Here is a 56,353-nt window from a genome sequence, read left to right on the forward strand (position 1 = left end):
GCGGCCATTCGTCTGGAAAGCAGATCCCGATGAGATCATTGCAGCAGTCAAACGCGGGCACCAAGCGTTGGAATCAATCCACTAGGCTAGTTTCCGTCCACAAAATCCACAAACGCTTCTTTTTGCGAGCATTTGCAATGGCTTGTGGCCGTTGATGGGCGTTGAGCGGTATGGGCAGGACGTGGGACGGTCTCGTCGGAAAGGTGTTGTGGGCGCGAACCCGCGCACGCCCACGAGCCGGCTGTTGCCGGTGCGACGCAAATCCGAGGGGTCAGCATCAGGTCGGCTTGAGGCGCGTGAAGAGGACGAGATTGTAGGCCACGACCGAGGACCAGACGTAGGTCTTAAAGTGGTCAAGGCCGCGCCACGTGCAGCGCGCCAAGCCGTAAGCGCGCTTGAGGCATGAGATGTCGGCCTCGATGCCGGCTCGGAAGTTGCGCAGCTTGCGATAAACCACGATGCCGGCGACGCTCCAGACGATGCGCCAGGCGCCGCGACCCTCTGAGGGTAGAACGCTGGCCAAACCAAGTGCCCTATTCGCAAACCATACGGTACCGCTTGCCCGGCTCGCTGACGTTCTTGCAGACAAGCAGCTTGTGCGGCTCGGAAGAGGAGAGCGGAGGACTTGCGACCCGCGATGCACGTCTGTTTGATGTCTTGTGACTTGCCGTACGGCGCGGTTCGAGCCTTTCCGGCTCCTGTGGCGCAACCGGAAACACGATGGTTTCGATCTGTGGCTGCTGCAGGGGTGGCGGCTCTTTGTCAAAGAATCGCCTGGCATCAAGCGATCTCGGAATAACCACCGTACCATCATCGCTGCGCGCGCAGCCGCTGCCCAACAGTAAAACCAGCCCCAGGAAAAAAGGCATTATCCGTCCAAACATAAGCACAACCCTTGGCGGGCATATACCCCGGCTTGCGGGTCGCCGACAACCGGCGCAATGGGCACGAAGAAAGGGCGGCATTGCTTGCCGCCCTTTCGTAAGCTTGCGAAATTGGCTGGATTAGAAATCCATGCCGCCCATGCCGCCCATGCCGCCGCCGCCCATGCCGCCCGGCATGCCGCCGCCAGCCGACTCCTTCTTCGGAGCCTCCGCGATCATGGCTTCGGTGGTGACCAGGAGGCCGGCGACCGAGGCCGCGTCCTGGAGAGCCGTGCGCACGACCTTGACCGGATCGACGATACCCATGGCGATCATGTCGCCATATTCGCCGGTCTGGGCGTTGTAGCCGAAGGTCGCGCCCTTGTTCTCAAGGATCTTGCCGGCAACGATCGATGCTTCCGCACCGGCGTTGGCCGCGATCTGACGGGCCGGAGCCTGCAGCGCGCGACGCACGATGCTGATGCCGGCGGTCTGGTCGGAGTTGGCGCCAGTGACGGTGATGGCCAGCGAAGCGCGCAGCAGGGCGACGCCGCCGCCGGGAACGATGCCTTCTTCGACGGCCGCACGGGTCGCGTTCAGGGCGTCATCGACGCGGTCCTTCTTTTCCTTGACTTCGATCTCGGTCGCACCGCCGACGCGGATGACGGCAACGCCGCCCGCCAGCTTGGCGAGACGTTCCTGCAGCTTCTCCTTGTCGTAGTCCGAGGTGGTCTCTTCGATCTGCTGCTTGATCTGGGCGACGCGGCCCTGGATCTCTTCCTTCTTGCCGGCGCCGTCGACGATGGTGGTGTTCTCCTTGGAGATCGACACCTTCTTGGCGCGGCCGAGCATGTTGAGGCCGACATTCTCGAGCTTGATGCCGAGGTCTTCGGAAATGACCTGGCCACCGGTGAGGATGGCGATGTCTTCCAGCATGGCCTTGCGGCGATCACCGAAGCCCGGCGCCTTGACGGCGGCGATCTTCAGGCCGCCACGCAGCTTGTTGACGACCAGCGTGGCCAGAGCCTCGCCTTCGACGTCTTCCGAGATGATGAGCAGCGGCTTCGAGGTCTGCACGACGGCTTCGAGGACCGGCAGCATGGCCTGCAGGTTGGAGAGCTTCTTCTCATGGAGGAGGATGTAGACGTCCTCGAGCTCGGCAACCATCTTGTCGGCGTTGGTGACGAAGTAGGGCGAGAGATAGCCGCGGTCGAACTGCATGCCTTCGACGACTTCGAGTTCGGTCTCGGCGGTCTTGGCTTCCTCAACCGTGATGACGCCTTCGTTGCCGACCTTCTGCATCGCTTCGGCGATCATCGAGCCGACCGACTCGTCGCCATTGCCGGCGATGGTGCCGACCTGGGCGACCTCTTCCGAGGTCTTGATCTTCTTGGCGTTCTTGATCAGCGTCGCAACGACGTCGGTTACCGCGAGGTCGATGCCGCGCTTCAGGTCCATCGGGTTCATGCCGGCGGCAACCGCCTTGTGGCCTTCCTGGACGATCGACTGCGCCAGAACGGTCGCGGTCGTGGTGCCGTCGCCGGCGATGTCGTTGGTCTTCGAAGCAACTTCGCGGACCATCTGCGCGCCCATGTTCTCGAACTTGTCTTCAAGCTCGATTTCCTTGGCGACGGTGACGCCGTCCTTGGTGATGCGCGGTGCGCCGAACGACTTGTCGATGACGACGTTGCGGCCCTTGGGGCCGAGCGTGACCTTCACGGCGTCGGCGAGGATGTTGACGCCGCGCAGCATGCGCTCACGGGCATCGCGAGAAAATTTTACGTCTTTGGCAGCCATTTTTTACTCCTGGGCATTTCGCCCGAAATTCAGATTGGATGGTGCGGATGAAGGCGGCGGCGTGTCAGCCGATGACGCCCATGATATCGGCTTCCTTCATGATCAGAAGGTCTTCGCCATTGAGCTTGACTTCGGTGCCCGACCACTTGCCGAACAGGATGCGGTCGCCGGCCTTGACGTCCAGCGGGACGAGCTTGCCGGCTTCGTCACGGGCGCCGGAACCGACGGCGAAATGGCTTTTGCGCGCGACGCATCGAGCCGCATCGTTTTCATGGCGGATGGCGGCGTCAGTGCCGTCGGACCACCCGCCGAGATTCTGGCGGCGGGGTTCGACAATGAACGCCTTCGCAGTTTTCTGGCGCGGTTTCGCGCCTCGCATTTTTGACATCGGACGGCGAAAGCTGTCGCAAGGAGCTTTTATGACGCCTTACACCCGGCTCACGGAATTGGGCCTGACACTGCCCGAGCCGCCGAAGCCCATCGCCAACTTCGTCACCTATGCCGAGAGCGGACGGCTGATCTTCCTCTCCGGCCAGGGGCCGTTGCGCGCCGATGGCGCGCTCTGCACCGGCAAGGTCGGCGAGGATGTCAGCGTTGAAGAGGCCTACGGGCATGCGCGTCTGACCGGCCTGAACCTGCTCGCCGTCATGCATGCGGCGGCCGGCGACCTCGGCCGCATCGTGCGCGTCGTCAAGCTGCTTGGCTTTGTCAATGCGACGCCGACATTCAGCGAGCACCCCAAGGTGGTGAACGGCTGTTCCGATCTTTTCGCGGCCGTCTTTGATACGCTTGGCGGACATGCCCGTTCCGCGATCGGTGTCGGCTCGCTGCCGGGCAACATCACAGTTGAAATCGAGGCGGTCGTCGAGATCGCCGCCTGAAATCTTAAACAGGATCTACAGAGATGACGACCTATGCCGCTGACCGTTCCAACACGACAATCCGCGAACGACTTGGCCTTCGCCCAATCATCAATGTCTCCGGCACGATGACGGCACTCGGTGCTTCGATCATCGTGCCAGAAGCGATTGCCGCAATGTCGGAAATGGCCTCGCAATGGGTCGAGATGGACGATCTGCAGCGCGCCGCAAGTAGGGTGATTGCACGCCTTACCGGCGGCGAGGCCGGCTTCATCACCGCATGCTGCGCCAGCGGCATAACAATGGCAATTGCCGGCGCGATGACCGGGACCAGCCTTCTTGCGATCGAGCGGCTGCCGGACGACACCGAGGGCCTCAAATCGGAGGTCATCGTTCAGCTTGGTCACATCGTCAATTACGGCGCGCCGATCGACCAGTCGATCCGGCTTGCCGGAGCCAAGGCAGTGCCTGCCGGCACGGTCAGCGTCACCCAGGATTATCATGTTGCCGAGGCGATCCGGGACCGGACGGCGGCAGCCCTCTACGTCGTTGCGCACCACACCGTGCAATACGGCATGCTCTCGCTTGAGGAGTTCTGCGAGATTTGCCACGCCAAGGGCGTGCCGGTGATCGTCGACGCCGCCTCGGAATACGATTTGCATGGCTTTCTGGCGCGCGGCGCCGACATTGTTGTCTACAGCGGGCACAAATTTCTCTCAGGGCCGACAAGCGGCATCGTTGCCGGCCGCAAGGATCTGGTACGGGCCGCCTATCTCCAGAACCGCGGCGTTGCGCGCGCCATGAAGGTCGGCAAGGAGAGCATTGCCGGCACCATGGCGGCCCTGGAAGCCTGGGAGCGGCGCGACCATGCCGGCATTCGCCAGCGGGAAGAAGCCGCACTGCATCTGTGGCAAACCGCATTGCAGGACCTGCCTGGCATCGAGGCACGTATCATTCCAGATCCGACCGGAAATCCTCTCGACCGCCTGCAGGTGTTTGTTGCGCCGGAAAGCCGCTTCACCGCCGCCGGCCTCGCCTCGGCGCTTGCGGCGGGTTCGCCGCCCGTGATCGTGCGCAACCACGAGGTCGAGCGCGGTCACTTCTTCCTTGATCCGTGCAATCTCCATCCCGGCGAGGCGGAGATCGTTGCCGAACGCCTGCGGGCGGTATTGATTGCTGCCGATCGGCCCACCGATGCGATGAAACCCGCTCGCAAGCAGTCCGCCGGAGCGCTGCGCTGGCCGGACTAGACATCGCCAGAGCGTGGTCGAGCCAGTGCCTTCCAGCACCGGCTTCGCATCGGGCCAGTGCGCCATCACGGCAGTGTGAATGAACTTTTAGTCTTCGGGCGGAATAAACCACCCCGCCCATTGGTCTCCCAAACAGACGCCATTTCCGGCGTGCAGGAGACCGGTATGATCCACCACCACGACAATGAAGCTGACGGCATCAGCCGCCGTCATGCACTGGAATGCATGATCTGGGCCGGCACGGGAGTGCTGTGGACAATTTCGGCCGGCGTGCCGGTCTCGCTCAGCCTGCTCGGTGCGTCGCAAGCCGCCGAGGCCTTGGCCACCGGCTTCACTTTCCTCCAGATCTCCGACAGCCACATCGGCTTCGACAAGGCTGCCAACCCGCACGCCATCGACACGCTGAAGGAGGCCATCGGCAAGATCCAGGCGTTGCCGCAAAAGCCCGCTTTCATGATCCACACCGGCGACATCACCCATTTGTCGAAAGCCGCGCAGTTCGACAACGCTGCCCAGATCATCGGCGGCGCAGGCTTCGACGTGCATTATGTGCCCGGTGAGCACGACCTGATCGATGACGGCAATGGCCAGGCCTATCTCGACCGCTACGGCAAGGGCACCAAGGGCGCTGGCTGGTATTCGTTCGACCAGAACGGCGTCCATTTCATCGGGCTGGTCAACGTCGTCAACCTGAAGGCTGGCGGGCTGGGCAATCTCGGCGCCGACCAGTTGGCATGGTTGGCCGATGATCTGAAGGCGGTCACCGCCTCGACGCCAATCGTCGTCTTTGCCCATATCCCGCTATGGGCTGTTTATCCCGAATGGGGCTGGGGCACCGACGACGCGGCGCAGGCCTTGGCGCTGCTCAAGCGCTTCGGCTCTGTCACCGTACTCAACGGCCATATCCACCAGATCATGCAGAAGGTCGAAGGCAACGTTACCTTTCATACCGCGCGCTCGACCGCTTTCCCGCAACCGGCGCCGGGCACCGCAGCCTCACCCGGGCCGATGACGGTACCTGCCGGCCAGTTGCGCAGCCTGCTCGGCACAAGCAGCGTGACAGTCAAGCAAGGCGGGCAGGACCTCGCCATCATCGACAGCACGCTGGCCTGAGGGGAAATGCGATGATCCGCTTCCCATCCCGCGTCTTGGTCGTATCCCCTGTCACGTTCGGTTTGGCGGCGATCCTGATAATGGTTGCCATGCCACTGAACGCAGCAGGCCAGCCAATGGTCAAGATCGAGAACTTTGCCTTCACGCCGGCGGTGCTGACGGTAAAGCAGGGCACTACCGTGACCTTCGAGAATGACGACGACATCCCGCATCTGGTGGTCGCCAACGATGCCTCGTTTCGCTCCAAGGCGCTTGACACCGGTGACACATATGCCTTCACCTTCACCAAAGTGGGCGACTATGCCTATTTCTGCGGGCTTCACCCGCACATGCAGGGCAGGATCACCGTCGCTCCGTGAGGATTTTCGGAAGGTTCTGCCCGGGATGCCGGGCGATGCGACGGTGTTGAACCAAGAGGCCGCGACCGAGCGCTTTCGCGAGGTGGTTCTGCCCCATCTCGCGGATGCGCTTGCGCTTGCCCGCTGGCTGACCGGCAACGCCGCCGACGCGGAGGATGTGGTGCAGGAGGCCTGTTTGAAGGCGCATGCGGGCATCGCCGGCTATGCCGGCGGCAATGCGCGCGCCTGGCTGCTGGCGATCGTGCGCAACGCCTCTTACTCCTGGCTGGCGCGCAACCGGCCGCGCAGTATCGTCGCCGTCGGCGACCTGAGCGACCTCGATGACATGACGGCTGCATATGGCGCCGGCCTGCCGGATACGGATAGTCCTGAGGCAAGCCTGATCGCCAAGGCCGACACGGCCGCACTCGAGGCGGCGATCGCCGCGCTGCCGCACCAATTTCGCGAGACTGTGGTGCTGCGCGACATCAACGGCCTCAGCTATCGCGAGATCGCGACGCTGCTTGGCGTGCCGCTAGGCACGGTGATGTCGCGACTGGCGAGGGCGCGCGGTCTGCTGATATCCCAACTTGGGAGGGCGCCATGAGCGCGCACAACGATGGACTGCCCGATGACCCGGCGGGCGTGGAGCTGATGATCCATGCCTTGGTCGATGGCGAGCTCGACGCAGCAGCAGCATTGGCTGTCGAGCGACGCATCGCGGCCGATCCGGCGCTCGCCGCCGAGCATGCCCGCATCGCTGCGCTGCAGACGGTCGTCAGCGGGCTGCCGAGGCTCGATGTCCGTGAGGATTTCAAGGCTCGCATCGCTGCAATCGGGACAGCCGGTACGGAGAAAGTGCTGCCGGCGCCGGCGCCCGTCGCTCGAGTGCCGCCGGCACACAGAGCGGTGCACCGATTTGGCGCGTTCGACTGGCGCGCGCTGGCGGCGTCGATCATCGTTACCGCCGTGCTGGCCAGCGGTGCGACGCAATGGATGATGCTGAGCAGGGCGCCCGACAGCTTTGCCGCCGCGGTCGCCAGCGGCCATCGCCGCAGCCTGCTGGCAGCCAGCCCCGTGGACGTCGTCTCGTCGGACCGGCACACGGTCAAACCCTGGCTGGATGGCAGGGTCGGCCTGTCGCCGCCGGCACCTGACCTTGCCAGTGACGGCTTCGCGTTGCTCGGCGGCCGGGTCGAGGTGATCGCCGACCAGCCAGTGCCGGCACTGGTCTACAGGCACCGCGAGCACCTGATCACTCTCGTCGCCGCGCCCGAGGAAACCGGCTCGACAGCCGGACCGGTCGATCTTTCTGCTGGTGGCTTCTCGCTGGTCCACTGGAGCGACAGCGCCTTTTCCTACTGGGCGATTTCCGATACCGAACGGCCTGAACTTGACGACTTCGTCAACCGCTTCCGAGCAGCGGCCGCCCGATGACAGACCGACCCTGTCCATGTGCGTAGCCACGGAGACGGCACAAGCGGCTTTGCCGTTTCCGGCCATCCTTGCGGCTCCCCTCGATTTCAGCTAATGCGCGCTTTTGCCGCCGGAGAGCAGAAGCTTGGACGATCACCGCGCCGACGTCGCCATCATCATGGGCAGCCAGTCCGACTGGGCGACGATGCGCCACGCCGCCGAAACGCTGGAGGCGCTTGGAATTCCGCACAAGCGGCTGATCGTCTCGGCCCACCGCACGCCCGACCGGCTCTATGACTTCGCCAAGGGCGCCAAGGCGGCCGGCTACAAGGTGATCATCGCCGGTGCCGGCGGTGCGGCGCATCTGCCCGGCATGACGGCGGCGATGACGCCGCTGCCGGTGTTCGGCGTGCCGGTGGAATCAAAGACGCTGTCGGGCCAGGACTCGCTGCTATCAATCGTGCAGATGCCGGCCGGCATTCCGGTCGGCACTTTGGCCATCGGCAAGGCCGGCGCCGCCAACGCTGCCCTTCTGGCCGCCGCGGTGCTGGCGCTGAGCGACGAAAAGCTCGCCGCCCGGCTGGATAGCTGGCGCGCCGCGCAGACCGCCAAGGTGGCCGCCGAGCCCACGGACGCGCCGTGAGCCTGCCGGCGGGATCGAGCATCGGCATCATCGGCGGCGGCCAGCTTGGCCGCATGCTGGCGATGGCCGCGGCCCGCCTCGGCTACCGCATCGTCGTGCTGGAGCCGCAGCCGGATTGCCCGGCGGCACAGGTCGCCAACCGGCAGATCGTCGCCGCCTATGACGACGCGGCCGCGCTTAGCGAGCTGGCTGCGGCCAGTGCCGTCGTTACTTATGAATTCGAGAACGTACCGGTCGCGGCCGCCGCGGCACTTGCCTCTACGGTGCCGGTCTATCCGCCGGCACGCGCACTGGAAGTGGCGCAGGACCGGCTGGCGGAAAAGAAATTCCTCAACGGCACCGGCATACCGACCGCGGATTTCAGCCCCGTCGACAATGACGAGGAACTGACGGCTGCGCTGAAACAGTTCAACGGCAGCGGCATATTGAAGACGCGCCGCATGGGCTATGACGGCAAGGGCCAGCGTGTCTTCCGCAACATGGAAACAGGCGGCTTTGCCGGCACTTGCGAGGCGATGGGCAACGTGCCGTTGATCCTGGAATCCTTCGTCACCTTCGAGCGCGAGATTTCGGTGATCGCCGCGCGCGGCAGCGACGGCTCGCTCGCCGCCTACGATCCAGCGTGGAATGTCCATCGCAACGGTATTCTTCACAGCTCGACGCTGCCGGCCGGAGTAAAATCCGAGACGGCGGCTGCGGCTCAAACGGCGGCGGCAGAGATCCTTGCAGCGCTCGACTATGTCGGCGTCATCGGCGTCGAATTCTTTGTCCTTGCCGACGGTTCGCTGTTGGCCAACGAGATAGCGCCGCGCGTCCACAATTCCGGCCACTGGACGGAGGCCGCCTGCACCATCTCGCAATTCGAGCAGCACATCCGCGCCGTCGCCGGCCTGCCGCTGGGAAATCCCGCCCGGCAGTTCGACTGCGTGATGGAAAACCTGATCGGCGACGATGTCAGGCGCGTTCCTGAGCTACTCGCCGAGCCCGATCTGATGCTGCACCTCTATGGCAAGGCCGAGGCGCGGCCCGGCCGCAAGATGGGCCATTTTACGCGCGTGAGCCGCCGCAGCTAGAGCATGATCCCGAACCGAAGGTCCGCGCTAGCGAAAAGTGGAATCCGGATTTCGGAAAAGATCATGCTCAAACACAAAGTTAGAACCTACGCTTACTGGATTTCGCCGCTCTCGTCCTCGTCGGGGCTGGCGCAGCTAACATCGCCTTCCGCGCAGGTCGAATCGGCGGTGAGCTGCTTGGTGCGATCGTCGGTCAGCCGCGTCAGGCATTCCGATATCAGCATCGGATAGATCGAGCCGCCTTCGCTGTCCGCGGCCGAATAGCTGCATTCCGCGTCGCGAAAAGCGATCCAGGCGCGCTGCGCCGTCTGCAACAGCTTCCTGGCTTTTGCGTCAGTTCCGCCGATGATTTCCTGGTAGGCCTTGTTGAGCTTGGCGTCGGCGGATTTGTAGTCCGCGTCGGCGCAGATGTTCATCATCTGCTGGCTGTCGTCGTTGCGGTCGCATTCCTGCGCATAGGCAACAGAACCTGCCGCGAGGACGACAAGACAGGCGGACACAAGAATTCGGCGCATGACGATCTCCAATTCGCAACCGCATCATTCCAGCCGTCTCAAGCCTGCGCAACGCCAGTGACGGATATTTGATGATACGAAACGGTCCGTATCGTTTAGGCAACGCGCTTGCGGTTGACACGGGCAACGCTCCTCGTCTATGAGCCACGCACAGTTCAAAGGCGCGTCTGTGGGCGCGCCTTAATAATTCGGCCCGTGACCGGGCCCAGACCGACGGGCAAGACCATGAAAATCAAGAATTCGCTCAAGGCGTTGAAGGCGCGTCACCGCGACAACCAGCTGGTTCGTCGCAAGGGCCGCGTCTACATCATCAACAAGACCGCGCCGCGCTACAAGGCGCGCCAGGGTTGAGTTTTCGACGGAGGCTGCGCGCCTCCGTTCGCATGATACGACTCTCACGCTAAATTCAGTTTGACGATCCGGCGTCGGGGGCTAGATTCCCGCGATGCGGATTCTTTTTGCATTTTTCACGGCCTTCCTCGTTTCCGGCGCTGTCTCGCTGCCGGCGTGGGCTGAAGATCCGACCACAACTCCGCCGGCAGCACCTCCGGTCGTCAAGACGAAACAGGCGCGGCTCGATCAGCTGTTTGCCGATCTCAAGCGCGAACGCAATGAAAAGGCGGCCGAGCGCATCGCCGGACGGATCGGCAGCGAGTGGTCCCAGTCGGGCAGCGCCTCTATCGACCTGATGATGCAATGGTCGCAGAAGGCGATCGAAAACCAGAAATTCGATGTTGCACTCGATTTCCTCGATCAGGTTGTGACTTTGCAGCCGACCTATGCGGAAGGCTGGAACCGGCGCGCCACTGTTCATTTCATGATGAAGAACTACGGGAAGTCGATGGCGGACATCGACCGCACCCTGCAGCTCGAACCACGCCATTTCGGCGCGCTTTCGGGCCTGGCTCAGATCATGGCCGAAACCGGCCACAAGCAGTCGGCACTTGAGGCCTGGCAGCGCGTGCTCGGCATCTACCCAATGATGCGCAGCGCCCAGGACCAGGTCGCCGCACTTTCCGAGGAGCTTGCCGGCGAAGGCATTTGAGACCAGTAAGGGAGTAGGGGGAATAGGGTAGTATGTGAGAGGTGCAGATTGCACTGTGGAACACATGCGCCCTACTCCCCTACTCCCCTACTCCCCTATAGGCCCGATCTATGCCGTTTGCTTCTGTGACGAGTTTCTCCACAAGGGCGGCGGCCGGCATCTCCCGCAGCTTCGCAACGCCCTGCCCGGCCCAAGTGGGCAAGAAGTCAGCCCGCTTGCTTTCATCCTTTGCCATCGAAAGCGGCATGACCAGACTCGCCTGCAGCGGAAACGCCAACGCTGCATCTTCCTCACCAGCCATTTCCATCACAAACCGGTTGCGCACCACGCGCGCTGGGCGGCCAGTGAAGCAGCGAGTCACCGACGTGCTCTCGTCGTTGGCCGAGCGCAATGCTACGCGATAGACTGGCTGCACATTGGCTTCAGGACAGGCCAGGAAAGCCGTGCCGATCTGCACACCAGATGCACCAAGTGCAAAGCTGGCAGCAATGCCGCGACCGTCGAAGATACCGCCGGCGGCAATTACAGGCACCCGCACGGCATCAACAATCTGCGGTACGAGTGCCATAGTGCCGGCTGTGCCGATAGCAGGGTCGCCAGTGAATGTGCCGCGATGCCCACCCGCCTCGTATCCCTGGGCGATAATGGCGTCCACCCCTCCTGCCTCAAGCTGGCGCGCTTCCGAGACGGTGGTGGCCGAACACAAGACAGTACAGCCGGCCGCCTTCAACTGCTGCACAATTGCGGTGTCGGGTAGACCGAAGTGGAAGCTGACCACCTTGGGGCGCAGCTCGAGCACAATTTCGAGACGCTCACGATCGAAGGTGGGGAAGGGCTCGCCCGGCTCGGGCACCGGTCCGAGGCCGACCTCCTCATAGGAGCCGCGAAGGCGGTCTCGCATACTTTGGGCTGCCGCATCATCGTGTATCGGCGCCGGGTGCGCAAAGAAGTTGACGTTGATCGGACGATTGGTGGCGTGCTGTGTCGCCGTGAGCTGCTCGCGGATAGCCGCCGCAGGCAGAATGCCGCATCCGAGCGAGCCAAGCGCCCCGGCATTGCTGACTGTCGCCGCCAGTTCCGGCGTGGTGATGCCGCTCATCGGCGCCTGGATTATCGGGTGCTCAATGCCGAGGAGTTCCAGAAGATCAGTGCGCATCCACATTGGATCACCCTCCTCTTTCTCCCAGGAGAGATTACCTTAACTGACTTCCAGCTCAAGATCGGATAGGGCCTTCGAACCGCTTCACGGCCGGCCACAGGCTGATGCAAGCTGGCGGAGTTCGGCGTTGATCGCAGCCCAACTGCCGTCAATGCACCGGGCCGCCGCGTTTACGACGCGCCATGCAGCCGGCCTATCCGGCAGCCGCGGCCGACATTAGCGGCCGACTTCCGATCCGACATAGGCGATGCGCAGCATGTTGGTCGAGCCCGGCGTCCTCAACGGCACGCCGGCCGTGATGATGACGCGGTCGCCCGGCTTGCCGAAACCTTCATCGAAGGCGATGCGGCAGGCGCGGTCGACCATGTCGTCGAGGTCGCTGGCGTCGGGGGAAACGACACAATGCGTGCCCCACAACAGCGACAGCCGCCGCGCCGTGTTGAGGATCGGCGACAGCGCCACGATCGGCACTTGCGGCCGCTCGCGCGCGGCGCGCAAGCCGGTCGTGCCGGACGCGGTATAGGTGATGATCGCCGACAGCTTCAACGTCTCGGCTATTTCGCGGGCGGCGAGCGAGATCGCGTCGGCTCCGGTCGCTTCCGGTTCCGAGCGTTGCGCGTTGATAATGCCGGCATAGGTCGGGTCGGTTTCGACCTTGGTGGCGATCCGGTTCATCATCGCCACCGCCTCGACCGGATAGGCGCCGGCGGCGGACTCCGCCGAAAGCATGATCGCGTCGGCGCCTTCAAACACGGCGATCGACACGTCCGACACCTCGGCCCGCGTCGGCACCGGCGCGGTGATCATCGATTCCAGCATCTGCGTGGCGACCACCACCGGCTTGCCGGCACGGCGCGCGGCGCGGGTGATCTGCTTCTGAATGCCAGGCACGGCTTCGAGAGGCATCTCGACGCCGAGATCGCCGCGGGCGACCATCAGCGCATCCGAAAGCTCGATGATCTCGGCCAGCCGGGCGACGGCCTGCGGCTTTTCGATCTTGGCCATGATCAGCGCCCGGCCGCGTGCGATCTTGCGCGCTTCGGCCAGGTCCTCGGGCCGCTGCACGAAGGACAGCGCCACCCAGTCGACGCCGGTCGCCAGAACCGCGTCGAGATCCCGGCGGTCCTTTTCCGTCAGCGCGCCGACCGGCAGGTCGGTGTCGGGCAGGCTGACGCCCTTCTTGTCGGAAATGGTGGTGCCGGCGACGACGGTGCAGACGATCGCCTTGCCGTTGCTGCTGACCGCCTTGAGCTCGAGCTTGCCGTCGTCGATCAGCAGGCGATGACCAGCCTCGACCGAACGCAGGATTTCGGGATGCGGCAGGTAGACCCTCGTCGAATTGCCGGGCTCGGGATTGTCGTCGAGCGTGAAGGTCTGACCGACGGTCAGCACCTCTTTGCCGTTGGCGAACTTGCCGACGCGCAGCTTTGGCCCTTGCAGGTCGGCGAGAACGCCGATCGGCCGGCCGACCGCCTCCTCGACGGCACGAATGCGGCCGACAAGCGTCCGCATCAATTCATGGTCGGTGTGGCTCATATTAATGCGGAACACGTCGGCGCCGGCTTCGAACAGCTTCTTCAGCATCTCCTCGGACGAGGAGGCCGGACCGATGGTGGCGAGGATCTTGACCTTGCGGCTGCGTCTCATTGACTGTTTGTTCCCGGGGCGGCTGGAGCGCCATCCGTTGCGGGCTCGTCAGTCAGCTGGACCATCCAGCTTGCCTGCTCGCCCGTGTCATATTCCTGGAATCCGGCGCGCTGAAAGCCCCGGGCGACGCAATCGGTAACGCCGGCGATCTTGAACTCTTTTTCGGCCACGCACATGTTGATCGGGCCATCCCAGCGTCCGCCGCGCTCGGCGTCTTCTGCATAAAGATAGTAAAACCTTGATGACAACGGTCCCTCGATCAGCGTCTTGCAGCTCGATCCTTCGATGTGCCACCAGCCTTCGGTGATCCAGCCGGCCTTGGCGCGATAGCCGATGCCGACACCGACCAGGTTCTGCGTGGCGTTGCAGACCCGGAAATCGGCCCGTGCCGGCGAGGCCGAAATCACCGCGAAAAGAGCCATGGCCGGTACCAGGAGCGGCATGGCCAAGGCGTGGCGCACACGCAGCCTGCCGGCGAAACCCATCCTGAAACCCCTCAAGAACCACATTTGCATCTCTCAACGCCCCTTTTCGGAAAAGTCCGTACGCATGTCAACGCGCCGATCTGTCCAATTCCAATCGATTTAGAAGGCTCTGGCGCGCTTGCGGTCGCCCCTGCTCAGTTTTTTGGCAGAAACCGTGGCCAAACAACGGCATTGCGCAAGCGTTCTCTTCGTGGAATGACGATACCACCCTCCCCGAAAGCCAGCGAACAGACCTTTCCCGCCAATGACCCGATCCACAGTTTTCGCGCCTTTCGATATCGTCGAAGGCGATCGCAAGCGCGGCATGGTGCTTCTGGCCGATCACGCCCGCCGCGACCTGCCGGAGGAGTATGGCAGTCTCGGCCTGCCGGCGGCGGAGTTCGACCGCCACATCGCCTACGACATCGGCGTCGAGACTGTAACCCGCGAACTCGCAAGTCTGCTCGGCGTTCCGGCCGTGCTTGCCAATTTTTCGCGACTGCTGATCGACCCCAATCGCGGCGAAGACGATCCAACGCTGATTCGTCAGCTCTATGACGGCACCATCATCCCGGGAAATTATCCCATTGCCCCGGAGGAGCGCGAAAGACGGCTGGACCGCTTTTACCGCCCCTATCATGATGCCGTCAGCGCCATGATCGCCTCTGTGGCGCGAGCATCCGCGCAGGCACCCTTCATCTTTTCGGTGCATTCCTTCACACCGACCATGCAGGGATTCGTGCGGCCGTGGCACGCCGGCATATTGTGGGACCTGGACGACCGCGTTGCGCGGCCGCTGATCGACATACTCGCCGAGGACAAGAGCCTCATCGTCGGCGACAACGAACCCTATGACGGCGCACTGCGCGGCGATACCATGTTCAGGCACGCCATCGTCAACGGCTTTGCCCATGCGCTGCTCGAGGTCCGCCAGGACCTGATCGCCGACCGCAAGGGTGCCCTCGCCTGGGCCGAACGGCTGGCGCCGGTCGTTGACGCGATAGATCGACGTGCCGATATACATGCGGTGAAAATATTCGGCTCTCGCACCGGGCCGGTATGATGAGGCCCAAGGGAGGCCAACATGACATGACCGAACTCAGCGACGAACAAAAGCGCGATTTCGAAGCCGCTGCCTTCCGCCGGCTGGTCGCGCATCTGCGCGAGCGTTCCGACGTACAGAACATCGACCTGATGAACCTCGCCGGCTTCTGCCGCAACTGCCTGTCCAACTGGTACCGCGATGCGGCGCAAGCCGAAGGTGTCGAACTCAGCAAGGAACAGTCGCGCGAGATCATCTACGGCATGCCCTATGCCGAGTGGCAGGCACTGAACCAGGTCGAAGCCTCCGACGCCAAGAAGGCCGAGTTCGAGGCAAGGCGCCCTAGGGATCACTAGGGAGGACGCCGTGCCTAAGATTGACGTTGCCGACGTGCCCGGACGCAAGGGCTCATCCTATCCACCGCCGTTCGATGCACCCTGTGCCGAACGCGTGCGCCAGCGGCTAGGCAACGCAGGCGGGCTCACCGACTTCGGCATCAATCTCATGCGCCTGCCGCCGGGCAACTGGTCGAGCCAGCGCCACTGGCATTCGCACGAAGACGAATTCGTCTACGTGCTTGAAGGCGAGCTGACGCTCGTCGAAGATGCCGGCGAGACGGTGCTGCGCGCCGGTGATTGCGCGGCCTTTCCGAAAGGATCAGGCAACGGCCATCACATGATCAATAAATCGGGCGGGATGGCGATCTATCTCGAAGTCGGTTCGCGCTGGCCCGACGACGTCGCCACCTGCTCCGACATCGACATGATGAGCACCAACGCTGACGGCCGGTTTGTGCACAAGGATGGCGCGTCTTATCTCGAGCCGTAGGGATTTCGGAGTGGACCGCCGAGATGGTTGGCCGACGCGAGAGGACGTAGCGTCTGGTCCAAGCACTTTCGGCGAAGAGCGCTTGACTGTGAATTGAATCGATCTAATTTGCCGCGCAACGCCATTTCCGGACCGGATTCTACCCAATGGACGCGCAGAAAATCACGCAGATCGCGATTCGTGGACGCTGGGCAGTGGCCGGCATCTTCCTTGCCAACGGCTTCTTGACCGGCAGTTGGGCGCCGCAGATCCCGGTGTTCCTGACGCGACTCGACATTTCGAGGTTCACGCTCGGCTTGCTGATTCTGTTGTTCGGTGCCGGCGCCGTCACTGCCATGACCTGGTGCGGCCATCTGATCTCGAAGCATGGCTCGCGCACGGTGCTGCGCTGGTTCGGACTTGCCGGCAGCTTCGGCCTTTTGGTTGTGGCTCTGGCCCCCAACGTGCCCCTTGCAGCCATCGCCATGTTCATCTTCGGCGGTTCGATCGGCGGCATGGACGTCGCCATGAATGCCAATGCAGTGGCAGTCGAACGGCGGCTGTCCCGTGCCATCATGTCGTCCTCGCACGGCTTCTGGAGCCTTGGCGGTTTCGCTGGCGGCGCTTTGGGCGGTTTCGCCCTCCAGAACTACGGTCACCTCGCCCATGCGACAGTGGTGACGGCTCTTGCCTTTGCCGTAATCGCCGTTGCGATCCGCTACCTGATCGCCGAGGACAAGCACCCGGTCGCCGAGCACCACAAATTCGCGCCGCCGGCAAACCCGCTGGTCTATCTGGTCGGACTTATGGCGCTGCTGACGATGATCTCCGAAGGCGCGGTACTCGACTGGGCAGCGCTGTATCTCCGGCAGGAACTCGGCGCCGATCTTGCCGTCGCAGGCCTGGCCTATGCCGCCTTTTCCGGTGTCATGGCCGTCATGCGCTTCCTCGGCGATGGCGTCCGCAACCGTTTCGGTGCCGTTACGACGTTGCGCGCCTCGGCCCTTTCCGCTGCTGCCGGCATGCTGGTGGCCGGGCTGGCTCCCTCGCCTTGGCTGGCCATTGCCGCCTTTGCCTTTTGCGGCCTCGGCATTGCCAACATGGTGCCGATCATCTTTTCGGCCGGCGGCAACCAGGAGGGCATGGCGTCCGGCACCGGCATGAGCGTCGTCACCACAATGGGTTACTCAGGCATTCTGGTGGCGCCGTCGGCGATCGGCTTCATCGCCGAGCACTCGAGCTTCGGCCCGATCTTCGTCGCTCTGTCCGGGCTGCTGGTCGTCGTGCTGGTGATGGCCGGCCTCGCTCACCGTGCCGAATTCGCTGCCGAGCCTGCACCGGCTGAATAGCGCTTGAACTCTTCGTAGAGGAAATCCGCCGCCAATGGCCGCCTCGGCCGCACGGTGGCCAAGGCCTTCATCGATGCCGGCTACGATGTCCGTGCCATCACCCGCAGCGGCAAGGTGCCGGCCGAGCTCAAAGGCGCCACGGCGATCGCCGGCGACGCGCTCGACCGTGCTGCGCTGATCCGCGCGACCGAAGGCGTCGATATCATTTTCAACGGCCTCAACCCGCTCTACACCGACTGGAGCAAATGCCTGCCGATGGCCGAGAATGTGATGGCTGCCTGCCGGGCGAACGGCGCGCTGCATCTCTTCCCGGGCACCGTCTACTATTACGGCTCGCAGATGCCGGCGGTGATCGCCGAAGACACGCCGTTTCGCCCGACGACGGAAAAGGGCCGTATCCGCGTCGCCATGGAAGATCTGTTTCGCCGCGAGGCTGATGCAGGTCTGGTGCGCACGATCCTGCTGCGCGCTGGTGATTTCTTCGGCGGCACCGGCAGCGGATCGTGGTTCGATCTGGTTGTTGCCGCCAAGATGACCAAGGGCGTCTATACCGCCCCAGGGCCGGTCGATCTCGTGCATGAATGGGCCTATCTGCCCGACCTGGCCAAGGCCTTCGTCGGGCTGGCTGACAATCTCGACAAACTCGGCTTCTACGAGGCGCTGAACTTTCCCGGCCATGCGGTGACCGACCTGCAGATCAAGGCGGCCGCGGAGAAGGCGCTCGGGCGCTCGCTGAAACTGACGTCGATGCCGTGGTGGGTGCTGCGTGCCGGCGGCCCGTTCGTGGCGATGTGGCGCGAGATCGTTTCGATGTCCTATCTCCGCTTCGAGCCGCACCGGCTGGTTTCAGGCAGGCTGGAAAGCGTTATCGGTACGATCCCGCACACGCCGCTGGAAAATGCAGTGTCGAAAGCGCTCGAGGATATCGGCATCGCCACGATCAAAACGACGCAAAAAGTTGCCTGACAACAAACCAAAAAAAGGCGGATGGCCTCACGGTCATCCGCCGCTGGTCGGGGAGGAAGGTTGCGCTCAGATCCGGCCCATCAACAGCAGCACCAGGACAACGATCAGGATGACGCCGACGATGCCTGATGGTCCGTAACCCCAGGACCGCGAATGCGGCCACGCCGGAACCGCGCCGATCAGAATAAGAATAAGGATAATGATGAGAATGGTGCTGATCGTCATCAGAAAATCCTCGCTTTGAGGTTGCAATGACGGAACAATGCAGAAGGCCGCCCATTGTTCCCGGGCGGCCTTGCTTGATCAGGACCGCGATCCGGACTCTGTTCGGCGGCCTTCGGGAAGGCGATCGCCGGTTCGGCGCCCAGATCGGCGTCCAGGCCTTTCGACGGGGTTTCGGCCTTGCGACGCCCGAACAGGCGGCTGAACCAGCCCCGACGCGCACCGGGTTTGACCTTGGCGCGAGTGAACACCATCAGCATCGACGGCGTCACCACCAGCGTCAGCACGGTGGCGAAGGACAGCCCGAAGACGATCGCCGAGGACAGCGAAATCCACCATTGCGTCGACGGCGCGTTGATCGTCGTCTCGTGATGAAAGATTTCGAGGCCGAGGCCGAAGGCGATCGGCAGCACGCCGAGGATCGCCGACACCGCCGTCAGCACCACCGGGCGGGCACGCTCGCGGCAGGTCTGCAGAACGGCCTCGTATTTGTCCCAGCCCTCTTCGCGCAACCGGTCATAGGTGTCGATCAGCACGATGTTGTTGTTCACCACCACCCCGGCCAGCGCGATGACACCGATGCCCGACATGACGATGCCGAATGCCTCTCCCGTCAGCAGCAGCCCGAGGAACACGCCGATCGTCGCCATGACCACGCAGGACAGCACCAGCCAGACGCTGGTGAACTTGTTGAACTGCGCCAGAAGCACGATGAAGATCAGGAAGATCGCCGCACCGAAGGCTTTGCTGAGGAAGGCACCAGCCTCCGCGCTGTCCTCATTCGAACCGGCAAGCTTCCAGCGAATGCCGCTGCCGAGGTTCATGTCGGCGACAGCTTTGGTGACCTCCTGCTGGACGGCAGCCACCTGGGCGCCGGCGGCGACGTTGGCCTGGACGACGACCGTTCGCGCACCGTCGATGCGGTTGAGGATACCGACCGTCGGCTCCGGCTTGCGCACGACGAAGTTCGAGATCGGCACCGAGCCTTGCGCGGTCTGCACCCTGAGTTCGTCGAGCGTCGACAGCGTGCGCCGATCCTCGGGCAGGCGCAGCCTGATGTCGACTGCATCGTCGGCGCCGGCGGGCCGGTACTCGCTGAGCTTCAGCCCGTTGGTCACCAATTGCACGACCGTCCCGACCGCGGTTGGGCTGATGCCGTACTGCGCCGCCTTGGCGCGATCGACCTCGAGCGCCCAGTCGACGCCGGGCGGCGCCAGGCCGTCGGAAATATCGATGACGCCGGGCACCTTGGCTATGCGCGCGGCGACGGCGCGGGCCTTGTCGTCAAGGCCCTTCGGATCGACGGCCGAAAGCCTGATCTGGATCGGCTTGCCGGTAGGCGGGCCGGCTTCCGGCACGCGAACCTCGACGTCAACACCGGGAATGCCGGCCATAACGCCGCGCAGTTCGTCCAGGATTGAGTTCGCCGATTTACGCTCGCGCCAGTCGACGAATTCGTACTGGATCACGCCAACCACGTCTTCCGGAACATCCTGGCCGCCGCCCTGCGTCTTGCCGACGCGGGTATAGACAGACTTCACGCCCGGCCAACCGAGCAGGCGATTTTCCGCGGTCTTGGTGGCCGAGTCCATTTCGGCAAGCGAAAGATTGCCGCGGGCGTGGACGTAGAGCAGGCCGTAGTCAGGCTCGACATTCGGGAAGAATTCGACGCCGGCGCCGAATTTCGAATAGGCGTAGCCGACGCCGAACAACAGCGCCACAGTGAGGACAAGCACGGTGATGGGATAATGCACCGCCTGCTTGACCACGGCCATGTACCAGCCGTCGCGATTGTCGTCGGGGTGATGGGCCGGCGCCTTGGCAAATATCGCGCCCAGCGTCGGCGCGAAGACCAGCGCATAGAGCATCGAGGCCGAGAGCGTCACGATCAGCGTGATCGGCATGTACTTCATGAAGTCGCCGATAATGCCCGGCCAGAACAACAGCGGCGAGAAGGCGGCAATGCGCGTCATCGTCGCCGCGATGACCGGGCCGGCCATGCGCTTGGCGGCAAGCGCGAACGCTTGCTCCTTCGGCATGCCCTCGCTCATGCGTCGCTCGGCGAATTCGGTGACGATGATGGCGTCGTCGACCAGCATGCCGACCGCCAGGATGAGGCTGAACAGCACGATCATGTTGATCGTGTAGCCCATCATTGCCAGCAACAGGATGCCGATCAGGAAGGATGATGGGATGGCCAATCCGATCAGCAGCGAGGCACGGCCAGACAGCGCGTAGAGAATGACGATGAACACCAGGATGACGGCGATCATCACGTGGTTCTGCAGGTCGCCGAGCAACTGGTTCACGAAGACCGACTTGTCTTGCGTGTAGGTGACGTGCATGCCCTCCGGCATCGTCTTGATGAAGGCGTCGGACACCTCCCTGACCTTGCCAATCGTATCGATCAGGTTGGAGCCGATGCGCTTCTTCACCTCGATGGCGATCGCCGGCTTGCCGTCGAGGCGGGTGACCGTCTCGGCGTCCTTGAATGTGGAGCGGATGGTGGCAATGTCCTTGGCCTGCACCACCGCATTGGGGCCGGCGACGACCGGAAGCGCCGCCACATCCTCTGGTGTCTCGATAAGCGAGGGCACCTTGACCGCGTATTTGCCCTCGGATCCTTCGATGTTGCCGGCGGCGACAAGACTGTTGGAAGCGCCGACCGCACCGATCAACTGGTCGAGCTGCAGCCCGTAGGAAGACAGCTTCATCGGATCGATGACCACTTCGACGAGGTCGTCGCGCGCACCCTGCAGCGAGCCCTCGAGCACGCCAGGCACTTCCTCGATGCGGTCGCGCAGCTCGCGCGCCGCCGCCGTCAGCACACGCTCAGGCACCTCGCCCGACAGCGTCACGACCAGGACGGGGAACTCGGAGATGTTGACCTCGGAGACCACGGGCTCCTCAGCCGCTTGCGGCAGGTCGGCCTTGCCGTCCTGCACCTTGCTGCGCGTGTCCTGCAGCGCCGTGGCGAGATCCGTCTGTGGCTGGAATTCAACGAGCACATAACCGCCGCCCTGGAAGGCGGCCGAGCGCATCTCCTTGAGGCCTTTCAGGCTCTTCAGCTTGGCTTCCATCGGCCGCAGCAGGAGGCGCTCGGAGTCTTCCGGCGAGATGCCCTGGTAGATCAGACTGACATACATCATCGGAATCGGAACGTCGGGTTCCGCTTCCTTCGGCGTCGACTGGTAAGCGACCGCACCAGCAAGGATGAGAAAGACCAGGACCGAAATGGTCAGCCGGGCATTGCTGATTGCAAGTTTGACGATGTCCATGATTACTGCGTCCCGGTCGTCGCTTCGCCCAACAGCTTTTGGATGGTCGCCTGGTCGGCTTCGACCGGCTTGACCACTTCGCCTTCCTTCACCAGTTCCTGGCCGGCGACGATGATGCGGGCGTCGGCCGGCATGCCGCCGAGCACCAGGCCGGTCGGCGTGTCGTCGACCAGGTCGATCGGGAAGAACACGACCTTGTCGTCCTTGTCGACGGCGCGAATGCCGAGATCGCCCTTGTCGCCGAGCGTCACCACCGAGCGCGGCAGCATGACGGCGTCGGTCGGCTGGGCGCTGAGCGCAATTTCTGCCGTCATGCCGGCCGGTACGGAACCATCGGCGTTGGGGATGGCGACTTCGACGCGGAAGGTACGGGTTGCCGAAGATGCATCGCGGCTGATGTAGCGCACCGTGCCCTCGACATTCTGGCCGCTGACCAGACGCACATCGGCCTTGTCGCCGATCTTCAGATAGCCGAGATCGCGTTCGCTGACTTCGCCGCGGGCGATCACCGGATCGAGCTTCAGAATGGTCGCCACCTCGCCGCCCTGCATCACGGAACTGCCAAGCTCCACCGGTACCCGGTCGATAACGCCGTCGAAGGGCGCCTTCACCTCGTTGCGGTCGAGTTCGGCTTGCGCTGCGTCCAGTAGCGACTTGGCCAGCGTCAGGTTGGAGCGGGCTGTGTCGAGCTGCAACTTGGGCAGATTGCCGGTTTTCATCAGCCCCAGGGCCGCAGCCAGCTCTGCCTCACGTTGCACGACAAGCTGCTTGGCATTGTCGACCGCCGAGATTTTTTCCTCGGCGGCAAGCATCAGGATCAGGTCGCCGGTCTTGACGTGCTGGCCCTGCTTGACCGGCAGCTTGTCGATGACGCCGGCGACGCGTGTCGCCAGGACGGCGCGCTTGTCGGCTTCGGTCAGTCCGGAAATGCGGATAGCGCGTGCATAGGTGCGCCGCGGCGGGGCTATGACCGCGACCGTGCGCAACGGCGCCTTGGGCTGTTCCGCCTCGGCGGTCCCCGGCTTGGCAGCCCCCTGTTTACCAGTTTGGGGCTTGCCTGCGTCGGCTGCCTTGGGCTGCTCGACCTCTCCTGCCTTGGGCTTGTTGTCGGCGGACGCGCTGCCGACGGACGAGAACTCGCCTGTCGCCATCCAGCCGGCGAACCCGATGAGCACAACAATGGCTGCAAGCTTGTGAAACCTGAATTTCGGCATCGTCATTTTTTCCAGTGCGCGGGGTTCGGCCAGGCCGCATCTTCTACTTGGGGCGCGTCGCCGATATGGGTGCGCGCGAGGCCGTATTCAAATTGCCGTGATCGGCGAAGCGCGCTTCTACCTCAAAGTTGCATCGCAATATAGTCAGAAAAGTTGATGGATTGTTGCTTTGTCCGCAAAGATGCGGCCGCAGCATCGGCTGTTGATTGCCAAAACAGCGGCATGGCAGCAAGTGTCAGGATGATTGGACAGATTGCGAATGCCATCTGCTTTGCGAAGCAGCTAGGCCGGACGGCGGGCGGCCTAGGGCTGCTTGCGCGCCGCAAGAAACTCCTTGACCCGCCGACCCGGCGCCGGCCCGCGCAAAGGCTTCAAGCCGTCGTCGAGTTCGCCGGACAGATCGATCGTCGGCCGCTTGCCGACGGCGTCATAATTTTCTTCCAGCCAATCACTGGCTGCGGTGCGGCCGAGGTCGCGCAGATAGGCAAGGAACGCCCATTCGGCATTGACCTTGGACGATGCCGACAGATCCTTGAACGCTTCGTCGGCATCGATGCGGTGCATGCGGATGTCGCGATATTCGCCGTGCGGCAATCGGCCGGCGGCGATCAGTTCCTTGACGAAGGCGATCGAGCGGAATTCGCGCAACAGCCCGGCGTTGAAGGTGATCTCGTCGATGCGGTTCTGGATCTCATTGGCGCTCTTCGGCGTTCCCTCGCGGACCACCGGATTGATCTGCACCAAAAGCACGTCCTCGGTGGCCGCCGTCTTGAAGAACGGGAACAGTGCCGGGTTGCCGCCATAACCGCCATCCCAATAGGGCACGCCCTTGATCTCGACGGCACGGAACAATTGCGGCAAGCAGGCCGACGCCATCACTGTGTCGAGGTCGATCTCGCCGTCCGAGAAGACCCGCAACTGGCCGGTCTCGACATTGGTAGCGGAAATGAACAGTTCCATCGACTTGCAGGCGCGCACATTGTCGAAATCGATCTCACGTTCGACCACGTCGCGCAGCGGATTGATGGCGAGCGGATTGGCGACATAGGGCGAAAATACCCGAGACATCGTATCGAACAGGAAATAGCCGGGCGTGTTCTCGATCGACCAATTGCCCCAGGCGACGTCCCAGGGCATGCGCTGTACCGGGCTGAAGCGGCCCTTTGCCGCCACCGCACGCCAGAAATCGTCGAGCTTCCGCCGCGCGCCCTCGACACCGCCGCGGACAAAGCCGTCGGCCAGCGCCACGGCATTCATGGCGCCGGCGCTGGTGCCCGAAACCGCCGTTATGTCGAGGCGCCCGTCCTCGAGCAGCCGATCGAGCACGCCCCAGGAAAACGCCCCGTGCGAGCCGCCGCCTTGCAGCGCGACATTGATCTTCTTTGGCTCTTCCGCCTTGCCGTTTTTCGGCATGGCGTGGCCCTTGACCGCTGGAAGCCTCACTAAGCGGTCCAGCCGCCGTCGACAGAGATGTGCGTGCCGTTGATCTGCGCCGCCGCATCCGAGCATAGGAACACCGCGGCCGCCGCAACCTGCTCGACGGTGACGAACTCCTTGGTAGGCTGCCTGTCGAGCATGACCTCACGGACCACCGTCTCGCGGTCCATCTTGTTGGCCTTCATCTGGTCGGGGATCTGCGCCTCGACCAGCGGCGTCAGCACATAGCCCGGACAAATGGCATTACAGGTGATCTTGTCGCGCGCCAGCTCCAGGGCGACAGTCTTGGTCAAGCCCATAATGCCATGCTTGGCCGAGACATAGGCCGACTTGAACGGCGAAGCGACAAGGCCGTGGGCCGAGGCGACGTTGACGATCCGGCCGCCACCGGCCTGTTTCATCAACGGGATGGCGGCTGCGATGGTGTGGAAGGCCGATGACAGGTTGATGGCGATGATCGCATCCCATTTCTCGATCGGGAAGCTTTCGACCGGCGCGACATGCTGGATGCCGGCGTTGTTGACCAGGATGTCGACCGAGCCGAATGCCTCGGCTGCCTTCGCCACCAAAGCCCGGCACTCGGCCGGCTTCGACATGTCGGCCTTGACGTAGACGGTCTTCACCACGTGGTGCTTCGCGATCGCGTCGGCGATGGCGTGATCGTCGGCGGTGTCGGAAAAGGAATTGACGACGACGTTGCAGCCTTCGGCCGCGAGCGCGTGGGCAATGGCCAGGCCGATGCCCGAGGTGGAACCGGTGACGATGGCGGTTTTTCTGGCGGTCAAGGCGGCTTTATTCCTTTCGAGGCGGGCTCCCGTGAACCATGCTGCACTGCAACATATAGGCTCTCTGTCACCCAAGAACAGCGGATGTGTGGAGCAATGACATGAAATTTTTGTCATGTAGACCTCTCTCGTCCCGACGAGAGAGGTGTTCGGCACCGGCTGTTGCGACCGGTTTTCGCAAGTATGCGAGGGAAAAATCCTCAGGCGACGAGGTCCGGCACCGGCCCGATATAGCGCGACTGCGGCCGGATCAGCCGTCCGCTCGTCTGCTGCTCGCGCGCATGGGCAATCCAGCCGGCGACGCGCCCGGCAGCAAAGACGTTGGTGAACGCCTCTTTCGGAAAGCCCGCCGCTTCCAGCAGGAGCGCTGTGAAGAACTCGACATTGGTCTGGAGCGAGCGCGACGGCTTGGCGATGCGGAGCACTTCGAGCGCCGCCTGCTCCACGCTTTCGGCAAAGGCCAGCCGGTGGCCGCTTTCGCCCCTGGCGCCGAGCTGGCGCACCACCGCTTTCAGCACGTCGGCACGCGGATCGCGCACGCGATAGATGCGATGCCCGAAGCCCATGATGCGGCGGCCACGCGCGATCTCGCTACGCAGCCAGCCGGCGGCGTCGCCATGCGCCTCGATCGCATCCAGCATCTCGATCACCGGACCTGGCGCGCCGCCATGCAGCGGCCCCTTGAGCGCTCCGAGCCCGGCCAGCACCGCCGAAGTAAGCCCGGCCTGCGTTGAAGAGACCACGCGCGCGGCGAAGGTCGATGCGTTGAGGCCATGGTCGCAAACCGTCACGAAATAGGCATCGAGCGCCTTCGCCAATTTAGGCGAGGCCGCAATGCCGGTCAGCATCCGCAGCATGTCGGCGGCATGATCGGCCTTGCTATCGGGCGCAATCGGGCGTTCGCCGCGCTGCAAGCGCAGCAAGGCCGGCGTCAGCACGGCAGGTGCCGCAACCAGCCGCAGCGCGTCCGACAATTTGTCACCATCCGGCAGCAGGGCAATACCGGCGCGCATCGCGCTGTAGATATCGACGGATGTGAGAAACGGCAGCAAGGGTTTGATCTGCTCGAACACTTCGCTGCGCGCCCGACCGATCGCGTTCGCCAGCTCCCTGCCGTCGGGAAGATCGTCGAAAAAGCCGTCGAACAGCAGATGAACCACCTCGGCGTATTTCCAGCGACCTGCCAGTTCGGGCAACGAATGGCCCCGGATGGTCAGGCGGCCACCAAGACCGTCGACATCGGAGAGCACCGTTTCCGCCGCCACAACATCATCGAGCCCATTCGCCATCGGTTTTCTCCTTGACCCTTTCCGGGTGGTAGATAAGGGTTGGTGACTGGACCATCAATCTTGATCAATGGAATCAACATGACAAGGCTGACATGACGGAGTGGCTGACGCGGGACGAAGCCCTGAAGCGTCTCAAGGTGCGAGCCCAGACCCTCTATGCCTATGTCAGCCGCGGGCGCATCGGCGTGCGGCCGGACCGGGCGGATCCACGCCGCAGCCAGTATCGCGCCGACGACATCGCGGCGCTGGCGAGTCGCCGGGCTCGTGGCCGAAATCCGCAGGCAATCGCCGAAAGTGCAATTGCCTGGGGTGAGCCGGCGATCGCCACCACGATCTCGACCGTTTTGCATGGCCGCCTTGTCTATCGCGGCCAGGATGCGGTTGCTCTCTGCGAGGCTGCCACGCTGGAGCAGACGGCAAACCTGCTTTGGGCATCTGACGCACCGGTGTCGTTCGTCTCGGCGAGCCGCCATGGCAACGGCGCAACTGGCCGGCCGGCTGCCTTCGCGGAATTGGCCGCGTTGGCGGCCAACGGCCGGCCTTCGCTCGGCCGAAGATCGGCTTCGCTCAACCACGATGCGGCCGGCGCCATCGCCGCTTTGGCCCAGGCGCTCGGCGCGATTCCCGGAACTGGTGCCGTGCACGAAAGGCTGGCGCGGGGATGGTCGCTCGATGCGGCCGGCGCAGACTTGATCCGCCGCTCACTGGTACTGTTGGCCGATCACGAATTGAACGCATCGACCTTCGCCGCACGGGTCGCCGCGTCCACCGGCGCACCTGTTTCGGCCTGCCTGCTTGCCGGCCTCGCCACGCTCTCCGGGCCGCGTCATGGCGGCGCCGCGGAGGCGGTCATGATGCTGGCGGAAGATGCGCAGAGATTGGGGCCGGACGCGGCTGTCGGACGCTGGCTCGGTCACGACAGGCCGCTGCCCGGATTTGGCCATCCGCTTTATCCCGACGGCGATCCGCGTGCGGAACCGTTGCTGGCCGCGATAGATGTCGATGATGGGCTGTTACGGCTTTGCGATGCGGCCTTTGCGGCAACGGGCATGCGCCCGAACGTCGATTTCGCTTTGGCCGCGCTGACGCGCGGTCTCCGTTTGCCGTCCGATACGCCGTTCCGCCTGTTCGCGCTCGGCCGCAGCGTCGGCTGGGCCGCGCATGCCGTGGAGCAGGTGACGAGCAACGGCCTGATCCGGCCACGCGCCCGCTACCAGGGACCGCTGCCGGAGCAGCTCTAGTCTAGCCGCGCTGCTTGCGAAGTCTCAGCAGCACCTGAAGGAAGGTCCGACGCTGCACTTCGCCAGCCGGCAGTCAGGACATCGTGTCGAGCTTGCGCTGCATCGCGGCGATCTGCTCCTTCAGCTCCTGAAGGTCGTCGGGTTTTTCCGGCGTTTCCTTCCTGGCCGGTTCGGCCGGCGCTGCTGCCGGCGCCGAGCCCGCGGGCGGGAACGGCGTGAACAGCCGCATGGCGTTCTGGAACATTTCCATGTTGCGCCGCGTCTGCTCCTCCAGCACCTTGATCGGCGTAGCGATCTTCATCATGTCCATCGGCGACTTGCCGAGCGCATCTTTCATCTGCTCGCGAAAGCGCTCCTGCTCCTTCGAGAAGGCCAGCATCGACTGTTCGAGAAAGCTCGGCACGATCATCTGCATCTGGTCGCCGTAATAGGCGATGAGCTGACGCAGGAACGGGATCGGCAGCATGTTCTGCCCGTCCTTGTTCTCCAGCTCGAAGATGATCTGGGTCAGTACCGGATGCGTGATGTCGTCACCGGTCTTGGCGTCCTGGACAGTAAAGTCCTCGCCTCTTTTGACCATTTCAGCGAGATCCTCGAGCGTCACATAGGTGCTGGTGCCCGTATTGTAGAGACGGCGATTGGCATATTTCTTGATAACAATAGGTTCGTCTTTTGCGGCCATCTGCATCCTCCCCGGACACCGGGCAGCTTAAGTAAGCCGCCGGTAACGATTGCGCCTTTTTAAAGGATATGCGCAAAAGCGTCATGAATCCAAGCAGTTTGTGCAGTGCGGGAACATTTTATGCTGCGCAGCACGGACGGGCCGCCGTTGCAGCGACGGGCGGCATACTTGCGGGAGTGGGACGCCATGCCCATTTCGGGTTTGACTCGGGTTGTGGAAAGGGCAAGAAAAGTCCCCGACGGCACCCGAAATCATTCCCCGAAAGCCTGGAGAAGAACATGTCCGCTTCCAACGCCATCGTTGTCGCCAGTGCAGCGCGCACGCCCGTCGGCTCCTTCAACGGCGCCTTCGCCAACACCCCAGCCCATGAATTGGGTGCCGTCGCCGTCAGGGAAGCGCTGGTCCGTGCCGGCGTCGACGGCAAGGAGGTGGACGAGGTCATTCTCGGCCAGATTCTGACCGCGGCTCAAGGGCAGAACCCGGCGCGGCAGGCGGCAATGGCTGCCGGCGTACCGCAGGAGGCGACCTCCTGGGGCCTGAACCAGCTCTGCGGCTCGGGCTTGCGCGCTATCGCGCTCGGCATGCAGCAGATCGCCCAGGGCGATGCAAAAATCATCGTTGCCGGCGGCCAGGAATCGATGTCGATGGCTCCGCATGCGCAACATCTGCGCGGTGGCGTCAAGATGGGCGACTTCAAGCTGATCGACACCATGATCAAGGACGGCCTGACCGATGCCTTCTACGGCTATCATATGGGCAACACCGCTGAGAACGTCGCCCGCCAGTTTCAGATCACCCGCGACGACCAGGACCAGTTCGCACTGGCTTCCCAGAACAAGGCCGAGGCCGCGCAGAAAGCCGGGAAATTCAAGGACGAGATCGTTGCCTTTACAGTCAAGGGCAGGAAGGGCGACACCGTAGTCGACCAGGATGAATACATCCGCCACGGCGCGACAATCGATGCCATGACCAAGCTCAAGCCCGCCTTCGACAAGGAAGGCACGGTGACGGCTGCCAATGCTTCCGGCATCAACGACGGCGCCGCCGCCGTGGTGCTGATGACCGAAGCAGAAGCCGCAAGGCGCGGCATCACACCGCTGGTGCGTATCGTTTCCTGGGCGACCGCCGGTGTCGACCCGCAGATCATGGGGACGGGACCGATCCCCTCCTCGCGCAAGGCGCTGGCCAAGGCCGGCTGGTCGGTTGGCGACCTCGATCTGGTCGAAGCCAACGAGGCCTTTGCCGCGCAGGCCTGCGCCGTCAACAAGGACATGGGCTGGGATCCGGCCATCGTCAACGTCAATGGCGGCGCCATCGCCATCGGCCATCCGGTCGGCGCCTCGGGCGCCCGCATCTTCAACACGCTGGTCTACGAGATGCGCCGCAGAAGTGCCAAGAAAGGCCTTGCCACGCTGTGCATCGGCGGCGGCATGGGTGTTGCCATGTGCGTGGAAGCATTGTGATGAGATAAGCGATACGAATAGGATGCTGGCGCAAAGCGAGTAGGGAATAGGGGGCAAACCCCACCGCTTCAACGCTCAGTCATCTGCATTTCCCGGGAGGACATATGACAAAGGTTGCAATCGTCACAGGCGGGTCGCGCGGCATCGGCGCGGCGATATCGGTCGCCTTGAAAAGCGCCGGCTATTCGGTCGCCGCAAACTACGCCGGCAATGAAGAAGCGGCGGCAAAGTTCAAGGCCGCGACCGGCATCCCGGTCTATAAATGGTCGGTCGCCGACTACGAGGCCTGCGCCGCCGGCATCAAACAGATCGAAGCCGATCTCGGTCCCGTCTCGGTGCTGGTCAACAATGCCGGCATCACTCGCGACGCGATGTTCCACAAGATGACCCGCGAGCAATGGAAAGAGGTCCTCGACACCAACCTTTCCGGCGTCTTCAACATGACGCATCCATTGTGGGGCGGCATGCGCGACCGCAAGTTCGGTCGCATCATCACCATCTCCTCGATCAACGGCCAGAAAGGCCAGGTCGGCCAGGTCAATTATTCGGCCTCGAAGGCCGGCGATATCGGCTTCACCAAGGCACTGGCCCAGGAAGGCGCGCGCGCCGGCATCACCGTCAACGTCATTTGCCCCGGCTACATCGCCACCGAGATGGTCAAGGCAATGGACGAGAAGGTCCTCAACGAGCGCGTCATCCCGCACATCCCGGTCGGTCGTCTCGGCGAGCCGGAGGAGATCGCGCGCTGCGTCGTCTTCCTCGCTTCCGACGATGCCGGTTTCATCACCGGCTCGACCATATCAGCCAATGGCGGCCAGTACGTCGCCTGATCGTTTGTCTTTACGTTGAGACAGATCCGCGCTTGGACGAACGGGCCTGCAAAACGGCCCGTTTCTATAGCGGTCTTCCCGTTGCAAGATCTCGATGCAGCACGCTGCCCCAATCCGGCACGCAAAGGTTAACGGCAAACTCGCAGCTTGTGCAAAAGCCGCCCGGCAGCCTGTGGATTCTCGGTGGAAAAGCTGTCCACAACACAACATGTTGCGGTGAACAAACCAAGAAACTTCGGCTATCTCTGATTCGTCGCCGATTCGTTCCGGCTTTGAGCGGAACGTTAACGGCGAGAGCTGAAAACACCCTCGAAATGATTAAAGCGCGTTAGGAAACATCAATAATTTCATAACGTTGTGCGAAGCAGATTGGCCGGCCACGACCATTCGCCGGCAAAGGTTAACCGCAGTGCTCGCTTGGATGCCGCCTGCATAAATCGGGCCAGTTTCCGTGATTCAGCATGTGGTGAGGTACGCCGACAGAAAACCCAGATGTAGCCGTGAACAAACCCTGAATCAGCGCGAGTCAGTGATTCGTCGCTGATTCGTTCCAGACTCGTTCCAACTGTTAATCGGGAACAGATTTTCTGGCTTCGAACCAACCAATCGGCCTGCCCTCGGCATATTCCGCTTTCGCTTCGCGCCCGAAATCCCTATGTGTCGCCTGTCATACGCGGCCAATATGGGCGCGCTCCCGACAATGCGAGGCAGAGAGCCTTATTTCCAGGCCGATGAACATCCATCCGAAACACACTGAACCGCTGATCCTGTCGGGTCGAGACGTGACGGCCGTGCTCGGCCCGACCAACACCGGCAAGACCCACCTCGCCATCGAACGCATGGTGGCGCATGAAAGCGGCGTCATCGGCCTGCCGCTCAGGCTGCTTGCCCGCGAGGTCTATACGCGCGTCTGCGAGAAGGTCGGCGCCCATAAGGTGGCGCTCATCACCGGCGAGGAAAAGATCCAGCCGGCGGGCGCGAAATACTCGGTCTGCACCGTGGAAGCGATGCCGCGCGAGACCGACGCCGCCTTCGTTGCCATCGACGAGGTCCAGCTCGCCGGCGATCTCGAACGCGGCCACATCTTCACCGATCGCATCCTGCATCTGCGCGGCCGCCAGGAGACTCTGCTGCTGGGCGCGGCCACCATGCACGGCATTCTGCAGCGCCTGCTGCGGGGCGTGTCGGTGGTGACGCGACCACGCCTCTCGCATCTTGCCTATGTCGGTTCGAAGAAGCTGACCCGCCTGCCGCGGCGCACGGCGATCGTCGCCTTCTCGGCCGACGAGGTCTATGCCATCGCCGAGCTGATCCGCCGCCAGCAGGGCGGTGCCGCCGTCGTGCTCGGCGCACTCAGCCCGCGCACCCGCAACGCCCAGGTGGCGCTGTTCCAGTCGGGCGACGTCGACTACCTCGTCGCCACCGACGCCATCGGCATGGGCCTCAACCTCGACCTCGACCACGTCGCCTTCGCCCAGAACCGCAAATTCGACGGCTACCAGTACCGCAACCTGACGGCGGCCGAGCTCGGCCAGATTGCCGGCCGCGCCGGCCGGCATCTGCGCGACGGCACCTTCGGCGTCACCGGCCAGGTCGATCCGCTGGATGATGAACTGGTCAACAAAATCGAGGCGCATGATTTCGACCCGGTGAAAGTACTGCAGTGGCGCACCGCGCATTTCGATTTCGCCAACCTTGATGCGCTGAAGCGCTCGATTGAGACCAACGCTCCGGTCGAAGGCCTGACGCGCGCGCTGCCGGCCGTGGACGCGCAGGCGCTCGAGCATCTGTCGCGCGACGAGGACGTCCGGGCACTCACCACCGATGCCAGGCGCGTGGCGCTGCTGTGGGAAGCCTGCGCGCTGCCCGACTACAGGAAGATCGCGCCGGCCCAGCACGCCGACTTGATTGCCTCCATTTACATGGACCTTGCCAGGCATGGCCATGTCGACGAGAACTACATGGCCGAGCAGGTGCGCCGTGCCGACACAACCGAAGGCGACATCGACACGCTGTCGCACAGGATTGCCCAGATCCGCACATGGACCTTCGTTTCCAACCGGCCCGGCTGGCTGGCCGATCGGGCACACTGGCAGGAAAAGACGCGCGAAATCGAAGACAGATTGTCGGATGCGCTGCATGAGCGGTTGACGAAACGTTTTGTAGACCGCAGGACTTCCGTCCTCATGCGGCGCCTTAGAGAAAACACGATGCCTGAAGCCGAAATCAGCCCAACCGGAACCGTCCTCGTCGAAGGCCATCACGTCGGCGAGTTGCAAGGTTTCCGCTTCACCGCCGACCAGAGCGCCGGCGGCGAAGACGCCAAGGCGGTGCGGGCGGCGGCGCAGAAGGCGCTTGCCGCCGAGTTCGAGGCGCGGGCCGAGCGCTTCGGCGCCTCGGCCAATGGCGACATCGCGCTGGGTTCGGATGGCACGCTGCGCTGGATCGGCGCGCCGATCGGCACGCTGGTCGCCGGCGAAGACGCTTTGAAGCCGCGTCTGGTTCTGCTGGCCGACGAGCAACTCACCGGCCCGGCCCGCGACAAGGTTGCGGCGCGCGCCGAGCGCTTCGTCAACTTCCAGATCGAATCCCTGCTGAAGCCGCTGGTCGATCTCAAGAATGCCGAGCAGATCACCGGCATCGGCCGCGGCATCGCTTTCCAGCTTGTCGAGCATTTCGGCCTCATCAACCGTCGCGACATCGCCGACGAGATGAAGTCGCTCGACCAGGAAGGCCGCGCGGCGCTTCGCCGTCTCGGAGTGCGCTTCGGCGCCTACCATGTCTTCGTGCCGGCGCTGATCAAACCGGCGCCGGCCGGGCTGATAACGCTGCTGTGGGCGCTGAGAAACGACGGCAAGGACAAGCCCGGCTTCGGCGATGTCGTTCACGCACTGGCCTCCGGCCGCACCTCGGTGGTCATCGATCCGACCTTCGACAAGACCTTCTACAAGCTTGCCGGCTACCGCAATCTTGGCCGGCGTGCTGTACGCGTCGATATTCTCGAACGGCTGGCCGACCTGATCCGGCCGGCGACCAACTGGAAGCCGGGCCTCGGCCCTCGCCCCGACGGCGCCTATGACGGCCAGTCCTTCATGGTGACGCCGCCGATGATGTCGATTCTCGGCGCCACCGCCGACGACATGGAAGAAATCCTGAAGGGACTCGGCTATCGCGCCGATGCCAAACCGGCGGCCGAGGTCAAGGCGCGGATCGAAGCACAGGACAATGCCGCGCGTGAAGCTGCCGCTGCAAAGCAGGCGGCGGAAGAGACTGCGCGCGTCGAGCAGGCGAGGATGGCGGAAGCATCTGCCGCGGCAGAGCCGCCGGCGGAGGCTTCGGAACCTGTGTCGGATGCGGCTCCTGTTGCGGAGGCGGCGGCCGAAGCTGTGACCGAAGCGACGGCAGAGCCTGTCGCGGAAGCTCCAGCCCCTGAAGCTGCGGCAGAAGTCACGCAAGAGACCCGGCCCGCCGCGGAGGCGACTGCTGAAGCGCCTGCGGAACCAGCGGCCGAGCCAAGGGCGGAACTTGGGGCGGAAACTGAGGCTGCGGCACCGGCAGAGCCGCCGGTTTCCGACACTACGGAAGCATCGCCGGCCGAACCTGCAGCGACGGCAGGAGCCATCGCCGGCGAAGCTGCTCCAGAAGCCGAGGAGCCAAAACCCATCCTGTTGTGGCGGCAGGGTCGTTTCGACCAGCGCCCGCGTCATCGCCAGCATGACAACCGCCCCCGGGACAATCATCGGGACAATCGCGCGCGCAGTGGTCAAGCTGCGCCGGACAGCCGCAGCGATGCGCCGACAGATGCCGGCGGGCAAGCGACGCCGGGCGACCGGCCCGCCCGTCAGGGGCGCCACGACCAGCGCGACGGCGCCGGCAAGCCACGCTTCGATCGCAGCAAGTTCAAGCCCAGGCCGCAAGGCGACGCGGCAGATCAGCGCGCCGGCAAGCCGCAAGGTGAACGCCCGGACCGGCGCGAAAACCGGCCCGACTGGAAGGCTGGCCGGCAGGACGGCAAAGGCGGCGCCCAAGGCGCAAAGCCGGCGTTCCAGCCAAAGCCGCGTGAGGAACGCCCGGTCCGCTTCGATCCGGACTCGCCCTTCGCCAAGCTCGCCGCGTTGCGCGACCAGCTGAAGAAGTAAGCTGCTCGTCCAATGGTCACTGATGCCCGCCAGCGCATCGACAAGTGGCTGTTCTTCTCGCGCGCGGTAAAATCGCGCACGCTGGCAGCCAAGCTGGTCGTCGCCGGACGCGTCCGCATCAATCGCGACAAAGCAGCGCAGGCCTCCGATACGGTCCGGCCGGGCGACGTTTTGACCATCACGCTGGAGCGGCGGATCTTCGTCTGGAAAGTCCTTGGCACCGGCGTACGGCGTGGCCCGGCCGAAGAGGCCCGCCTGCTCTACGAGGACATGTCGCCGCCCCCCGCGCCCAAGGGCGAGGCGCTTCCGGATGCGGTGCCGCCGTTGCGCGAGGCCGGCAGCGGTCGCCCGACGAAGAAGGAACGCCGCCAGACCGACCACCTGCTCGGCGACGATTGAGCAAGGTCGAACGCCCGCTTTGCCGGCCTTCCGGAATTCCATTCCGGAAACCGCGGCACCGCTGGCAGGGGCCGCCCTTGCCACCGGCGGACAAAGGCGTTACCTCACCAAAAAAGCCCAACAAAATGGGACGTCCCGGAGCCGACCAATGACCTACGTCGTGACCGACAATTGCATAAAATGCAAATACATGGACTGCATCGAGGTCTGTCCGGTCGACTGCTTCTACGAAGGTGAGAACATGCTCGTCATCCACCCGGACGAGTGCATCGATTGCGGTGTCTGCGAACCGGAATGCCCGGCCGACGCGATCAAGCCCGACACCGAGTCGGGCCTCGACAAATGGCTGCAGATCAACACCGAATATGCCGACAAATGGCCCAACATCACCGCCAAGAAGGAGCCGCCGGCCGACGCTAAGAATTTCGATGGCGAAACTGGCAAGTTCGAGAAATATTTCTCCCCCGAGCCCGGCGAAGGCGACTGACGAGCCTGCCGGCTGCGGCGGCCTGACGCCGCGTAACAGCCGTGATACATTAACCGCCTTGACAGGCGGCGACGGCGCGTGGCCTTCGCGCGTGCAGCAAAACCTTGATTCTTCCGACTTTTTGTGTTATATCAACCAAACATGCCGGTGACACAACGTCGATTTATGGCGCAAACGCCCCAAATCACTGAAAGGTGAATTTCTCAATCCGGACCAGAGCGATCTGGGGCAGGCGGTCGCAATGTTGCGATTTGCCGGTCCTGGCCTTTCCGGTGAGTTCATCGTTGTGTGGCTGAGGACCGGTCACCCCGGTCGCACGAGTTCGGGCCGGCACGATGCCGGTACCACAACAAGGAGTTCAGGGCGTAATGGCAACGATCACCCCGCAGAAGAAGTCCACCGCAGCGCGCCACGGTTTCAAGACCGGCGAGTACATCGTTTATCCGGCGCATGGTGTCGGCCAGATCGTCTCGATCGACGAGCAGGAAGTCGCGGGCCACAAGCTGGAGCTGTTCGTCATCGACTTCCAGAAGGACAAGATGCGCCTCAAGGTGCCGGTCGCCAAGGCGACCTCGATCGGCATGCGCAAGCTGTCGGAAGAGGATTATGTCGAGCGCGCGCTGAAGGTCGTGCAGGGCCGCGCCCGCGTCAAGCGCACCATGTGGTCACGCCGTGCCCAGGAATATGATGCCAAGATCAACTCCGGCGATCTGATCTCGATCTCGGAAGTGGTGCGCGACCTTTACCGCGCCGATAACCAGCCGGAGCAGTCCTATTCCGAGCGCCAGCTCTACGAGGCGGCCCTCGACCGCATGGCCCGCGAGATCGCGGCCGTCAACCGCATGTCGGAGACCGAAGCGGTCCGCCTCATCGAGGTGAACCTCAACAAGGGCCCGAAGCGCGGCGCCAAGGCCGACAACGAGGAAGCCGAGCAGGAAGAAGCTGCCTGAGCCTTTTCGCCCAGGAAACATGGAAAACCCGGCCTCGCGCCGGGTTTTTTGTCTTAGCTGACCGGCGACGCGCATATCTAACCTTCGCCGCCCTCCCTTTCCGCCTCGTGCTTCAGCGTGGCGATGAACCGCTTGGTCCGCTGGCGTTCCGGGTTGCTGAACAGCACCGCGGCCGGGCCTTGTTCGACGATGTTGCCGGCATCGAGGAACACCACTTCCCGCGCGATCTTGGAGGCGAGCCGCAGGTCATGCGTCGCCATCACCATGGTCGTGCCCTCGCTGGCGAGCTTGCCGAGCACGTCAACCACCTCCTGCGCCAGTTCCGGATCGAGTGCCGAGGTCGGCTCATCGCAGAGCAGGACCTTCGGCGAAGGCGCCAGCGCCCGGGCAATCGCCACGCGCTGCTGCTGGCCGCCCGACAGGGTCGCCGGCCAGGCATCGGCCTTGTGCGCCATGCCGACTTTTTCGAGCAGGGCCAGCGCCCGTTCGCGCGCCCTCTCCTTGGGCCATTTCAGCACCGTCACCAGCCCCTCCATGATGTTCTCGATCGCAGTACGATGCGGAAACAGCTGGAAATTCTGGAACACCATGCCGGTCTGCAGCCGCAGCCGCTGGATATCCCTGGTCGAGACCCTGCCGCCGGGATGGAATTCGAGTGCATCGTCGCCGATCCGTACCGTGCCTGAAGTCGGCAGCTCGAGCAGGTTGATGCAGCGCAAAAGCGTGCTCTTCCCTCCGCCCGACGGCCCGACAAGCGCCGTAACGCTGCCTTCCTCGATCGTGACGGTGACGCCCTTCAGCACCAAATTGTCGCCGAAACGCTTTTCGATGTTGGTGAGGCCGATCATGCGCGCGCCTCCAGGAAGCCGCCATAACGGTTGAGCCGCGTTTCCAGCCGCGCCTGCAAGGCCGACAGCACGGAGCTCATGATCAGATAGAGGGCCGCTGCCTCGACATAGAGGATCAGCGGCTCATAGGTGGTGGCGACGATGCGCTGCGCTGCCTGGAACATCTCCGGCACGGTGATGGCGGCGGCGAGCGAAGTGTCCTTGACCAGCGAGATGAAGGTGTTGGACAGCGGCGGCACGGCGACGCGCCCCGCCTGTGGAAGAATGGTGCGCCGCATTGCCTGGGCCCAGGTCATGCCGATCGAATAGGCCGCTTCCCACTGACCCTTCGGCACCGAACCGATGACGGCGCGGATGATTTCCGACGAATAAGCACCGATGTTCAAGGTGAAGCCGATCAGTGCTGCCGGAAAGGCGTCGAGCAGGATGCCGACCGATGGCAGGCCGTAGAAGATAAGGAACAGTTGCACGAGAAGCGGCGTGCCGCGGAATATCCAGACGTAGAAGCGGACCACGGCGACCAGCGGTTTGGGACCGAACAGCCGGACAAGCGCCACAACCAAGCCTAGGACAAGACCGAATGCAAACGACAGCAGCGTCAGCGGCACGGTGAAGATCAGTGCAGCCCATAGCAGCGTAGGCAGGGATTCCAGCATCAATTGCAGCCAGTGCGGCACGAAGGCTCCTCCTTGCCAGATTGCCGTCGCTCATATCACGCGAAAGCGGCGGGCCGTCAAAAGACAGCTCGCCGCGATATGAACGACGCGGGCCGGCGTTCGGCCCACACGAGAAAGCCGTTTTACTTCGAAACGTCCTGGCCGAAATAGGTGTCGGCGATTTTCTTGTAGGTGCCGTCGGCCTTGATGTCGGCCAGCGCCTTATTGATGGCGGCCACCAGTTCCGGATCGCCCTTGCGCACGATGACGCCGGAATAGTCGGCGTTTTCTTCCTGGGCGGCAATCTTCACATTGGCGTCGGGCTTGTGCTTCTTGAAGTCGAGGAAGGACAGGCTGTCGTTGATGGTGGCGTCGGCGCGGCCCGTAAGAAGCAACTGGATCGACTGGTCGAAGCCGTCGGTGCCGACGAGTTCGGCGCCGTTGGTTTCAGCCAGCTTGCCGAAGTTCGAAGTCAGCGATTGCGCCGCCTTCTTGCCCTTGAGATCGGCGAAGCTCTTGATATCGGTGTTGTCGCCGCGCACGATCAGCACCGCCTTGGAGGCGATGTAGGGATCCGAAAAGTCATATTTGGCCTTGCGCGCCTCGGTGATGCCGACCTCGTTGATGACGGCATCGTAGCGGTTGGCATCGAGACCGGCGATCAGCCCGTCCCATTTGCCTTCGAGGAACTGGGCTTTGACGCCGAGGCGCTCGGCGATGGCCCGCGCGATCTCGACGTCGAAGCCGACCAGCGCGCCGGAAGCATCATGATAGGTGAAGGGCGCATAGGTTCCTTCTGTGCCGACCTTGAAGACGCCGGACTGCTTGATCTGGTCGAGATTGGCGCCGGCGTGACCGGCGGCGATGGCCAGAACCTGCAGCGTTCCGGCGATGATGAGCGATTTGAGCCATTTCATTTTTCTGTGATCCGTCCTTGGCCGTATCCGGCGTCATTGCGAGTGCCGGAAAATGACAGATGCGCGATGCCAGAATAAGAAACTGAATTTCAAAAATCTCCCGCCCTTGAAATCCAATTCTCAACCAGCATCTCCCGGCGCCATCCGGCTGAGTCAAGGCCGGCGGCGAATCGCCTGGAACAGCGCAATCGACATGACAGTCCGGGGGAACATTCCCCCGCATGGCACGTTCTTCGCTGTTGTAGGGCGCGGCGCCGCCATTTCAACCATCGGCGCCAACTCACGATTCGATCGCACCGCAACGCCTGGAGCAGGAGCGCGGCATGATGGAAGACAGTGCAGGACGGACCATGGTTCGCGCGGCGATGAAAGCCCCTTATCTGGAACGTGACGAAGAGCATCTCCTGGCGCTGCGCTGGAAGGAAAACAATGACCAGCACGCGCTGCACCGCATCACCGTCGCGCATATGCGGCTGGTCATTTCCATGGCGTCGCGGTTTCGCCACTACGGCCTTCCGCTGGGCGACCTGATCCAGGAAGGCCATGTCGGGCTGCTGGAGGCCGCGGCCCGTTTCGAGCCCGAGCGCGAGGTGCGGTTCTCGACCTACGCGACTTGGTGGATTCGCGCCTCGATGCAGGACTATATCCTGCGCAACTGGTCGATCGTGCGCGGCGGCACCAGCTCGGCGCAAAAGGCGCTGTTCTTCAACCTGCGGCGTCTGCGCGCCCGCCTGGCAAACGGCGCCGAGCAGACGTCGAATGCCACGCTCTACCGCGAAGTGTCGGCGGCTCTCGGGGTATCGGAGGCCGATGTGGCGATGATGGATTCCCGCCTTTCGGCGCCGGACAGCTCGCTCAACACACCGCTAGCCGACGATGCGGGCGCAACCGAGCGGATGGAGTTCCTGGTTTCGGATGACCCGCTGCCCGATGAGGTCGTCGGCGATACGATCGACGTCGAACGCCGCTCGGTGTGGCTGAAGACGGCACTCGGCGCTCTCAATGCGCGCGAGCTCAGGATTATCGAGGAACGCCGGCTGAGCGACGAGGGCGCGACGCTCGAAGCGCTCGGCGAGACGCTCGGCATCTCCAAGGAACGTGTCCGGCAGATCGAGGCGCGCGCCATGGAAAAGCTCAAGGCGGCGCTGGTAAAGCAGAATCCGGAATTTCTCGCAGCCTGAATCGCGTCGCCTGCTATTTGTCGGTGACGATCTTGACCTTGTCGCCGGCCGAAACCGCGGCACCCGGCGACAGCGCGTTGAGCACCCTGAACAAATCCAGCTTGCGGTCGACGCCGACCATCTGCGCGGCCAGGGAGCCCATTGTCTGGCCGGGCTGCACCGTGACGATGCGGATACGCAGCGGCTTCAACGCCGCCTTCTCGGCAGCACTCAGGATGCGGAACGAGCCGCTGACCGAGCGCGCCACCGTGCTCAGCGAGGTGCTGGCCGACGGTGCAGCAGTCAGCAAGCGGTAGACCTGGCCGCCGGCGCGGATCACCGCAATGTCGAATTGCCAGCCATCGGCGCCGGCATGCGCGGTTGCCGCTTCGTTGCCGTTGATCGTCTCCTGGCGCACGCTGCTGTCGTCGAGGCCGGCAACCCAACCGCTGCGGATGTAGTCGGTCAGCGAGCGGTTCTTGTCGATCGAAACGCCGTCGAAGCGGATCGCCATGTCGCCCGGGCCGGTCGCCGTCACCGCCGCCGCCGAATTGTCGATGACGAAACCGTTGGGCACCGAGAACGACACGCCGAGGCCAGGGTGCAGGAAGGTTTCGCCGCGCACGTAGCCTTCCTCCGGCGTGTCGCCGTAAAGCAGCCCGTCTACGCCGGCAAGAAATGAATCGCGGTCGCGCGACCCGACACCGGGCGCGCCGAACTGGCGGGCGTGGCGCTGCGCGAGATCGATTCGCTGCGGCGTGTTGGGGTGCGTCGCCAGGAAGTCGAGGCTGGCGTCGGTGGCGCCGCTGATCGAGCGGAAATCGGTATAGGCCGACATCGACTGCAGGAAGCGGCCGGCGGCGTAGGGATCGAAACCGGCTTCGCCGATCGACTTGATGCCGATGGCGTCCGCCTCCAGCTCCTGATTGCGCGAGAACTGGGCCAGCCTCAGCTTGCCGCGGATCAGCGCCGCCTTGGCCGTCGGGTTGTCGCCGAGCACGTCCGAAACGACCTTGGTCGCCAACCCCTCTTCGGCTTCCAGCTGCTGGCGCTGCAGGCCGTGGTTGGCGGTAACGTGGCCCATCTCATGCGCGATGACGGCGGCAAGCTCGGCGGAATCGTTGGCCAACGCAAGCAGGCCGCGGGTGATGTAGAGATAGCCGCCCGGCAGCGCGAAGGCATTGACGTTGGGCGAGTTGAGGATGGTGATGCGGTAGGTCTGGGTTGGGTTGGCCGACACCACGGTCAGTCTGCCGACGACCTTGGCCACCATGCGCTCGAGCTTGGGGTCGGAATACTCGCCGCCATAGGTGGCGAGGATGCGCGGGTGCTGCGCCTTCGCCAGTTGGGCGAGCTTGCTGTTGGCGGCGACATTGTCGACCGTGATCGGCTTGTCGGAGGGCTGGAAGCCCGATTCCTGCACGTCGGGAGGCGTGAACATCTGGCAGCTTGCCAGCGCCACGGCAAGACCGGCCAGCGCCAGAAAGCGCGCCAGCGGTTTCACCCTCCGATTGTCGATGCCGGTCGGCAGATCGGCTTCCTTTCAAGTCCTGGCACGTGACCGCGAAAATCGGGCGCGATTTCCGAAAAGCATCACGCGCAAAGTCAAGTGCTATGGCGTCCTTCGTGCGTCCGACGGATACGAGACAGCAACGGCAAATCACGCTCTAGGCCGGACCAGCTCCTGGCGGACCTAGCCACACTACCTCGACCATGGCAAGCAAGCGCCGCTTCGCCTTCCGCCGGTTTGACCATAAATTATGTCCGCTTCCGGGCAACATCTCGTGATCCAGCCGCAAACGGACCCGAGCCGATATAGCGTCGGAATGCCTCCGGTCCAGCCCCGACGAAAAAATCGGCGGCGGTGCCGGTCGCGGCAACCGTGCCACCATCCAGGAAAACCATGTTTTGGCCGATACGGCGCGCATCGTCCGGCTGGTGCGTGACGAATAGCACCGTCATGCGCTGCTCCGAATGAACGTCGGCTACCAGATCGAGCATGTCATCGCGCAGTGCCGGTCCGAGCGAAGCGAACGGCTCGTCGAGCAACAGCACCGGCCGGTCGCGCACCAGGACCCGGGCGAGCGCGACGCGCTGCCGCTCGCCGCCGGAGAGTTCGCGCGGCAGCCGGCTTTCCTTGCCGGCAAGACCGACGCGCCTCAGCGCTGCGGCGATTGCGGCGCGGTCAGCCTCGCTCAGCCTGAGCGAAGGCGAGCGGCCGAGCCCGACATTCTGCTCGACCGACAGATGGGCAAACAGGTTGTTTTCCTGGAACACCATCGATACCGGCCGCGCTGATGGCGGCGCAGTGCTGACGTCGGCGCCGCCGATCAGCACGCGGCCCGACCGCGGCGTCTCGAAACCGGCCACCAGATTGAGCAGCGTCGACTTTCCCGAACCGCTCGGCCCCATGATGGCGGTGATTTCCGACACCGGGAAATCGACATCGAATATAAGCGGCGTTTCACCATAGCTGAACGAGACATTATCGAGCCGCACGGCCGCGCCTTTTTCCACCGAAATGGACCGTTCCGGGCTTATCGGCATCATGATTTCTCCCTCCTTCCCAGCCAGTCCGCGGCCAACACCAGCGCCAGGCAGACAAGGCCGAGCAGCAGCGCCAGGCCGGCGGCATCCTCGGTGCGGTAACTGCCCATGCGCGCCAGCAACAGATAGGGCAAGGTCTGCACGGAATCGCTGCCGAACAGCGCAATGACGCCGAGATCGCCGAGCGACAGCGCCATGGCGAACGCGAAGCCGGTGGCGAGCGGCCGCCGCAGCGACGGCCAATCGACCAGCCGCAACCGGTTCCAGCCCGAGATGCCAAGCTGTGCGCAGAGCCGTTCGTGGCGTTCGCTCGCCGCGTCATAGGCAGGGCGGATGGCGCGGATGGCGAACGGCATCGCCATCACCGCATTGACCGCAACGACGATGACAGGGGCGATCGCAAAGACATCGCCGACGGTGCGCAGGAGCAAGAACCAGCCGGCACCGATGACGATGGGCGGCACCACCAGGACGAACCCCGCACCGGTGTCGGCCAGGTGTTCGAGCAGCGTCCTCCTGCCGCTCCGCCGGGTGAGCGCCAGCGCCCGGCGCGCCATCACCAGCGACAGCGACAACGCCACAGAGAGCAGCGCCGACAGGAGGGAGAGCACGGCACTGGTCGCCGTCGCTTGCCGCACCGCGCTCTCGCCGGCCAGGCGGCCGAGATCGGCGCCAAGCCCGGCTGCCAGCGTGGCCGCCATCGGCCCGGCGACAAACAGCAGTGCGAGCCCGATCGCCAGCGCGTTCAGCACGGTCTCGGCCGCACCGGCTGAAAAATACCGGCGCGGCGCCACCGGCAGATTGGCGTCGCCGGTCATATTGGCGCCAAGCCGCGTCAGTGCCAGCACGACGACGAAGGTCAGGGCAATCTGCAGCAGGGTCAGCGTCACAGCCCGCGCCGGGTCGAAGTCGAAACGCAGCGCCTGGTAGATGGCAACCTCGAGCGTCGTCGCGCGCGGCCCGCCGCCGAGCGTAAGCACGATGGTGAAGGAGGTGATGCACAGCATGAAAACGAGCCCGGCAACGCCCGGCAAGGCCGCACGCAGCGGCGGCCATTCGATCAGCCGGAAGGCCGGCGCAGCACCCATGCCAAGCTGGCTCGCCAGCCGCCATTGGTTAGCCGGCACGGTCTGCAACGCCTCCAGGAACAGCCGCGTCGCCAGCGGCAGGTTGAAGAAGACATGCGCAACGAGTATGCCCGACAGGCCATAGATGCCGGGCCAGCTCTGGCCGCCTAGCGCGCCCAGCGTGCCGGCAAAATAGCCGGCGCGGCCATAGAGCGCCAAGACACCGAGTGCGGCAACAATGGCCGGCAGCGCCAGTGGCACGGCGAAAAGCTGGAGGATGAAGCCTCGCCCGAAAAAACGCGGATGCCGCGACAGGGCGCGCGCGACGAACAGCGCCGGTGCAACGGAGAGCAGGGTCGACAGCAGACCCTGCCAGAGCGTGAAACGGACGACGCGCAAGAGATAGGAATCGAAAGCGGAGGCGGCGCCGGACAGGTCGCGTGTGGCTTCGACGACGAGCCCGGCGAATGCACCGCCGATCAGCAGCGCGATGGCGGCGAGCGCGACGATGCCGGCAGTGACGCGGGGATCGGCCGGATGACGCGTAGGCATGTCGCGCTACCCGACACTACGACAGGCGTAGATCGAAGGAAATACCTGGCAAAGGCCGAGCCCACCCCTCTCTGGCCTGCCGGCCATCTCCCCCTCAAGGGGGGAGATTGCGCACTCAGCCGCCTTCGCCAATCTCACAAGTGGCAGGACGAGGAGAGGCGACAAAGCTGCCGATCTCCCCCTTGAGGGCAGGGCTATCGCATTTGGATTCTTACGAAGTTGGACCCCCACCCTAACCCTCCCCACAAGGGGGAGGGAACGCTGCCGCATGCCCTTACTTCCCCTTTTGGCGCCGAAAGGCAGACAATTTGCCGAGGTCAGTGCCAACGGAAGTCTCCCTCCCCCTTGTGGGGAGGGGTTAGGGGTGGGGGTACGTCGTAGAGCGAAAGCCTCGGCGTTCCATCTGCGATAGCCGTGCCCTTGAGGGGGAGATGGCCGGCAGGCCGGAGGGGGGTGGCTTGGCGCAAACATCCGACGAGGCTTGAGCCCTACCTGCTCATCGCCGCAAGCCACTCATCGACCCAGGCCTTGCGGTTGGCCGCGACGTCTTCCGGGCTGAACAGCAAGGTCTTGGTCGGCTTGACCAGCTTGTCGAACGCCGGGTTGAGCGGCTTGTCGGTTTTGCCGGCCGGGAACATCCAGTTGGTTTCGGGAATGACATCCTGGAATTTCGGTCCGGTCATGAAGGCAATGAACTTTTCCGCCAGCGGGTTCTTCGCGCCCTTGGTGGTGATCCCCGCAACCTCGATCTGCAGATATTCGCCCTCCTCGAAGGACGCCGCCTGGTAGCGCTCGGTGTTTTCGGCGACCATGTGGTAGGCCGGCGAGGTCGTGTAGGACAGCACCATCGGCGCCTCGCCCTTGGTGAACAGGCCGTAGGCCTCGCTCCAGCCCGGCGTTACCGTCAGCACCTTCGCCTTGAGTTTGGCCCAGGCTTCCGGCGCCTTGTCGCCATAGACCGACTTGACCCACAGCAGCAGGCCAAGGCCCGGCGTCGAGGTGCGCGGATCCTGGATGACGATCTTCTCTCCGGCATCGCCCTCGACCAATTCCCTGAGGCTCTTCGGCGGGCTCTTCAGTTTTTCGGTGTCGTAGACGACGGCGAAATAGCCATAGTCGAACGGCACGAAAATATCGTCGCTCCAGCCGCCCGGTACATTGACGCCCGAGACGGCGCCGTGCGGCGAAAACAGGCCGGTTGCCTTGGCGTCGGCGGTTAAGTTGGTATCGAGGCCAAGTACGATATCGGCCTTGGTCGCGGCGCCTTCCAGCTTCACACGGTTGAGCAGCGCCACGCCGTCGGCGACCGAGACGAATTCGACGACGCAGCTGCATTCGACCTCGAAGGCCTTCTTCACCGCCGGTCCCGGACCCCAATCGGCGGTGAAGCTTTCATAGGTATAGACCGTCAGTCTATCCTGTGCCGATGCCTGCCCCGGCAGGGCGACCGCGGATGCCGCAAGCAGGACAATTGAGACAAGAGAGTGGAAAAAACTGCGCATCGGCGCCTCCTTCGTTCGCGTTGAAAGGAATTGAGGCGTCGGGCTGTCCGAAACGTCTAATCCCTCCGCCGGTACAAACCGGATCAGGTTCAGCGGGTTGGCAGTCTTGCCTCTCAGCCGGTCCGCGAAAATCGCGTCCGGCACCCCGTTAGAGCGTTGCGACACATAGGCCCGGCCGAAGTGCTGCGCAAGCGGAAGTTTGCCGGGCATCCAAAGCCCAGCCTTCCGTTTCGTCTGCCGTTTCATCTTCCGTTTCCGGGGCAGGGCTGGTAAGGGCCACGAGATATGAGCACATTCACCATCCTGCTTGGCGGCGATCTCATCCGCACACCGCTGCTCGACCGCCAGGTCGAAGGCTCGCGCGTCATCGCCGCCGACGCCGGCATCGGTCATGCCCGCATGCTGGGCCTGAGGCCGGAACTCTGGGTCGGCGATTTCGATTCCGTGCCTGCCGAGTTGCCGGAGGATCTGGCCGCCGTGCCACGGCAGGTATTTCCTGCCGAAAAAGACAAGACCGACGGTGAACTCGCTATCGCCGCCGCGCTCGAACGCGGTGCGACAAGCCTTGTGCTCGCAGGCGCCTTCGGCGGCAAACGTACCGACCACATCTTCCTGCATCTGGCGCTGAGCGTCCGGCTGGCGGAAGGCGGAACGGAAGTGCTTTTGACCAGCGGCGCACAGGAAGGCATTCCTTTGCTGCCTGGAAAGACTGGCTTCGACTATGCCGACGGCACGCTGTTTTCGGTGCTCGGCTTCTCCGATCTCGCCGGCCTGACAGTCACCGGCGCCAAATGGCCGCTCGACCATGTCGAGGTTGCGTTCGGCTCGTCGCTGACCATTTCCAACGAGGTCAGGGGCCGGCTGGAAATCGCGCTGGCCAGCGGCCGGGCGCTGCTGCTCGCGCATCCCTACCCTCTTCCGGAAAGCTGAGCCCAGAAAGCTGATATGGCGCCGCCGCTTCTCAATCTCGACGGGATAAAGCTGACCTTTGGCGGCACGCCGTTGCTCGACGGTGCCGCCCTGACGGCCTCGGCTGGCGACAAGATCGCCCTGGTCGGCCGCAACGGCTCTGGTAAGTCGACGCTCCTCAAGATCGCCGCCGGGCTGATCGAACCGCAGGATGGCGAAGTCTTCCGCCAGCCCTCGGCAACCGTGCGCTACTTGCCGCAAATGCCCGACATGGACGGTTTTGCGACCGTCCGCGCCTATGTCGAGGCGGGGCTCGGGCCCGCCGACGATCCCTACCGCGCCACCTATCTGATGGAGCATCTCGGCCTGACCGGCGAGGAACGGCCGAACGACCTTTCCGGCGGCGAGGCGCGGCGCGCCGCCCTCGCCCGCGTCATGGCGCCGGAGCCCGACATTCTCCTCCTCGATGAGCCGACCAATCATCTTGACCTTTCGGTCATCGAATGGCTGGAGGAGGAGCTTGCCCGCACCTCCTCGGCACTGGTCGTCATCTCGCATGACCGCCGTTTTCTCGAGCGCGTGTCACGCGCCACAATCTGGCTCGACCGCGGCCAGACCCGCCGTCTCGACAAGGGCTTTGGCTATTTCGAGGAATGGCGCGACACGGTGCTGGAGGAGGAAGAGCGCGAGCAGCACAAGCTCGGTCGCCAGATCGTGCGCGAGGAGCACTGGCTGCGCTATGGCGTGACAGCGCGGCGCAAGCGCAACATGCGCCGGCTCGGTGAGTTGCAGACCATGCGCCAGCGCTTTCGTGGTCATCGCGGCGCCGAGGGTGCGGCGACGATGACAGCCAGCGACGCCGCCGAATCCGGCAAGCTGGTGATCGAAGCCAAGAACATCGAGAAGACCTTTGGCGATCTGACCGTGGTCAAGGGATTCTCGACCCGAATCCAGCGCGGCGATCGCGTCGGTCTGGTCGGGCCGAACGGCGCCGGCAAGACGACGCTGTTGAAGATGCTGACCGGCGAATTGAAGCCGGACGCGGGCACGGTGCGGCTCGGCACAAATCTGGAGATCGCCACGCTCGACCAGAAGCGCGAAGCCGTCGACCCGCAGGAGACATTGGCGCAGTATCTCACCGACGGGCGCGGCGAGAACCTCGTCATCAATGGCGAGCAGCGCCACGTCGTCTCTTACATGAAAGACTTCCTGTTCAAGCCGGAACAGGCGCGCACGCCGGTGCGCGAGCTTTCGGGCGGCGAGCGGGCGCGGCTGATCCTCGCCCGCGTTTTGGCGCGGCCGGCAAACCTGCTTGTGCTCGACGAGCCGACCAACGACCTCGACATGGAGACGCTGGAGCTGCTGCAGGAATTGGTCGCCGGCTTTGCCGGCACGGTGATCCTGGTCAGCCACGATCGCGATTTCCTCGACCGCACCGTGACCAGCATCATCGCGCCGGATGGTGACGGCCGCTGGATCGAATATGCCGGCGGCTATTCCGACATGCTGGCGCAGCGCGGCGGCACCAGACTGGACGACCGCAAGGCGCGACCAAAGGCCGAGACGGGCGACGCGACGGCGGCAAGCAGGAACGAAGCGGCCGCACCGAAGGGCCCGGCCAAGAAACTGTCGTTCAAGCAGAAATTCGCGCTGGAATCGCTGCCCAAGAAGATCGAGGCGGTGTCGGCCTCGATCTCGCGGCTGGAGAACAACATCGCCGATCCGGCCTATTACGAGCGCGATCCGGCCTCGTTCCAGAAGACGATTGCCGCGCTCGACAAGGAGCGCGTCACACTGGCAGCGCTCGAGGAGGAATGGCTGGAACTGGAAATGCTGCGCGAGGAGATGGAGGGGTAATTCACGAGTTCAAGCATCTTGTCATTGCGACTAGAGAGGAATGCGCATATATTATGCGCATACTGCGGAGGTGATCATGCGCAAGATAGCTGTGAATGCGGTTCGCCAGCCGGCAAATCTGTCGATCGACTCAAAGCTCATGAAGGAAGCCAAGGGGCTCGATGTGAATGTCTCGCGCGCCGCTGAAGCCGGCATCGCCGAGGCCGTGGCCGCCGAAAAGACGCGGCTGTGGAAGCTTGAGAACCGCGCGACGATAGATGCCTGGAACGAATATGTCGAAAAACACGGTATTCCGCTGGCAGAACATCGGCAATTCTGATGGCGCGCTACGACGTCTTCGCGGGTAGCATCGAAGGCGGCTATCTCCTCGACGTCCAGGCCGATCTGCTAGACCATTTCAAGACCCGGGTGGTCGTCCCGCTTCTGCCGGCTGCGATGGCGCCATCACCAATGCGAAAGCTCCATCCGATTTTCGAGATCAATGGTCGGAAATTGGTCATGGCCACCCATTTGATCGCCACGGTTGCGGCGACGGAACTGGGCGAGAGCCGACTGAATCTGACGAGGCATCACGACGAGATCGTGGCCGCGCTCGATATGCTGTTCCAGGGCTTCTGAACTGCTGGGGAGCTTCGGGGTGGCGGACCGTCTTCACCCCGCCGTCTTAGTCTGCCAGGCCTTAAGCGCCTCGTCGAACACCTTCTCGCCTGGAATGCCCTTTTCCATGGTGAGCAGCGCCCGCCGCCCGGTCTTGTAGACGACCGGCACGTCGATCCAGTCCTGACCTCTGAGCAAGGTCAGATTGGCGTCTTCATCCGCCTTGGTATCGTTGAGCGCAACCAGGAAGAAACCGTCGGCGATCTTGGCCGGGATGCCGATCAGCGGGCTTCCGGCATCCTGCTCGGAGCCCTTCATGGCGACACGCAGGATGTTGTCGACGCCGCCGCCCTCGAAGCCGTCAGGCGTCAGGAAGATCATCTCGATAATATGGCTGGCCGGCAGCGTCTGGTCGGTGTTGCGACGGATCGTCATGCGCAACTGGATATCCTTGCCTGGAATGGTCGCCTCGGCGCGGATCGCCGGCTCGGGCGGCAGGTCGCCGCCGGGCGATTCCTGCACCAGCGACCAGACGATGTTGCCGGGCTCGGCCGAGCCTTGAGCGGTGCTGGTGCGCTCCTCGTAGAAGATCGCCTTCTGGCCGACGGCCAACGTGGCTTGCGGCGGAACTGCCGTTGGTGCCGCTGCCGGTGCTGGCGGCGGGGCGGCCGCTGCAGGCGCTGCTGCCCCGTTGGCGGGCGGCGTTGCGGGAGTTGGTGCAGCGGACCCATCGACTGCTGGAGCATTGGCCGTGGCTTGCGTGTCGGCGGGTGCGGCCGGAGCCGGCGCGGCCGGTGCCGGGGTGGTCGGCGCTTGTGCGGCCGATGGCGGCGTGGTCAGTGCGGCGACGGATTCGCCTTCGCCGATGCCCGCCTGCCCGGCCGCGGGGCCGGGATCGACTTCGTGCCCCTCGGGCGTCAGGCGCTGCGTGAACTTCGCGCCCTCGCCGGCATCCGTCGGAGGCGCGGCGGCCGGTACGGCCGCATCGGCCACCGGCTTGGCCGGGGCTGGTTTTACCAGCGGTTCGGTGGCGACGGCTGTGGTCGAGTCGAGGCCGAGCATGCTGCCGAACGCATCCTTGTTCAGCCAGATGCCATAGCCACCACCGGCAATGACGAGCAAGGCAATGGCGGCGGCGATCACACCGCCATAGCTGCGCCTGCGCTCCGCAGGATAGAGCCGCTGGAACCTGTCCTCCGCGGGGCCGCCGTCGTTGGAAAAGTCGTCGCCCGGAAAAACGCCGTCTTGGCCGTCAGCCGTCGGAAGTTCCATATCGGACGGCGGCGGACCAGCGCGCTCCTGAGAAAGAGCGACGGGCTGCGGCTTTTGCCAGTTCGGCGCCGCCTTAGCGGGCGTGGGCTGCCAGGCCGGCCCAGTCTTTGCTGGCTCCGTCTTTGCCGGCTCGGTCTTGGCCGGCTGCCATGCCGGCTCCGTCTTTGCCGGCTGTCGGATATGGCTGGACTGGTTCTTGTTGCGGTCGATGGAGGAGAAGATGTCCTCCAGTTCCGCCAGCGGGTCGGGTGGCGGCGCAGGCTTGGCATAGTCCCGCTCGACTTTGGCGATGGCGTCTTCCAGTGCACGCATCTGCCGGTCGACATCGGAAGGCGTCATCGTGGCCTTCTCTGCGAGTTGTTTCGCGATTGACGAACGGGCCCTGTCATAGACCCTGGCGCGCACTTCCGCCGACGGCTCACCGAGTTTATCGAGCGCCTTTTTCAGAATAGGAACAAAATCTACCATACGTCAGTCGACCTGCATTTGTTTCTGGGCCGGCCCCCGCAAATCAGCCGCAATGCCCGGAAAGGCTGAGAAACTAGTCTTGAAACGGATCGGTCACAAGTATCGTGTCGTCCCGCTCAGGGCTGGTGGAAAGGAGTGCGACCGGCGCGCCGATCAGCTCCTCGATGTAGCGGACGTACTTCACCGCCTTGGCCGGCAGGTCGTTCCAGCTGCGCGCGCCGGCAGTGGTGCCTTTCCACCCCTCCAGCGTCTCGTAGACCGGTTCGACGCGGGCCTGCGCACCCTGGCTGGCCGGCAGGTAATCGATCGCCTCGCCGTCGAGTCGGTAGCCGGTACAGACCTTGATCTCGTCCAGCCCATCGAGCACATCGAGCTTGGTCAGCGCAATGCCCTTGATGCCGTTGACGGCGACGGCCTGGCGGACCAGCACGGCATCGAACCAGCCGCAGCGGCGCTTGCGGCCGGTGACGACGCCGAATTCATGGCCGCGCGTGCCCAGGAACTCGCCGATCTCGTTCTTCTGTTCGGTTGGAAACGGGCCTTCGCCGACGCGCGTCGTATAGGCCTTGGTGATGCCGAGTACATAACCGATGGCGCCCGGCCCGACACCCGACCCGGCGGCGGCCTGGCCGGCAACCGTATTGGACGAGGTGACGAACGGATAGGTGCCGTGGTCGATGTCGAGCAACGTCCCTTGCGCGCCCTCGAACAGGATGCGCTCGCCGGCGCGGCGCTTGTCGTCGAGGATTTTCCAGACGCGGTCCATATAGGGCAGGATCTCGTCGGCCACCGAGATCAGCTCGCTCATGATCGCCTCGTGCGTGACCTCGGCATGGCCGAGCCCGCGCCGCAGCGCATTGTGGTGCGTCAGCAGCCTGTCGACCTTCAAGGGCAGCGTTTCCAAATCCGCCAAATCCATCACCCTGACCGCGCGCCGGCCCACCTTGTCTTCATAGGCGGGACCGATGCCGCGACGGGTCGTGCCGATCTTCGTTCCGGAATTGGAAGCGGCGTCCTCGCGAAATCCATCCAGCTCCCGGTGCAAGGACAGGATAAGCGCGGTGTTTTCGGCTATTTTCAGGCGGTCTGGCGTCACCTCGACGCCCTGCGCCTTCAATTTCGCAACCTCCGCGACGAAAGCGTGCGGATCGAAGACGACGCCATTGCCGATGATGGACAGCTTGCCTTGCCGCACCACGCCGGACGGCAGCAGCGACAGCTTGTAGACCTTGCCGTCGACGACCAGCGTATGGCCGGCATTGTGGCCGCCCTGGAAGCGCACGACAACATCGGCGCGCTCCGACAGCCAGTCTACGATCTTGCCTTTGCCCTCATCGCCCCATTGCGAGCCGACGACCACCACATTGGCCATATTTCTTTTCCCTTGAGACGCCGCACGAGCAGCTTGAAACAGTTCGAAACGACAGGCCTCTATCGCATCGGCCCCCAAAATCGGAATCGATTTTCGGAAAGCACGACGCGAGGATTAAAGCCTTCCGACGCGTACTTTGTAGCGTCCAATTGCACGCACGTCGTTCTATAGCGTCAAGACCCGGCGAGCGCGACCACTCTTTGCCGCCCAAAACGCTCCGAGGCACAACAATTTTCGCCTTTGACATCATTTACTTGGGCTGGCGGTCGCAATAGGCCCACACCGACCGTCAAATTCCCTCTGCCTGGCCGGGAGTTCACGATGCATCGAGCCGCCTATCTGTTCCTGCTGTTCACCACCTTGCTGTGGGGCGGCAACTCTGTGGCGGGAAAGCTGGCGGTCGGTCATATCTCGCCGATGACGCTGGTCTTCCTGCGTTGGCTGCTGGCGGTTCTGATTCTGCTGCCGATCGGCTGGGGAACGCTACGCCAAGACTGGCCGGTGGTGCGCAGGCATTGGTTGCTGCTTGGCGGGCTCGGCGCTTGCGGCTTCGCCTTTTTCAATGCGATCTTCTACACGGCGCTCAACTACACCACGGCGATCAACGTCTCGATCGAGCAGGCGGCGATACCGATCGTGATCATCATCGCCAATTTCGTGCTGTTTCGCCTGCGGGTGAACCGGGTGCAGATCGCTGGCGTCGTGCTGACCATCATTGGCGTCGCGGTGACGGCGAGCCATGGCGACCTGCGCCAGCTTCTCAAGCTGGATCTCAACTTTGGCGACGCGATCATGCTGGTCGCCGTGCTTTGCTACTCCTTCTATTCGGTGGGGTTGCGGCTGAAGCCGGTCATCCGCTGGCAGAGCCTGATGCTGGCGCTGTCGGTTGCCGCACTCGTCACATCGCTGCCTTTCTTCCTGTGGGAGATTGCCGCCGGCAAAGTCATCGTCCCCGATGCCCGCGGCTGGGCGGTCGCGTTCTATACCGCCATCGGTGCTTCGGTCATCTCGCAGATCTTCTATATCAGGGGCAATGAGCTGATCGGCGCCAACCGCGCCGGCCTGTTCATCAATCTGGTGCCGATCTTCGGCACGCTGCTATCGGTGCTGATTGTCGGCGAGACATTCCAGCTCTATCAGGCGCTGGCTCTCGCGCTGGTGCTCGGTGGCATCAGCCTCGCCGAATACAGCGGACGGAAGATGGCGGCATCCGCTGCTGAATGAAGTCGCTTGCCGCGACGTTCCACCGCCCCGCGTGCTGCTGCACACGGGGCGACCGAATTTCAGGCTATCCCAACATCGAAATGCAGCCGCTTGGCAGAGTCGATCGACTTGTGCGAGCGCACCTGCGCCAACACGTTTTCCGGGAATGGCGCATCGAGATAGAGCAATGCGATGGCATCACCGCCCGGCCGGTTGCGGCCGAGCTGGAAATTGGCGATGTTGACGCCGTTCTCGCCGCACACCGTGCCGAGCAGACCGATGATGCCGGGCGCGTCGGCATTGGTCGTGTAGAGCATGTGCTGGCCAACCTCGGCGTCGAGATTGATGCCCTTGATCTGGATGAAGCGCGGCTTGCCGTCCGAAAAACACGTGCCGGCGATCGAGCGCGTCCTGTGCTCGGTCTTGACCGTCAGCTTGATATAGCCGTCGAACACGCCCGACTTGTCGCGCTTGACCTCGGCGACGATGATGCCGCGCTCCTTCACCATGATCGGCGCCGACACCATGTTGACGTCGGCGACCTGCGGCCGGATCAGCCCGGCAAGAGTGGCGCTGATCAGCGCCCGCGTGTTCATCGTCGCGGTCGAGCCGTCGAACAGGATCTCGACCTCCTTGATCGGATCCTCGGTGACCTGGCCAACAAAGGCGCCGAGCACTTCAGCGAGCTTGACGAAAGGTTTCAGCCGCGGCGCTTCCTCGGCGGTGATCGATGGCATGTTGATGGCATTGGAAACGGCGCCCTTGATCAGATAGTCCGACATCTGCTCGGCGACCTGCAGCGCGACATTCTCCTGCGCCTCCATCGTCGAGGCCCCCAGATGCGGCGTTGCCACCACGTTCTCCATGCCGAACAGTGCGTTGCTCTCCGCCGGTTCGACCTCGAACACGTCGATGCCGGCGCCGGCCACCTTGCCGCTCTTCAGCGCCGCGATCAGGTCGGCCTCGACGATCAGCCCGCCACGGGCGCAGTTGATGATACGCACGCCGGTCTTCATCTTGGCGATCGCCGCGGCGTCGATGATGTTGCGCGTCTTGTCCGTCAGTGGCGTATGCAGCGTGATGAAGTCGGCGCGGGCGAACAGCTCGTCGAGCTCGACCTTTTCGACGCCGAGCTCCTCGGCGCGGCTGTCCGACAGGAATGGATCGAAGGCGATGACATGCATCTTCAGGCCGACGCCGCGCGTAGCGACGATCGAACCGATATTGCCGCAGCCGATGATGCCCAGCGTCTTGCCGGTGATCTCGACACCCATGAAGCGGTTCTTTTCCCATTTGCCGGCATGCGTCGAGGCGTTGGCCTCCGGTATCTGGCGGGCCAGCGCGAAGATCATGGCGACGGCATGCTCGGCGGTGGTGATCGAATTGCCGAAGGGCGTGTTCATCACGATGATGCCCTTGCGGCTCGCCGCCGGTATGTCGACATTGTCGACGCCGATGCCGGCGCGGCCCACGACCTTCAGCCTGGTCGCAGCATTGATCAGCTTCTCCGTGACCTTTGTCGCCGAGCGGATGGCCAGCCCATCATACTGGCCGATCACTTCGAGCAGTTTTTCCTTGTCCTTGCCGAGATCCGGCAAATAGTCGACCTCGATGCCGCGATCCCTGAAGATCTGCACGGCGGTGGTGGAAAGTTTGTCTGAGACGAGAACGCGGGGCATTGGCTTGGTCCTTTGCGATTGGCGTCCCTCCCCCTTGAGGGGAGGGTCGGCGCGAAGCGCCGGGGTGGGGTCGTTGCGGCCGGATGCGGCCAAATCTTTTTCTTTCTGGATGGCGGATCGTTGAACGGGTGGAGGCGACCCCACCCGGCCCTTCGGGCCACCCTCCCCTCGAGGGGGAGGGAGTCAGGCCGCCGCTTTGAGCGACGCCTTTTGCGCCGCAAAGGCCCAGTCGAGCCAGGGCAGCAACGCTTCGAGATCGGAGGTCTCGACTGTCGCGCCGCACCAGATGCGCAGGCCGGGCGGTGCATCGCGGTAGGCACCAATGTCGTAGGCGACGCCTTCCTTGTCGAGCGCCGAGACAATTGCCTTGGCGAACGCAGCCTGTCCATCGGCGTCGAGTGCAGCGACTTGCCGGTCGGTGAAGGAAAGGCAGACCGACGTGTTCGAACGCGTCGCCGGGTCTACGGCAAGATGGCCGAGCCAGGAAGATTTTCTGACAAAGCGATCGAGAACAGCGGCATTGGCATCCGCTCTGGTGACCAGCGCGTCGAGGCCGCCGATCGACTTCGCCCAACGCAGCGCGTCGAGATAGTCCTCGACGCACAGCATCGACGGCGTGTTGATAGTCTCGCCCTTGAAGATGCCTTCGATCAGCTTGCCGCCCGAGGTGAGGCGGAAGATTTTCGGCAACGGCCAGGCCGGCTTGTAGCTTTCCAGGCGTTCGACGGCGCGCGGGCTGAGGATCAGCATTCCGTGCGCGCCCTCACCGCCCAGCACCTTCTGCCAGGAGAAGGTGACGACGTCGAGCTTCCTGAAATCGAGCTGTTGCGCAAAGGCCGCCGAAGTCGCGTCGCAGATGGTCAGGCCCTCGCGGGTGGCCGGGATGAAATCGCCGTTCGGCACGCGCACACCCGACGTCGTGCCGTTCCAGGTGAAGACCACGTCGCGGTCGAAGTCGATTCTGGTCAGGTCCGGCAGTGCGCC

Annotated in this window: 53 protein-coding genes, 2 pseudogenes and 1 riboswitch (1 of these 56 cut by a window edge); of the genes and pseudogenes, 28 read left to right on the forward strand and 27 right to left on the reverse strand. The window is 63.7% G+C overall.

The annotated features are described in order from the left end of the window. Positions 1-277: 277 nt before the first annotated feature. The 4 genes and pseudogenes from NKH60_RS16275 to NKH60_RS16290 all read right to left on the reverse strand — a co-directional run. Positions 278-454, reverse strand: a pseudogene (locus tag NKH60_RS16275) (transposase); the annotation flags it as partial. 79 nt (positions 455-533) lie between these two features. Beyond that, a complete protein-coding gene (locus NKH60_RS16280) occupies positions 534-869 on the reverse strand; it encodes a hypothetical protein (RefSeq protein ID WP_352872704.1) in 336 nt (111 codons plus the stop codon). 135 nt (positions 870-1,004) lie between these two features. Continuing rightward, positions 1,005-2,660, reverse strand: coding sequence for a chaperonin GroEL (gene groL, locus NKH60_RS16285; RefSeq protein WP_352872706.1), 1,656 nt, complete (start codon positions 2,658-2,660; stop codon positions 1,005-1,007). Between the two features lie 64 nt (positions 2,661-2,724). Beyond that, positions 2,725-2,889: pseudogene (locus NKH60_RS16290) on the reverse strand (co-chaperone GroES); the annotation flags it as partial. A gap of 190 nt (positions 2,890-3,079) precedes the next feature. Between NKH60_RS16290 and NKH60_RS16300 the strand changes: the two are divergent. From NKH60_RS16300 to NKH60_RS16335, 8 genes are all read left to right on the forward strand, one after another. Further along, positions 3,080-3,541 (forward strand): RidA family protein, encoded by a 462-nt coding sequence (locus NKH60_RS16300; protein WP_352872708.1) that lies wholly within the window; start codon positions 3,080-3,082, stop codon positions 3,539-3,541. A 23-nt stretch (positions 3,542-3,564) separates the two neighbouring features. Beyond that, a complete protein-coding gene (locus tag NKH60_RS16305) occupies positions 3,565-4,770 on the forward strand; it encodes an aminotransferase class V-fold PLP-dependent enzyme (protein WP_352831373.1) in 1,206 nt (401 codons plus the stop codon). Positions 4,771-4,938: 168 nt separating this feature from the next. Beyond that, positions 4,939-5,883, forward strand: coding sequence for a metallophosphoesterase family protein (locus NKH60_RS16310; RefSeq protein WP_352452518.1), 945 nt, complete (start codon positions 4,939-4,941; stop codon positions 5,881-5,883). Between the two features lie 11 nt (positions 5,884-5,894). Next, a complete protein-coding gene (locus NKH60_RS16315) occupies positions 5,895-6,242 on the forward strand; it encodes a cupredoxin domain-containing protein (RefSeq protein ID WP_352540268.1) in 348 nt (115 codons plus the stop codon). 25 nt (positions 6,243-6,267) lie between these two features. Then, a complete protein-coding gene (locus NKH60_RS16320) occupies positions 6,268-6,828 on the forward strand; it encodes a sigma-70 family RNA polymerase sigma factor (RefSeq protein ID WP_352817726.1) in 561 nt (186 codons plus the stop codon). Further along, positions 6,825-7,658, forward strand: a complete 834-nt coding sequence (locus NKH60_RS16325) for an anti-sigma factor family protein (protein ID WP_352831371.1) — start codon at positions 6,825-6,827, stop codon at positions 7,656-7,658. Before NKH60_RS16320 ends, NKH60_RS16325 begins: the two co-directional genes overlap by 4 nt. A gap of 124 nt (positions 7,659-7,782) precedes the next feature. Beyond that, positions 7,783-8,280, forward strand: coding sequence for a 5-(carboxyamino)imidazole ribonucleotide mutase (gene purE, locus NKH60_RS16330; protein ID WP_023678468.1), 498 nt, complete (start codon positions 7,783-7,785; stop codon positions 8,278-8,280). After that, complete coding sequence (locus tag NKH60_RS16335) at positions 8,277-9,353, forward strand: 5-(carboxyamino)imidazole ribonucleotide synthase (protein ID WP_352831369.1); 1,077 nt, start codon at positions 8,277-8,279, stop codon at positions 9,351-9,353. Before purE ends, NKH60_RS16335 begins: the two co-directional genes overlap by 4 nt. A 92-nt stretch (positions 9,354-9,445) precedes the next feature. Here the strand turns inward: NKH60_RS16335 and NKH60_RS16340 are convergent, their stop codons facing one another. Continuing rightward, positions 9,446-9,868, reverse strand: a complete 423-nt coding sequence (locus tag NKH60_RS16340) for a lysozyme inhibitor LprI family protein (protein ID WP_352817722.1) — start codon at positions 9,866-9,868, stop codon at positions 9,446-9,448. Positions 9,869-10,093: 225 nt separating this feature from the next. Between NKH60_RS16340 and ykgO the strand changes: the two genes are divergently transcribed. Together ykgO and NKH60_RS16350 are read left to right on the forward strand one after the other, a co-directional pair. Continuing rightward, complete coding sequence (gene ykgO, locus NKH60_RS16345; protein ID WP_006327841.1) at positions 10,094-10,219, forward strand: type B 50S ribosomal protein L36; 126 nt, start codon at positions 10,094-10,096, stop codon at positions 10,217-10,219. 94 nt (positions 10,220-10,313) lie between these two features. Then, positions 10,314-10,913, forward strand: a complete 600-nt coding sequence (locus NKH60_RS16350; RefSeq protein ID WP_352489294.1) for a tetratricopeptide repeat protein — start codon at positions 10,314-10,316, stop codon at positions 10,911-10,913. Between the two features lie 79 nt (positions 10,914-10,992). Here the strand turns inward: NKH60_RS16350 and NKH60_RS16355 are convergent, their stop codons facing one another. The 3 genes from NKH60_RS16355 to NKH60_RS16365 all read right to left on the reverse strand — a co-directional run bounded on the left by NKH60_RS16355 (position 10,993) and on the right by NKH60_RS16365 (position 14,162). Continuing rightward, a complete protein-coding gene (locus NKH60_RS16355; RefSeq protein ID WP_352471169.1) occupies positions 10,993-12,075 on the reverse strand; it encodes an NAD(P)H-dependent flavin oxidoreductase in 1,083 nt (360 codons plus the stop codon). Positions 12,076-12,288: 213 nt separating this feature from the next. Further along, entirely contained in the window at positions 12,289-13,719 is a 1,431-nt protein-coding gene (gene pyk / locus NKH60_RS16360) for a pyruvate kinase (RefSeq protein ID WP_352454861.1), read from the reverse strand. Beyond that, positions 13,716-14,162, reverse strand: coding sequence for a DUF1036 domain-containing protein (locus NKH60_RS16365; protein ID WP_352489443.1), 447 nt, complete (start codon positions 14,160-14,162; stop codon positions 13,716-13,718). The genes pyk and NKH60_RS16365 overlap by 4 nt, the downstream gene beginning before the upstream one ends. 286 nt (positions 14,163-14,448) lie before the next feature. Here NKH60_RS16365 and NKH60_RS16370 point away from each other — a divergent pair, with 286 nt between their 5' ends. The 5 genes from NKH60_RS16370 to NKH60_RS16390 all read left to right on the forward strand — a co-directional run bounded on the left by NKH60_RS16370 (position 14,449) and on the right by NKH60_RS16390 (position 18,347). Beyond that, on the forward strand, positions 14,449-15,246 hold the full coding sequence (locus NKH60_RS16370) for an N-formylglutamate amidohydrolase (protein ID WP_352831367.1): 798 nt from the start codon (positions 14,449-14,451) through the stop codon (positions 15,244-15,246). 26 nt (positions 15,247-15,272) lie between these two features. Continuing rightward, entirely contained in the window at positions 15,273-15,581 is a 309-nt protein-coding gene (locus NKH60_RS16375; RefSeq protein WP_292663476.1) for a DUF1244 domain-containing protein, read from the forward strand. A gap of 10 nt (positions 15,582-15,591) precedes the next feature. Then, positions 15,592-16,053: a cupin domain-containing protein gene (locus tag NKH60_RS16380; protein WP_352831365.1), complete on the forward strand. Its 462-nt coding sequence runs from the start codon at positions 15,592-15,594 to the stop codon at positions 16,051-16,053. Between the two features lie 146 nt (positions 16,054-16,199). Beyond that, positions 16,200-17,381 (forward strand): MFS transporter, encoded by a 1,182-nt coding sequence (locus NKH60_RS16385; RefSeq protein WP_352872714.1) that lies wholly within the window; start codon positions 16,200-16,202, stop codon positions 17,379-17,381. 54 nt (positions 17,382-17,435) lie between these two features. Then, positions 17,436-18,347, forward strand: a complete 912-nt coding sequence (locus tag NKH60_RS16390; RefSeq protein ID WP_352817712.1) for an SDR family oxidoreductase — start codon at positions 17,436-17,438, stop codon at positions 18,345-18,347. 66 nt (positions 18,348-18,413) lie between these two features. On the opposite strand, the gene NKH60_RS16395 is transcribed toward NKH60_RS16390, so the two are convergent. The 7 genes from NKH60_RS16395 to NKH60_RS16425 all read right to left on the reverse strand — a co-directional run bounded on the left by NKH60_RS16395 (position 18,414) and on the right by NKH60_RS16425 (position 26,572). Continuing rightward, positions 18,414-18,572 carry a DUF3309 family protein gene (locus NKH60_RS16395; protein WP_023678456.1) on the reverse strand — a complete coding sequence of 53 codons (159 nt, stop codon included), beginning with the start codon at positions 18,570-18,572 and terminating at the stop codon, positions 18,414-18,416. Then, on the reverse strand, positions 18,572-21,847 hold the full coding sequence (locus NKH60_RS16400; RefSeq protein WP_352872716.1) for an efflux RND transporter permease subunit: 3,276 nt from the start codon (positions 21,845-21,847) through the stop codon (positions 18,572-18,574). Before NKH60_RS16400 ends, NKH60_RS16395 begins: the two co-directional genes overlap by 1 nt. A 2-nt stretch (positions 21,848-21,849) precedes the next feature. Further along, positions 21,850-23,061 (reverse strand): efflux RND transporter periplasmic adaptor subunit, encoded by a 1,212-nt coding sequence (locus NKH60_RS16405; protein ID WP_352872718.1) that lies wholly within the window; start codon positions 23,059-23,061, stop codon positions 21,850-21,852. Between the two features lie 122 nt (positions 23,062-23,183). After that, a complete protein-coding gene (locus tag NKH60_RS16410; protein WP_352452504.1) occupies positions 23,184-23,327 on the reverse strand; it encodes a hypothetical protein in 144 nt (47 codons plus the stop codon). A 37-nt stretch (positions 23,328-23,364) separates the two neighbouring features. Beyond that, complete coding sequence (locus tag NKH60_RS16415; protein WP_352817817.1) at positions 23,365-24,474, reverse strand: patatin-like phospholipase family protein; 1,110 nt, start codon at positions 24,472-24,474, stop codon at positions 23,365-23,367. A 29-nt stretch (positions 24,475-24,503) separates the two neighbouring features. Then, positions 24,504-25,283, reverse strand: a complete 780-nt coding sequence (locus NKH60_RS16420; RefSeq protein ID WP_352831359.1) for a 3-hydroxybutyrate dehydrogenase — start codon at positions 25,281-25,283, stop codon at positions 24,504-24,506. Positions 25,284-25,483: 200 nt separating this feature from the next. Further along, the gene (locus tag NKH60_RS16425; RefSeq protein ID WP_352452506.1) at positions 25,484-26,572 is read right to left on the reverse strand and encodes a citrate synthase/methylcitrate synthase; all 1,089 of its coding nucleotides are present in this window, start codon (positions 26,570-26,572) and stop codon (positions 25,484-25,486) included. 92 nt (positions 26,573-26,664) lie between these two features. On the opposite strand from NKH60_RS16425, the gene NKH60_RS16430 reads away from it, so the two are divergent. After that, complete coding sequence (locus NKH60_RS16430) at positions 26,665-27,813, forward strand: citrate/2-methylcitrate synthase (protein WP_352849960.1); 1,149 nt, start codon at positions 26,665-26,667, stop codon at positions 27,811-27,813. Positions 27,814-27,886: 73 nt separating this feature from the next. On the opposite strand, the gene phaR is transcribed toward NKH60_RS16430, so the two are convergent. Continuing rightward, a complete protein-coding gene (phaR, locus tag NKH60_RS16435; RefSeq protein ID WP_023678449.1) occupies positions 27,887-28,495 on the reverse strand; it encodes a polyhydroxyalkanoate synthesis repressor PhaR in 609 nt (202 codons plus the stop codon). 278 nt (positions 28,496-28,773) lie between these two features. Here phaR and NKH60_RS16440 point away from each other — a divergent pair, with 278 nt between their 5' ends. The 6 genes from NKH60_RS16440 to NKH60_RS16465 all read left to right on the forward strand — a co-directional run bounded on the left by NKH60_RS16440 (position 28,774) and on the right by NKH60_RS16465 (position 36,763). Further along, entirely contained in the window at positions 28,774-29,958 is a 1,185-nt protein-coding gene (locus NKH60_RS16440) for an acetyl-CoA C-acetyltransferase (RefSeq protein WP_352452508.1), read from the forward strand. 104 nt (positions 29,959-30,062) lie between these two features. After that, the gene (gene phbB / locus NKH60_RS16445) at positions 30,063-30,788 is read left to right on the forward strand and encodes an acetoacetyl-CoA reductase (RefSeq protein ID WP_352767641.1); all 726 of its coding nucleotides are present in this window, start codon (positions 30,063-30,065) and stop codon (positions 30,786-30,788) included. 731 nt (positions 30,789-31,519) lie between these two features. After that, positions 31,520-34,927: a helicase-related protein gene (locus NKH60_RS16450; protein ID WP_352831355.1), complete on the forward strand. Its 3,408-nt coding sequence runs from the start codon at positions 31,520-31,522 to the stop codon at positions 34,925-34,927. 12 nt (positions 34,928-34,939) lie between these two features. Then, on the forward strand, positions 34,940-35,326 hold the full coding sequence (locus NKH60_RS16455; protein WP_023680553.1) for an RNA-binding S4 domain-containing protein: 387 nt from the start codon (positions 34,940-34,942) through the stop codon (positions 35,324-35,326). Positions 35,327-35,474: 148 nt separating this feature from the next. Beyond that, positions 35,475-35,813 carry a ferredoxin FdxA gene (fdxA, locus tag NKH60_RS16460; RefSeq protein ID WP_352452512.1) on the forward strand — a complete coding sequence of 113 codons (339 nt, stop codon included), beginning with the start codon at positions 35,475-35,477 and terminating at the stop codon, positions 35,811-35,813. A 368-nt stretch (positions 35,814-36,181) separates the two neighbouring features. Continuing rightward, on the forward strand, positions 36,182-36,763 hold the full coding sequence (locus NKH60_RS16465) for a CarD family transcriptional regulator (RefSeq protein WP_006327799.1): 582 nt from the start codon (positions 36,182-36,184) through the stop codon (positions 36,761-36,763). A gap of 77 nt (positions 36,764-36,840) precedes the next feature. Here the strand turns inward: NKH60_RS16465 and NKH60_RS16470 are convergent, their stop codons facing one another. The 3 genes from NKH60_RS16470 to NKH60_RS16480 all read right to left on the reverse strand — a co-directional run bounded on the left by NKH60_RS16470 (position 36,841) and on the right by NKH60_RS16480 (position 39,184). Next, on the reverse strand, positions 36,841-37,611 hold the full coding sequence (locus NKH60_RS16470; RefSeq protein WP_352452513.1) for an amino acid ABC transporter ATP-binding protein: 771 nt from the start codon (positions 37,609-37,611) through the stop codon (positions 36,841-36,843). After that, positions 37,608-38,288, reverse strand: a complete 681-nt coding sequence (locus NKH60_RS16475; RefSeq protein WP_352471183.1) for an ABC transporter permease subunit — start codon at positions 38,286-38,288, stop codon at positions 37,608-37,610. Before NKH60_RS16475 ends, NKH60_RS16470 begins: the two co-directional genes overlap by 4 nt. Before the next feature lie 122 nt (positions 38,289-38,410). Next, on the reverse strand, positions 38,411-39,184 hold the full coding sequence (locus NKH60_RS16480; protein ID WP_352454874.1) for an amino acid ABC transporter substrate-binding protein: 774 nt from the start codon (positions 39,182-39,184) through the stop codon (positions 38,411-38,413). A gap of 323 nt (positions 39,185-39,507) precedes the next feature. Here NKH60_RS16480 and NKH60_RS16485 point away from each other — a divergent pair, with 323 nt between their 5' ends. After that, positions 39,508-40,365, forward strand: a complete 858-nt coding sequence (locus NKH60_RS16485) for an RNA polymerase factor sigma-32 (RefSeq protein WP_254816490.1) — start codon at positions 39,508-39,510, stop codon at positions 40,363-40,365. 13 nt (positions 40,366-40,378) lie between these two features. On the opposite strand, the gene NKH60_RS16490 is transcribed toward NKH60_RS16485, so the two are convergent. The 4 genes from NKH60_RS16490 to thiB all read right to left on the reverse strand — a co-directional run bounded on the left by NKH60_RS16490 (position 40,379) and on the right by thiB (position 46,012). Then, entirely contained in the window at positions 40,379-41,848 is a 1,470-nt protein-coding gene (locus NKH60_RS16490; RefSeq protein ID WP_352831352.1) for a M48 family metalloprotease, read from the reverse strand. Positions 41,849-42,102: 254 nt separating this feature from the next. After that, positions 42,103-42,894: a thiamine ABC transporter ATP-binding protein gene (thiQ, locus tag NKH60_RS16495; RefSeq protein ID WP_352831350.1), complete on the reverse strand. Its 792-nt coding sequence runs from the start codon at positions 42,892-42,894 to the stop codon at positions 42,103-42,105. Then, positions 42,891-44,510 (reverse strand): thiamine/thiamine pyrophosphate ABC transporter permease, encoded by a 1,620-nt coding sequence (thiP, locus tag NKH60_RS16500; protein ID WP_352831348.1) that lies wholly within the window; start codon positions 44,508-44,510, stop codon positions 42,891-42,893. Before thiP ends, thiQ begins: the two co-directional genes overlap by 4 nt. Positions 44,511-44,998: 488 nt before the next feature. Next, the gene (gene thiB, locus NKH60_RS16505) at positions 44,999-46,012 is read right to left on the reverse strand and encodes a thiamine ABC transporter substrate binding subunit (protein ID WP_352817678.1); all 1,014 of its coding nucleotides are present in this window, start codon (positions 46,010-46,012) and stop codon (positions 44,999-45,001) included. Positions 46,013-46,055: 43 nt separating this feature from the next. Beyond that, a riboswitch (TPP riboswitch) is annotated at positions 46,056-46,170 on the reverse strand. A 127-nt stretch (positions 46,171-46,297) separates the two neighbouring features. On the opposite strand from thiB, the gene NKH60_RS16510 reads away from it, so the two are divergent. From NKH60_RS16510 to NKH60_RS16525, 4 genes are all read left to right on the forward strand, one after another. Then, on the forward strand, positions 46,298-46,942 hold the full coding sequence (locus NKH60_RS16510; RefSeq protein WP_352831346.1) for a thiamine diphosphokinase: 645 nt from the start codon (positions 46,298-46,300) through the stop codon (positions 46,940-46,942). Between the two features lie 15 nt (positions 46,943-46,957). Beyond that, positions 46,958-48,778 (forward strand): ABC-F family ATP-binding cassette domain-containing protein, encoded by a 1,821-nt coding sequence (locus NKH60_RS16515; RefSeq protein ID WP_352831344.1) that lies wholly within the window; start codon positions 46,958-46,960, stop codon positions 48,776-48,778. Positions 48,779-48,854: 76 nt separating this feature from the next. After that, on the forward strand, positions 48,855-49,097 hold the full coding sequence (locus NKH60_RS16520) for a type II toxin-antitoxin system CcdA family antitoxin (protein ID WP_254816484.1): 243 nt from the start codon (positions 48,855-48,857) through the stop codon (positions 49,095-49,097). After that, complete coding sequence (locus tag NKH60_RS16525; protein WP_352450813.1) at positions 49,097-49,396, forward strand: CcdB family protein; 300 nt, start codon at positions 49,097-49,099, stop codon at positions 49,394-49,396. Before NKH60_RS16520 ends, NKH60_RS16525 begins: the two co-directional genes overlap by 1 nt. 33 nt (positions 49,397-49,429) lie before the next feature. On the opposite strand, the gene NKH60_RS16530 is transcribed toward NKH60_RS16525, so the two are convergent. Both NKH60_RS16530 and NKH60_RS16535 read right to left on the reverse strand, forming a co-directional pair. After that, a complete protein-coding gene (locus tag NKH60_RS16530) occupies positions 49,430-51,115 on the reverse strand; it encodes a hypothetical protein (RefSeq protein WP_352831342.1) in 1,686 nt (561 codons plus the stop codon). Between the two features lie 73 nt (positions 51,116-51,188). Next, positions 51,189-52,487: an adenylosuccinate synthase gene (locus tag NKH60_RS16535; RefSeq protein WP_352831340.1), complete on the reverse strand. Its 1,299-nt coding sequence runs from the start codon at positions 52,485-52,487 to the stop codon at positions 51,189-51,191. Positions 52,488-52,808: 321 nt separating this feature from the next. Between NKH60_RS16535 and NKH60_RS16540 the strand changes: the two genes are divergently transcribed. After that, positions 52,809-53,711, forward strand: coding sequence for a DMT family transporter (locus tag NKH60_RS16540; RefSeq protein ID WP_352454884.1), 903 nt, complete (start codon positions 52,809-52,811; stop codon positions 53,709-53,711). A gap of 59 nt (positions 53,712-53,770) precedes the next feature. On the opposite strand, the gene serA is transcribed toward NKH60_RS16540, so the two are convergent. Together serA and NKH60_RS16550 are read right to left on the reverse strand one after the other, a co-directional pair. Next, positions 53,771-55,369, reverse strand: a complete 1,599-nt coding sequence (gene serA / locus NKH60_RS16545; RefSeq protein ID WP_352814911.1) for a phosphoglycerate dehydrogenase — start codon at positions 55,367-55,369, stop codon at positions 53,771-53,773. 183 nt (positions 55,370-55,552) lie between these two features. Next, positions 55,553-56,353, reverse strand: the 3' portion of a protein-coding gene (locus tag NKH60_RS16550) for a phosphoserine transaminase (RefSeq protein WP_352872729.1). 375 nt of this gene lie beyond the right edge of the window; the window shows 801 of its 1,176 coding nt (coding positions 376-1,176); the start codon falls outside the window, past its right edge; its stop codon occupies positions 55,553-55,555.

Source organism: Mesorhizobium sp. M1006 (assembly GCF_040318825.1).
In the GTDB taxonomy this organism is placed as follows: domain Bacteria; phylum Pseudomonadota; class Alphaproteobacteria; order Rhizobiales; family Rhizobiaceae; genus Mesorhizobium.

What these genes read in the sequence shown, in the direction of transcription:
- NKH60_RS16305 (WP_352831373.1), top strand. Translation starts at nt 3,565, where the DNA reads ATGACGACCTATGCCGCTGACCGTTCCAACACGACAATCCGCGAACGA.
- NKH60_RS16375 (WP_292663476.1), top strand. Translation starts at nt 15,273, where the DNA reads ATGACCGAACTCAGCGACGAACAAAAGCGCGATTTCGAAGCCGCTGCC.
- NKH60_RS16400 (WP_352872716.1), bottom strand. Translation starts at nt 21,847, where the DNA reads ATGGACATCGTCAAACTTGCAATCAGCAATGCCCGGCTGACCATTTCG.
- NKH60_RS16405 (WP_352872718.1), bottom strand. Translation starts at nt 23,061, where the DNA reads ATGCCGAAATTCAGGTTTCACAAGCTTGCAGCCATTGTTGTGCTCATC.
- NKH60_RS16340 (WP_352817722.1), bottom strand. Translation starts at nt 9,868, where the DNA reads ATGCGCCGAATTCTTGTGTCCGCCTGTCTTGTCGTCCTCGCGGCAGGT.
- ykgO (WP_006327841.1), top strand. Translation starts at nt 10,094, where the DNA reads ATGAAAATCAAGAATTCGCTCAAGGCGTTGAAGGCGCGTCACCGCGAC.
- phbB (WP_352767641.1), top strand. Translation starts at nt 30,063, where the DNA reads ATGACAAAGGTTGCAATCGTCACAGGCGGGTCGCGCGGCATCGGCGCG.
- thiP (WP_352831348.1), bottom strand. Translation starts at nt 44,510, where the DNA reads ATGCCTACGCGTCATCCGGCCGATCCCCGCGTCACTGCCGGCATCGTC.
- NKH60_RS16280 (WP_352872704.1), bottom strand. Translation starts at nt 869, where the DNA reads ATGCCTTTTTTCCTGGGGCTGGTTTTACTGTTGGGCAGCGGCTGCGCG.
- NKH60_RS16535 (WP_352831340.1), bottom strand. Translation starts at nt 52,487, where the DNA reads ATGGCCAATGTGGTGGTCGTCGGCTCGCAATGGGGCGATGAGGGCAAA.
- NKH60_RS16425 (WP_352452506.1), bottom strand. Translation starts at nt 26,572, where the DNA reads ATGGCGAATGGGCTCGATGATGTTGTGGCGGCGGAAACGGTGCTCTCC.
- NKH60_RS16470 (WP_352452513.1), bottom strand. Translation starts at nt 37,611, where the DNA reads ATGATCGGCCTCACCAACATCGAAAAGCGTTTCGGCGACAATTTGGTG.
- NKH60_RS16455 (WP_023680553.1), top strand. Translation starts at nt 34,940, where the DNA reads ATGGTCACTGATGCCCGCCAGCGCATCGACAAGTGGCTGTTCTTCTCG.
- NKH60_RS16325 (WP_352831371.1), top strand. Translation starts at nt 6,825, where the DNA reads ATGAGCGCGCACAACGATGGACTGCCCGATGACCCGGCGGGCGTGGAG.
- thiQ (WP_352831350.1), bottom strand. Translation starts at nt 42,894, where the DNA reads ATGATGCCGATAAGCCCGGAACGGTCCATTTCGGTGGAAAAAGGCGCG.
- NKH60_RS16410 (WP_352452504.1), bottom strand. Translation starts at nt 23,327, where the DNA reads ATGGCATTCGCAATCTGTCCAATCATCCTGACACTTGCTGCCATGCCG.
- groL (WP_352872706.1), bottom strand. Translation starts at nt 2,660, where the DNA reads ATGGCTGCCAAAGACGTAAAATTTTCTCGCGATGCCCGTGAGCGCATG.
- NKH60_RS16430 (WP_352849960.1), top strand. Translation starts at nt 26,665, where the DNA reads ATGACGGAGTGGCTGACGCGGGACGAAGCCCTGAAGCGTCTCAAGGTG.
- NKH60_RS16370 (WP_352831367.1), top strand. Translation starts at nt 14,449, where the DNA reads ATGACCCGATCCACAGTTTTCGCGCCTTTCGATATCGTCGAAGGCGAT.
- fdxA (WP_352452512.1), top strand. Translation starts at nt 35,475, where the DNA reads ATGACCTACGTCGTGACCGACAATTGCATAAAATGCAAATACATGGAC.
- NKH60_RS16365 (WP_352489443.1), bottom strand. Translation starts at nt 14,162, where the DNA reads ATGCCGCTCCTGGTACCGGCCATGGCTCTTTTCGCGGTGATTTCGGCC.
- NKH60_RS16395 (WP_023678456.1), bottom strand. Translation starts at nt 18,572, where the DNA reads ATGACGATCAGCACCATTCTCATCATTATCCTTATTCTTATTCTGATC.
- NKH60_RS16355 (WP_352471169.1), bottom strand. Translation starts at nt 12,075, where the DNA reads ATGTGGATGCGCACTGATCTTCTGGAACTCCTCGGCATTGAGCACCCG.
- NKH60_RS16525 (WP_352450813.1), top strand. Translation starts at nt 49,097, where the DNA reads ATGGCGCGCTACGACGTCTTCGCGGGTAGCATCGAAGGCGGCTATCTC.
- NKH60_RS16450 (WP_352831355.1), top strand. Translation starts at nt 31,520, where the DNA reads ATGAACATCCATCCGAAACACACTGAACCGCTGATCCTGTCGGGTCGA.
- thiB (WP_352817678.1), bottom strand. Translation starts at nt 46,012, where the DNA reads ATGCGCAGTTTTTTCCACTCTCTTGTCTCAATTGTCCTGCTTGCGGCA.
- NKH60_RS16440 (WP_352452508.1), top strand. Translation starts at nt 28,774, where the DNA reads ATGTCCGCTTCCAACGCCATCGTTGTCGCCAGTGCAGCGCGCACGCCC.
- serA (WP_352814911.1), bottom strand. Translation starts at nt 55,369, where the DNA reads ATGCCCCGCGTTCTCGTCTCAGACAAACTTTCCACCACCGCCGTGCAG.
- NKH60_RS16465 (WP_006327799.1), top strand. Translation starts at nt 36,182, where the DNA reads ATGGCAACGATCACCCCGCAGAAGAAGTCCACCGCAGCGCGCCACGGT.
- NKH60_RS16510 (WP_352831346.1), top strand. Translation starts at nt 46,298, where the DNA reads ATGAGCACATTCACCATCCTGCTTGGCGGCGATCTCATCCGCACACCG.
- NKH60_RS16540 (WP_352454884.1), top strand. Translation starts at nt 52,809, where the DNA reads ATGCATCGAGCCGCCTATCTGTTCCTGCTGTTCACCACCTTGCTGTGG.
- NKH60_RS16485 (WP_254816490.1), top strand. Translation starts at nt 39,508, where the DNA reads ATGATGGAAGACAGTGCAGGACGGACCATGGTTCGCGCGGCGATGAAA.
- NKH60_RS16320 (WP_352817726.1), top strand. Translation starts at nt 6,268, where the DNA reads ATGCCGGGCGATGCGACGGTGTTGAACCAAGAGGCCGCGACCGAGCGC.
- pyk (WP_352454861.1), bottom strand. Translation starts at nt 13,719, where the DNA reads ATGAGACGCAGCCGCAAGGTCAAGATCCTCGCCACCATCGGTCCGGCC.
- phaR (WP_023678449.1), bottom strand. Translation starts at nt 28,495, where the DNA reads ATGGCCGCAAAAGACGAACCTATTGTTATCAAGAAATATGCCAATCGC.
- NKH60_RS16480 (WP_352454874.1), bottom strand. Translation starts at nt 39,184, where the DNA reads ATGAAATGGCTCAAATCGCTCATCATCGCCGGAACGCTGCAGGTTCTG.
- NKH60_RS16515 (WP_352831344.1), top strand. Translation starts at nt 46,958, where the DNA reads ATGGCGCCGCCGCTTCTCAATCTCGACGGGATAAAGCTGACCTTTGGC.
- NKH60_RS16415 (WP_352817817.1), bottom strand. Translation starts at nt 24,474, where the DNA reads ATGCCGAAAAACGGCAAGGCGGAAGAGCCAAAGAAGATCAATGTCGCG.
- NKH60_RS16385 (WP_352872714.1), top strand. Translation starts at nt 16,200, where the DNA reads ATGGACGCGCAGAAAATCACGCAGATCGCGATTCGTGGACGCTGGGCA.
- NKH60_RS16315 (WP_352540268.1), top strand. Translation starts at nt 5,895, where the DNA reads ATGATCCGCTTCCCATCCCGCGTCTTGGTCGTATCCCCTGTCACGTTC.
- NKH60_RS16520 (WP_254816484.1), top strand. Translation starts at nt 48,855, where the DNA reads ATGCGCAAGATAGCTGTGAATGCGGTTCGCCAGCCGGCAAATCTGTCG.
- NKH60_RS16300 (WP_352872708.1), top strand. Translation starts at nt 3,080, where the DNA reads ATGACGCCTTACACCCGGCTCACGGAATTGGGCCTGACACTGCCCGAG.
- NKH60_RS16530 (WP_352831342.1), bottom strand. Translation starts at nt 51,115, where the DNA reads ATGGTAGATTTTGTTCCTATTCTGAAAAAGGCGCTCGATAAACTCGGT.
- NKH60_RS16350 (WP_352489294.1), top strand. Translation starts at nt 10,314, where the DNA reads ATGCGGATTCTTTTTGCATTTTTCACGGCCTTCCTCGTTTCCGGCGCT.